Origin of the sequence: Flavobacterium sp., from assembly GCF_030146175.1 — a bacterium.
Classification (GTDB): domain Bacteria; phylum Bacteroidota; class Bacteroidia; order Flavobacteriales; family Flavobacteriaceae; genus Flavobacterium.
In genome coordinates, this window is record NZ_JASLCE010000073.1 from 1 (window position 1) to 57,671 (window position 57,671).

General features: G+C 38.3%; 55 protein-coding genes and 1 tRNA gene (1 of these 56 running past the window's edge). 26 read left to right on the forward strand and 30 right to left on the reverse strand.

All coding sequences use genetic code 11. From position 1 onward, the window contains the following. The 6 genes from Q1R07_RS08650 to Q1R07_RS08675 all read left to right on the forward strand — a co-directional run. Positions 1 to 645 (forward strand): patatin-like phospholipase family protein (locus Q1R07_RS08650; protein ID WP_300488665.1); only part of this gene is annotated, 645 nt, incomplete at its 5' end. Positions 646 to 726: 81 nt separating this feature from the next. Then, a complete protein-coding gene (gene rnpA, locus Q1R07_RS08655; protein WP_300488667.1) occupies positions 727 to 1,113 on the forward strand; it encodes a ribonuclease P protein component in 387 nt (128 codons plus the stop codon). An 89-nt stretch (positions 1,114 to 1,202) separates the two neighbouring features. Then, the gene (locus Q1R07_RS08660; RefSeq protein ID WP_300488670.1) at positions 1,203 to 2,030 is read left to right on the forward strand and encodes a DUF4349 domain-containing protein; all 828 of its coding nucleotides are present in this window, start codon (positions 1,203 to 1,205) and stop codon (positions 2,028 to 2,030) included. Positions 2,031 to 2,033: 3 nt separating this feature from the next. After that, positions 2,034 to 3,674, forward strand: coding sequence for a S41 family peptidase (locus Q1R07_RS08665; protein WP_300488673.1), 1,641 nt, complete (start codon positions 2,034 to 2,036; stop codon positions 3,672 to 3,674). A gap of 67 nt (positions 3,675 to 3,741) precedes the next feature. Next, on the forward strand, positions 3,742 to 5,724 hold the full coding sequence (locus Q1R07_RS08670) for a KUP/HAK/KT family potassium transporter (RefSeq protein WP_300488676.1): 1,983 nt from the start codon (positions 3,742 to 3,744) through the stop codon (positions 5,722 to 5,724). Positions 5,725 to 5,734: 10 nt separating this feature from the next. Next, on the forward strand, positions 5,735 to 6,553 hold the full coding sequence (locus tag Q1R07_RS08675; protein WP_300488678.1) for an OmpA family protein: 819 nt from the start codon (positions 5,735 to 5,737) through the stop codon (positions 6,551 to 6,553). Positions 6,554 to 6,557: 4 nt separating this feature from the next. Here Q1R07_RS08675 and Q1R07_RS08680 read toward each other — a convergent pair whose 3' ends face one another. The 9 genes from Q1R07_RS08680 to Q1R07_RS08720 form a co-directional block, all read right to left on the reverse strand. Then, on the reverse strand, positions 6,558 to 7,007 hold the full coding sequence (locus Q1R07_RS08680) for a GNAT family N-acetyltransferase (protein WP_300488681.1): 450 nt from the start codon (positions 7,005 to 7,007) through the stop codon (positions 6,558 to 6,560). Positions 7,008 to 7,028: 21 nt separating this feature from the next. Further along, positions 7,029 to 8,015 carry a DUF4837 family protein gene (locus tag Q1R07_RS08685; protein WP_300488684.1) on the reverse strand — a complete coding sequence of 329 codons (987 nt, stop codon included), beginning with the start codon at positions 8,013 to 8,015 and terminating at the stop codon, positions 7,029 to 7,031. Between the two features lie 17 nt (positions 8,016 to 8,032). After that, a complete protein-coding gene (locus Q1R07_RS08690) occupies positions 8,033 to 9,901 on the reverse strand; it encodes a lytic transglycosylase domain-containing protein (protein WP_300488687.1) in 1,869 nt (622 codons plus the stop codon). Positions 9,902 to 10,005: 104 nt separating this feature from the next. Continuing rightward, entirely contained in the window at positions 10,006 to 11,193 is a 1,188-nt protein-coding gene (locus tag Q1R07_RS08695; protein WP_300488690.1) for a phosphoglycerate kinase, read from the reverse strand. A 182-nt stretch (positions 11,194 to 11,375) separates the two neighbouring features. Further along, entirely contained in the window at positions 11,376 to 11,885 is a 510-nt protein-coding gene (locus Q1R07_RS08700) for a hypothetical protein (protein ID WP_300488693.1), read from the reverse strand. Between the two features lie 66 nt (positions 11,886 to 11,951). Beyond that, positions 11,952 to 12,971: a T9SS type A sorting domain-containing protein gene (locus Q1R07_RS08705; protein WP_300488696.1), complete on the reverse strand. Its 1,020-nt coding sequence runs from the start codon at positions 12,969 to 12,971 to the stop codon at positions 11,952 to 11,954. A gap of 96 nt (positions 12,972 to 13,067) precedes the next feature. Continuing rightward, the gene (locus tag Q1R07_RS08710) at positions 13,068 to 13,751 is read right to left on the reverse strand and encodes a hypothetical protein (protein ID WP_300488699.1); all 684 of its coding nucleotides are present in this window, start codon (positions 13,749 to 13,751) and stop codon (positions 13,068 to 13,070) included. Further along, entirely contained in the window at positions 13,752 to 14,447 is a 696-nt protein-coding gene (locus Q1R07_RS08715) for a LytTR family DNA-binding domain-containing protein (protein WP_300488702.1), read from the reverse strand. Next, complete coding sequence (locus Q1R07_RS08720; RefSeq protein WP_300488705.1) at positions 14,444 to 15,499, reverse strand: histidine kinase; 1,056 nt, start codon at positions 15,497 to 15,499, stop codon at positions 14,444 to 14,446. The genes Q1R07_RS08715 and Q1R07_RS08720 overlap by 4 nt, the downstream gene beginning before the upstream one ends. A 132-nt stretch (positions 15,500 to 15,631) precedes the next feature. Here Q1R07_RS08720 and Q1R07_RS08725 point away from each other — a divergent pair, with 132 nt between their 5' ends. After that, the gene (locus Q1R07_RS08725) at positions 15,632 to 16,780 is read left to right on the forward strand and encodes a DNA polymerase III subunit delta' (RefSeq protein ID WP_300488708.1); all 1,149 of its coding nucleotides are present in this window, start codon (positions 15,632 to 15,634) and stop codon (positions 16,778 to 16,780) included. A 5-nt stretch (positions 16,781 to 16,785) separates the two neighbouring features. Beyond that, positions 16,786 to 17,172: a DoxX family protein gene (locus Q1R07_RS08730; protein ID WP_300488711.1), complete on the forward strand. Its 387-nt coding sequence runs from the start codon at positions 16,786 to 16,788 to the stop codon at positions 17,170 to 17,172. A gap of 75 nt (positions 17,173 to 17,247) precedes the next feature. On the opposite strand, the gene Q1R07_RS08735 is transcribed toward Q1R07_RS08730, so the two are convergent. The 6 genes from Q1R07_RS08735 to Q1R07_RS08760 form a co-directional block, all read right to left on the reverse strand. After that, the gene (locus tag Q1R07_RS08735; RefSeq protein WP_300488713.1) at positions 17,248 to 19,524 is read right to left on the reverse strand and encodes a helix-turn-helix domain-containing protein; all 2,277 of its coding nucleotides are present in this window, start codon (positions 19,522 to 19,524) and stop codon (positions 17,248 to 17,250) included. 80 nt (positions 19,525 to 19,604) lie between these two features. Further along, the gene (locus Q1R07_RS08740; RefSeq protein WP_300488716.1) at positions 19,605 to 20,174 is read right to left on the reverse strand and encodes an OmpH family outer membrane protein; all 570 of its coding nucleotides are present in this window, start codon (positions 20,172 to 20,174) and stop codon (positions 19,605 to 19,607) included. Between the two features lie 262 nt (positions 20,175 to 20,436). Further along, positions 20,437 to 21,285 carry a class I SAM-dependent methyltransferase gene (locus tag Q1R07_RS08745; RefSeq protein WP_300488719.1) on the reverse strand — a complete coding sequence of 283 codons (849 nt, stop codon included), beginning with the start codon at positions 21,283 to 21,285 and terminating at the stop codon, positions 20,437 to 20,439. 132 nt (positions 21,286 to 21,417) lie between these two features. Then, the gene (gene mnmG, locus Q1R07_RS08750; RefSeq protein WP_300488722.1) at positions 21,418 to 23,295 is read right to left on the reverse strand and encodes a tRNA uridine-5-carboxymethylaminomethyl(34) synthesis enzyme MnmG; all 1,878 of its coding nucleotides are present in this window, start codon (positions 23,293 to 23,295) and stop codon (positions 21,418 to 21,420) included. Positions 23,296 to 23,403: 108 nt separating this feature from the next. Next, on the reverse strand, positions 23,404 to 23,823 hold the full coding sequence (gene ybeY / locus Q1R07_RS08755) for an rRNA maturation RNase YbeY (protein WP_300488725.1): 420 nt from the start codon (positions 23,821 to 23,823) through the stop codon (positions 23,404 to 23,406). Next, positions 23,816 to 27,130, reverse strand: a complete 3,315-nt coding sequence (locus Q1R07_RS08760; RefSeq protein WP_300488728.1) for a DUF4175 family protein — start codon at positions 27,128 to 27,130, stop codon at positions 23,816 to 23,818. The genes ybeY and Q1R07_RS08760 overlap by 8 nt, the downstream gene beginning before the upstream one ends. An 873-nt stretch (positions 27,131 to 28,003) precedes the next feature. Here Q1R07_RS08760 and gltX point away from each other — a divergent pair. Both gltX and Q1R07_RS08770 read left to right on the forward strand, forming a co-directional pair. Next, on the forward strand, positions 28,004 to 29,515 hold the full coding sequence (gltX, locus tag Q1R07_RS08765; protein ID WP_300488731.1) for a glutamate--tRNA ligase: 1,512 nt from the start codon (positions 28,004 to 28,006) through the stop codon (positions 29,513 to 29,515). Positions 29,516 to 29,592: 77 nt separating this feature from the next. Continuing rightward, positions 29,593 to 30,570 carry an SPFH domain-containing protein gene (locus Q1R07_RS08770; protein ID WP_300488734.1) on the forward strand — a complete coding sequence of 326 codons (978 nt, stop codon included), beginning with the start codon at positions 29,593 to 29,595 and terminating at the stop codon, positions 30,568 to 30,570. Between the two features lie 32 nt (positions 30,571 to 30,602). Here the strand turns inward: Q1R07_RS08770 and Q1R07_RS08775 are convergent, their stop codons facing one another. The 5 genes from Q1R07_RS08775 to Q1R07_RS08795 form a co-directional block, all read right to left on the reverse strand. After that, entirely contained in the window at positions 30,603 to 30,839 is a 237-nt protein-coding gene (locus Q1R07_RS08775) for a DUF6327 family protein (RefSeq protein WP_300488737.1), read from the reverse strand. 2 nt (positions 30,840 to 30,841) lie between these two features. After that, entirely contained in the window at positions 30,842 to 31,192 is a 351-nt protein-coding gene (locus tag Q1R07_RS08780) for a phage holin family protein (RefSeq protein WP_300488740.1), read from the reverse strand. A gap of 8 nt (positions 31,193 to 31,200) precedes the next feature. Next, positions 31,201 to 31,530 carry a YtxH domain-containing protein gene (locus tag Q1R07_RS08785; RefSeq protein ID WP_300488743.1) on the reverse strand — a complete coding sequence of 110 codons (330 nt, stop codon included), beginning with the start codon at positions 31,528 to 31,530 and terminating at the stop codon, positions 31,201 to 31,203. A 277-nt stretch (positions 31,531 to 31,807) separates the two neighbouring features. Then, entirely contained in the window at positions 31,808 to 32,722 is a 915-nt protein-coding gene (locus Q1R07_RS08790) for a sterol desaturase family protein (protein WP_300488745.1), read from the reverse strand. A 4-nt stretch (positions 32,723 to 32,726) separates the two neighbouring features. Beyond that, positions 32,727 to 34,412: a glutamine--tRNA ligase/YqeY domain fusion protein gene (locus Q1R07_RS08795; RefSeq protein WP_300488748.1), complete on the reverse strand. Its 1,686-nt coding sequence runs from the start codon at positions 34,410 to 34,412 to the stop codon at positions 32,727 to 32,729. Between the two features lie 138 nt (positions 34,413 to 34,550). On the opposite strand from Q1R07_RS08795, the gene folB reads away from it, so the two are divergent. Together folB and Q1R07_RS08805 are read left to right on the forward strand one after the other, a co-directional pair. Continuing rightward, complete coding sequence (folB, locus tag Q1R07_RS08800; RefSeq protein ID WP_136404342.1) at positions 34,551 to 34,910, forward strand: dihydroneopterin aldolase; 360 nt, start codon at positions 34,551 to 34,553, stop codon at positions 34,908 to 34,910. A gap of 101 nt (positions 34,911 to 35,011) precedes the next feature. Continuing rightward, positions 35,012 to 35,082 (forward strand) — tRNA-Cys (locus Q1R07_RS08805). Positions 35,083 to 35,140: 58 nt separating this feature from the next. Here Q1R07_RS08805 and Q1R07_RS08810 read toward each other — a convergent pair. The 3 genes from Q1R07_RS08810 to rnr all read right to left on the reverse strand — a co-directional run bounded on the left by Q1R07_RS08810 (position 35,141) and on the right by rnr (position 38,909). Then, a complete protein-coding gene (locus Q1R07_RS08810) occupies positions 35,141 to 35,827 on the reverse strand; it encodes a LysE family transporter (protein ID WP_300488753.1) in 687 nt (228 codons plus the stop codon). Positions 35,828 to 36,018: 191 nt separating this feature from the next. Further along, the gene (locus tag Q1R07_RS08815; protein WP_300488755.1) at positions 36,019 to 36,708 is read right to left on the reverse strand and encodes a head GIN domain-containing protein; all 690 of its coding nucleotides are present in this window, start codon (positions 36,706 to 36,708) and stop codon (positions 36,019 to 36,021) included. Positions 36,709 to 36,728: 20 nt separating this feature from the next. Continuing rightward, positions 36,729 to 38,909: a ribonuclease R gene (gene rnr / locus Q1R07_RS08820; RefSeq protein WP_300488758.1), complete on the reverse strand. Its 2,181-nt coding sequence runs from the start codon at positions 38,907 to 38,909 to the stop codon at positions 36,729 to 36,731. A 113-nt stretch (positions 38,910 to 39,022) separates the two neighbouring features. Here rnr and Q1R07_RS08825 point away from each other — a divergent pair, with 113 nt between their 5' ends. Then, a complete protein-coding gene (locus tag Q1R07_RS08825) occupies positions 39,023 to 39,262 on the forward strand; it encodes a DUF2007 domain-containing protein (RefSeq protein ID WP_300488761.1) in 240 nt (79 codons plus the stop codon). A gap of 46 nt (positions 39,263 to 39,308) precedes the next feature. After that, a complete protein-coding gene (rpiB, locus tag Q1R07_RS08830) occupies positions 39,309 to 39,743 on the forward strand; it encodes a ribose 5-phosphate isomerase B (protein WP_300488764.1) in 435 nt (144 codons plus the stop codon). Positions 39,744 to 39,869: 126 nt separating this feature from the next. Here rpiB and Q1R07_RS08835 read toward each other — a convergent pair whose 3' ends face one another. The 4 genes from Q1R07_RS08835 to Q1R07_RS08850 all read right to left on the reverse strand — a co-directional run bounded on the left by Q1R07_RS08835 (position 39,870) and on the right by Q1R07_RS08850 (position 43,118). After that, entirely contained in the window at positions 39,870 to 40,646 is a 777-nt protein-coding gene (locus tag Q1R07_RS08835) for a polysaccharide deacetylase family protein (RefSeq protein WP_300488767.1), read from the reverse strand. Continuing rightward, entirely contained in the window at positions 40,643 to 41,578 is a 936-nt protein-coding gene (locus tag Q1R07_RS08840; protein ID WP_300488770.1) for a glycosyltransferase family 2 protein, read from the reverse strand. The genes Q1R07_RS08835 and Q1R07_RS08840 overlap by 4 nt, the downstream gene beginning before the upstream one ends. Next, positions 41,566 to 42,756 carry a glycosyltransferase family 87 protein gene (locus Q1R07_RS08845; RefSeq protein ID WP_300488773.1) on the reverse strand — a complete coding sequence of 397 codons (1,191 nt, stop codon included), beginning with the start codon at positions 42,754 to 42,756 and terminating at the stop codon, positions 41,566 to 41,568. The genes Q1R07_RS08840 and Q1R07_RS08845 overlap by 13 nt, the downstream gene beginning before the upstream one ends. An 89-nt stretch (positions 42,757 to 42,845) precedes the next feature. After that, positions 42,846 to 43,118: a DUF1294 domain-containing protein gene (locus Q1R07_RS08850; RefSeq protein ID WP_300488776.1), complete on the reverse strand. Its 273-nt coding sequence runs from the start codon at positions 43,116 to 43,118 to the stop codon at positions 42,846 to 42,848. A gap of 97 nt (positions 43,119 to 43,215) precedes the next feature. On the opposite strand from Q1R07_RS08850, the gene Q1R07_RS08855 reads away from it, so the two are divergent. After that, on the forward strand, positions 43,216 to 45,339 hold the full coding sequence (locus Q1R07_RS08855) for a Tex family protein (protein ID WP_300488778.1): 2,124 nt from the start codon (positions 43,216 to 43,218) through the stop codon (positions 45,337 to 45,339). A 96-nt stretch (positions 45,340 to 45,435) separates the two neighbouring features. On the opposite strand, the gene tatA is transcribed toward Q1R07_RS08855, so the two are convergent. Then, positions 45,436 to 45,612, reverse strand: coding sequence for a twin-arginine translocase TatA/TatE family subunit (tatA, locus tag Q1R07_RS08860; protein WP_136404332.1), 177 nt, complete (start codon positions 45,610 to 45,612; stop codon positions 45,436 to 45,438). Positions 45,613 to 45,823: 211 nt separating this feature from the next. Between tatA and Q1R07_RS08865 the strand changes: the two genes are divergently transcribed. The 10 genes from Q1R07_RS08865 to rfbD are packed head-to-tail and all read left to right on the forward strand — an operon-like array spanning position 45,824 to position 55,487. Beyond that, positions 45,824 to 46,687 (forward strand): M23 family metallopeptidase, encoded by an 864-nt coding sequence (locus Q1R07_RS08865; RefSeq protein WP_300488781.1) that lies wholly within the window; start codon positions 45,824 to 45,826, stop codon positions 46,685 to 46,687. 7 nt (positions 46,688 to 46,694) lie between these two features. Continuing rightward, entirely contained in the window at positions 46,695 to 47,051 is a 357-nt protein-coding gene (locus tag Q1R07_RS08870; RefSeq protein ID WP_300488784.1) for an SdpI family protein, read from the forward strand. A 6-nt stretch (positions 47,052 to 47,057) separates the two neighbouring features. After that, positions 47,058 to 48,545, forward strand: a complete 1,488-nt coding sequence (locus Q1R07_RS08875; RefSeq protein ID WP_300488787.1) for a GH3 auxin-responsive promoter family protein — start codon at positions 47,058 to 47,060, stop codon at positions 48,543 to 48,545. Next, on the forward strand, positions 48,545 to 49,447 hold the full coding sequence (locus tag Q1R07_RS08880) for a carboxypeptidase-like regulatory domain-containing protein (RefSeq protein WP_300488790.1): 903 nt from the start codon (positions 48,545 to 48,547) through the stop codon (positions 49,445 to 49,447). Before Q1R07_RS08875 ends, Q1R07_RS08880 begins: the two co-directional genes overlap by 1 nt. Positions 49,448 to 49,490: 43 nt before the next feature. Continuing rightward, positions 49,491 to 51,179, forward strand: coding sequence for a hypothetical protein (locus Q1R07_RS08885; RefSeq protein WP_300488792.1), 1,689 nt, complete (start codon positions 49,491 to 49,493; stop codon positions 51,177 to 51,179). Between the two features lie 15 nt (positions 51,180 to 51,194). Next, complete coding sequence (locus tag Q1R07_RS08890; protein WP_300488794.1) at positions 51,195 to 52,181, forward strand: hypothetical protein; 987 nt, start codon at positions 51,195 to 51,197, stop codon at positions 52,179 to 52,181. A 2-nt stretch (positions 52,182 to 52,183) separates the two neighbouring features. Then, positions 52,184 to 53,200 carry a dTDP-glucose 4,6-dehydratase gene (gene rfbB, locus Q1R07_RS08895; protein ID WP_300488797.1) on the forward strand — a complete coding sequence of 339 codons (1,017 nt, stop codon included), beginning with the start codon at positions 52,184 to 52,186 and terminating at the stop codon, positions 53,198 to 53,200. Between the two features lie 16 nt (positions 53,201 to 53,216). Continuing rightward, entirely contained in the window at positions 53,217 to 54,077 is an 861-nt protein-coding gene (gene rfbA, locus Q1R07_RS08900; protein WP_300488802.1) for a glucose-1-phosphate thymidylyltransferase RfbA, read from the forward strand. A 4-nt stretch (positions 54,078 to 54,081) separates the two neighbouring features. Further along, positions 54,082 to 54,633, forward strand: a complete 552-nt coding sequence (gene rfbC, locus Q1R07_RS08905; RefSeq protein ID WP_300488805.1) for a dTDP-4-dehydrorhamnose 3,5-epimerase — start codon at positions 54,082 to 54,084, stop codon at positions 54,631 to 54,633. After that, positions 54,627 to 55,487, forward strand: a complete 861-nt coding sequence (gene rfbD / locus Q1R07_RS08910; protein ID WP_300488808.1) for a dTDP-4-dehydrorhamnose reductase — start codon at positions 54,627 to 54,629, stop codon at positions 55,485 to 55,487. Before rfbC ends, rfbD begins: the two co-directional genes overlap by 7 nt. On the opposite strand, the gene Q1R07_RS08915 is transcribed toward rfbD, so the two are convergent. Continuing rightward, complete coding sequence (locus Q1R07_RS08915; RefSeq protein WP_300488811.1) at positions 55,484 to 56,752, reverse strand: O-antigen ligase family protein; 1,269 nt, start codon at positions 56,750 to 56,752, stop codon at positions 55,484 to 55,486. The genes rfbD and Q1R07_RS08915 overlap by 4 nt on opposite strands. A gap of 159 nt (positions 56,753 to 56,911) precedes the next feature. On the opposite strand from Q1R07_RS08915, the gene Q1R07_RS08920 reads away from it, so the two are divergent. Beyond that, positions 56,912 to 57,439, forward strand: coding sequence for a hypothetical protein (locus tag Q1R07_RS08920; protein ID WP_300488814.1), 528 nt, complete (start codon positions 56,912 to 56,914; stop codon positions 57,437 to 57,439). Between the two features lie 28 nt (positions 57,440 to 57,467). On the opposite strand, the gene Q1R07_RS08925 is transcribed toward Q1R07_RS08920, so the two are convergent. Then, positions 57,468 to 57,671 carry the 3' end of a glycosyltransferase gene (locus Q1R07_RS08925; protein ID WP_300488816.1) on the reverse strand. The gene runs 873 nt beyond the window's last position, so 204 of the gene's 1,077 nt are visible here — the last part of the coding sequence; its start codon lies beyond the right edge, outside the window; its stop codon occupies positions 57,468 to 57,470.

Below are 57,671 nucleotides of genomic sequence, written 5' to 3' on the forward strand. Positions count from 1 at the left end.
CCCTGTCTGATCACATCCTACGATATTGGTCAGCGGAAAGCCAAATTTTTTACCAGTCACGAAGCCGATTCGACACTGGAAAACTTTTACGTCAGAGATGTTTGTCGGGCAACAAGTGCCGCACCGACTTACTTTGAACCGGCCAAAATAAAATCATTATACGGGCAGGAATTTACGTTGATCGACGGTGGCGTTTATGCCAATAATCCGGCGTTGTGTGCCTATGCCGAAGCGCGGAAAATTGCCTTTTCGAAAATTTTAGGCGATAAGGAAAAAATCGATTATCCGGCTATTAATGACATGATCATTGTTTCAGTCGGAACCGGAGAAGTACACAAACCGTATACCTTCGAAAAGTTTGAAAACGCCGGTAAAATCAAATGGATCGGGCCGTTAATTGATATATTGCTGTCGGCCAACGTGGAAACCGTCGATTACCATTTAACCAAAATGTACGAAACCTTAGGGCCACGTAACCAGAAAAATTATTACCGACTGATGCCACAATTAAAAAATGCTTCACCGGAAATGGATGACACCTCACAAAAAAACATCTACGAACTCATCCAGGCCGGTTTGTTTTATGTGGATCAGAATCGGGAAATGCTACGGGAAATCGCCAAGAAACTGATCAAAAACAAATAGTTCCGGTGTCGACCTCATACAAACCTATTCCGGTTTATAATACCTGACCCGTTTTATACTACCTTTTTGTACCTTTGCCGAATGAAGCATACCTATCCGAAAACCGAAAAACTCAAAAGCCGAAGCACAATCGACTTATTGTTCTCTCAGGGGAAGTCGGTTTCCAAATACCCGTTGCGTTTGGTATATGTACCTTTGGAATCGGACGAATCGGGTGAAAAAATCAAAATGGGTGTTTCCGTTTCGAAAAAATATTTTAAAAAAGCCGTAGACCGCAATTATTTTAAACGGGTGTTACGCGAAACCTATCGATTAAACAAAAATAGGCTGTTGGATTCGACCGACAAGCCCTATGCTTTTATGTTTTTGTATCAAACCAAAGAACGCTTGTCGTATCAGGAAATCGAAGAAAAAACCGTGCAGCTTTTTGAAAAGTTTGCCGACTCCATCCAAAACAAAGAATTGTAAGATTTTTCATTGTAGCGAATTCCAATTCCATCTAAAATTGTACTTTTAGTTGTGATTTTACGTTGTATATCAAACTAATGGTGTTTTCTATGAAAAAAATTCTCCTTGTTGTAGCGGTCCTTATCTTTTCTATTAGCTGTAAAAACCAACAGTCCGAAGATGTGGCTGTGGCGGAATCCCTGGATGTCAAAATGATGAATCTGGAAGCCGCACCTGTGGCTGCTTCTGAAACATCAGGTTCCGGTGGATCGGAAACCCTTATCGAAGCCAAAATCATTAAAAATGCCAACCTCCGGTTTGAAACATCCGACCTCAACCAGTCGTATGCCGATATTCAGAAAGCCCTTGTAAAATATAAGGCTACCATCCAAAACGATGTGACCGGAAAAAGTAACAATTCGGTGTACCGCGACCTGACGATTCGGATTCCGAATACGGCTTTTGACGCATTTATCAACGATATCGGCAAAGGCGTTTCTCATTTTGATCGGAAAGAAATTTCATCCGAGGATGTAACCGAGGAGTATATCGATATCGAATCGCGTATCAACACCAAAAAAACGTTGGAAAAACGCTACCTGGATTTATTAAACAAAGCGACTAAAGTTTCCGAAATACTGGAAATTGAAAAAGGACTGGCTACGGTTCGCGAAGAAATCGAATCGATCGAAGGGCGATTAAAATATTTACAAAGCCGGATTGCGATGAGTACCATCACGATCGATATGTATACCCAAAATGCCTCCGAAAGTGGCGCAACCGTTTCCTACGGCAGTAAAATGTGGAATTCGTTTAAAGAAGGCTTTTTCGGAATTTCAACTTTCTTTCTTGACCTACTGCAAGTTTGGCCATTTATCCTTATTTTCGTGTTACTTTTGATTTATATACGCAAAAGATTTACCAAAAAATCCGTTTAAAAAATGCTACGTCAGTTTAAAAAAAGATATATCATTCCTGTAGTTGCAGGAGGTTTTTTATTTGTAGGTGCCAGTTTCAGGGATGACTTTTTTGAGATTGCCAAGCAGATTGAAATCTTCACAACGCTATTTAAAACCGTCAATCAGAATTATGTAGACGAGACTAATCCGGCCGATTTGATGGACAAAGCCATTAAAAACATGTTGCTGGATCTGGATCCGTATACGGTTTACTTTAACGAACAGGATGTTGCCAAATTCAAAATTAATTCGACCGGTGAATATACCGGAATCGGTGCGTATATCTCACGCCGTGAAGGTCGGTTGATCATTCGTGAACCGTACAAAAACTTTCCCGCCGACAAAGCCGGTTTAAAAGCCGGTGACGAAATTGTCCAAATTGGCGATGTAAACCTGGTTGATTTTAAAGACGATGCCGCCCAACTTTTAAAAGGTTCTAAAAATTCCAAGATCGACATACAATACAAACGTCAGGGAAAACTAATGAATACGCAGATTGTATTGGATGAAGTCGAAATTAAGGCCGTGCCTTTTTATGCTTTGCTAGCTGACAAAACAACCGGTTATATTGTATTGTCGCAGTTTAATGCCAAAGCATCGGCTGAAACCAAAGACGCACTGGAAAAATTAAAAAGTCAGGGCGCGACCCGAATTATTTTGGATTTACGCGGAAATCCGGGTGGTCTACTGCATGAAGCCGTGAACATCTGTAATCTTTTTGTACCGCAAAACGAAGTAATCGTAACCACAAAATCAAAAATTGAAAAACACAATAACAGTTATAAAACACAAAAACAACCGGTTGACCTTACGATTCCACTGGCTGTTTTGGTTGATGGAAAAAGTGCTTCCGCGTCCGAAATTGTAGCCGGAGCGTTACAGGATCTGGACAGAGCCGTAATTGTGGGTGCCAGAAGTTTCGGAAAAGGACTGGTACAACGTCCGTTGGATTTAACCTACGGAACACAGGTAAAAGTGACCATTTCCCGCTACTATACGCCATCCGGAAGATGTATTCAGGCATTGGATTATTCCAAAAAAGATAAAAACGGAAAAGCGATTCGTACCGATGCGAGTCAGTATAACGCTTTTAAAACCCGTAAAGGAAGAACCGTTTATGATGGTGGTGGTATTCAACCCGACATCGAACTTTCAGAAGCGAAAACCAGTACCATCTCGGATGCTTTGCTAAAAAACGACGGGATTTTCAACTACGTAACGCAGTATTATTATAAAAATCCGAATTTAGGAACAACCATTCCGACTTTTTCGGATACCGATTTTACGGAATTCAAAGCCTTTTTGAAAAAGGAAAAATTCGAATTCGATACCGAAACCGAACTGGCTTTAAAAAATACCTTAACCACGGCCAAAAAGGAAAAAATCGAAGAAAGTATTACTGCCGAATATCAGCAACTACTGGCCGCAGTACAACGAAGTGAAGAAAAAGAACTGGATAAAAACAAGTCTGAAATCAAAAAACTTATCGTTGACGAAATCATAAAACGCTATCAGTATAAAGAAGGATTGTATCAATATTACACAAAAAGTAACATAGAAATAACAAAAGCGCAAGCATTACTCAATAATCAGGCAGAATACAATAAAATTCTTAAAAATTAATTTTCGCAAGAATTGTGTAGGACTTTCGTTTTTTATGATAATTTTGTGATTTTAAATATTTCACATCGTGAGTTCTACACACAGCAGTAACCACCTTAATAAAGTGACCCTAGGTGGTTTAATTGTCACATTAGGAATTATTTATGGAGATATCGGAACCTCTCCATTATACGTAATGAAAGCCATTGTTGGAAAACAGGCTATCGATCCGGATGTGGTACTTGGTGCGATTTCCTGTATTTTCTGGACGCTAACCATTCAGACAACTTTTAAGTATGTAATTCTCACACTACGTGCCGACAATAAAGGGGAAGGAGGAATATTTTCGCTCTACACCCTTGTCAAAAAACTCAAAAAGCGTTGGCTGATCGTTCCCGCCATTCTCGGAGGAAGCGCCCTGCTTGCCGACGGTATTATTACACCGCCCATTTCCGTTTCTTCGGCTATCGAAGGATTGCGAACCTATAATCCGGAATTAAACACCATCCCGATTGTTATTGGAATTTTATTTGTTTTATTCTTTATTCAGCGATTCGGAACCAAACTGGTTGGAAAATTCTTCGGACCCTTAATGTTATTATGGTTTGGAATGCTCGGAACATTGGGTGTGATCCATTTATTGGGTAATGTGTCTGTTTTAAAGGCCTTAAATCCATATTATGCTTTTCATTTATTAAAAATACACCACGAAGGATTCTATGTTTTAGGCTATGTATTCCTGTGTACCACGGGAGCCGAAGCTTTATATAGCGACCTTGGACATTGTGGTATCAAAAACATCCGAATCAGCTGGATATTTGTAAAAAGTATGCTGGTACTGAACTACTTCGGTCAGGGTGCTTATCTGATTTCCAATACCGGAAGTACTTTAGTGGAACTAAGCGGAAACGCAAACAATCCCGGAAACCCGTTTTATCTGGTTATGCCGGATTGGTTTTTACCATTCGGAATTGCGATTGCAACGATGGCTGCGGTAATTGCCTCTCAGGCTTTAATTAGCGGATCGTTTACACTAATCAGTGAAGCGATGCGTCTAAACCTATGGCCAAAAGTACGCATCAAATACCCAACCGAATTAAAAGGACAATTATATATCCCATCAATCAACTGGTTGTTATTTATCGGATGTGTATTTATCGTGGTACACTTCGAAGAATCCGGAAATATGGAAGCCGCCTACGGATTGGCGATTGTGATGTGTATGATTATGACCACCATTTTACTAGGCTTCTTTATGGTTTTAAAACGATATAACCCAATCTTTATCGTCTTGGTTATCGCGTTATACTTAACCATTGAGATCTCGTTCTTCTTGGCCAATATCGAAAAATTCCCGCATGGTGGTTATGTTTCGGTATTCATTGCCGGTTTACTGGCCTTTATTATGATTGCCTGGTTTACGGCTAAAAAGATCCGAAAAGACTATACCGAATTCGTTAAAATCGACAAGTTTAAAAATGTTATTTCCGAGTTGAGTAACGACCTTTCGATACCAAAATATGCCACGCATTTGGTTTATATGACCAATGCGAGTCACGGAGACGAAGTGGAATCGAAAATTATTTATTCCATTCTTCAAAAACGTCCGAAACGAGCCGATATTTACTGGCTGATTCACGTAAACGTAGTCGACGAACCGTATGAAATGGAATACCGCGTTCGTGAGATTGTAAAAGACGATATTATCCGGGTGGATTTCTATTTGGGATTCCGTGTCGCACCGCGCATTAACCTGTTGTTTAAAAAAGTAGTTCAGGATATGGTTAAAAACGGCGAAGTAGACATTACCAGTCGTTATGAATCCCTAAACCGAAACAACGTTTTGGGTGATTTCAAATTTGTACTGATCGAAAAATTCATGTCCTACGACAACGATTTCCCTTGGTACCAACGTATTATCCTGGATATTTATTTCTTCCTGAAAAAAATCAGTTTATCCGAAGAACAGGCATTCGGATTGGATAGCAGCTCGGTAAAAATCGAACAATATCCAATTGTGATCCATCCGCCGGAAGACATCAGTCTGACCCGAATTAAAGACCGAAAATAACCTTTGAAATATGAAACGTATTGCGCTTGTTTTTCTTTTTTTGCTGACGTGTCAGTTTCTGACAGCACAGGAAGAGGTTGTACATTCTGTTTATTTTGAATTTGACAAATTTAACCTGGAAGAAAAACAGGCCAATGACGTAGTAGCTTTCGTAAAGGCGATCGATACTTCCCGCATCGAGAGCATCCAGATTTACGGTTATTGCGACGATCGCGGTAAAGATGCCTATAACTATAAGCTTTCGAACAATCGGGCCAATACGATCAAGAATAAGCTTATTGAAAAGGGAATCAAAAACAAGATCATTGTAACGATCGAAGGAAAAGGTCGGGTTTTAATTGACGACGATATTGTGGATAACCTTCCGGAAGTACGCCAGAAAAACCGACGTGTCGATGTGGTAATGAACTTTAAACCGGTTCCACCAAAACCGATTCCCGGAATGCATTCGACCATTAAAGGCGATCTGATTGTTGGCGACCGAATCTATCTTGAAAAAATTCTTTTTGATAAGGGAAGCAGTCGTTTAACGCTAAAATCGAAAAACGAACTGGAGCGGGTGGCCAAATTACTACACAAATACAAAAATCTGGAATTTGAAATTCAGGGACATATTTGCTGTACGCCAACATTCCAAAAAGAAGCGATCGACAAAGACACCAAAAAGAGAATGCTTTCGCACAACCGCGCACAAGCCGTTTATAAATTTCTGATTCAGAAAAAAATCGACAAAAAACGAATGACGTTTAAAGGCTACGGAAACACGCAACCTTTAGGCAACGGCCCGGATCAGGACCGTCGCGTGGAATTGGTTATTACGAAAGTGTAAATCGTTATTTTATCTGCATTTCGATATGCGGAATATTATCTTCCAGGTATTCGTCCGAAACCTGAACAAACCCGTGGGATTCGTAAAAACGTTTCAGGTACAGTTGTGCCGAAATGGTAATCGTGTCGGTACCGTAATGCGACTGGATTCCGTTTTTGGCTTCGCGGATCAGATCATGGCCCCATTTGCGGTCGCGGTACGATTGTTTCACCACTACCCTTCCGATGGATGCGGCATTTGGAAAATAATCGCCCGGCTGAAACAAACGGCAATATGCTACTAATTCGCCGTTAAAAGTTCCCATTAGATGTAATGCTTTTTGATCTTTACCATCAATATCCAGATAAACGCAATCCTGCTCCACTACAAAGATTTCCGAACGCAGTTGTAAGGCAGAATATAGATCGGCAAGCGAAAGTTCGTTAAATCGCTTTATTTCGAATTTTAGAGTCATGTCTGTATGGTTGTTACTAAATTATTGCAGTATGTGAACGGATTTCATAATCGCCTCCAGTTCAAAAATCATATCTCTTTTGGCATTGGACGGATCGTAAACAAAACCTTCCAAAATCAGATAGCGTTTATTTTTTTCATCGCGGATGGCATAATTCAGAAACGGTCCGCTCATAAAGTTATTCTGAAGTTCCCAGGTTCCTTTGGTTTCATAGGCGGTTTTGCCGTCGAGTCGCGTATTCATAAAATACGGCGAATAGCCTTCTTCGGTAATCATCGAGGAATGTTCCATCGTTCCGCGAATATACAAAGCACCAACAGAATCGCGAACTTTTATAATATTTCCGACGATGTCATTGTTTCTTTCGATTTGCGAAATGGGAACCTGATAAACCAAAAGACTGGAGCTGCCGGAAGGAATGTCTTTCTTCATCCAATAAAAATATTCCTTTTCATCGGCATAACGATAGGTATCCGGAATCTCAATATTGATCATAAAAACACCCCGGAGTTTATCGTCACTTAATCGGGCTTTACCCATTTTTTGCTGGATATAATGTATTTCGGAATATTTGATAATCGAAATAAGGGTTTCCGAGTGGGTTTCGATCAGGTCGAGAATCTCGTGAATGGAATAGCCGGTGATATAGAAAACATTTTGCGGTTTGGCATATTTGTTTTCTACGTGTTTGAATTCTTTGTTCAGTCCTTTAGACACGACCAAAATATTCCGACTTTGTGTTACGATGCCTTCAAAAATTTTCGGAGAGTACTGGTTGATGGTAAAAATCGGTTCTTCCTGCGGCAATCCGTCAACCGGATAAGCCAGTTTTTTACGAAGACTATCGCCTACTTCCCCGTTCCACATTACATCGTCGATCACAATGGCAATCTCATTAATATTTCCTTTTGATTCAGGCAAAAATGCTTCCCCTTGTTTCTGTCTGTCTTTACAGGAAACAAGAGAAAGCATTTGTAAGAGTATTGCAAATAAGATTGCTTTTTTCACGGATTCTTTGGGGAAATCTACCCGTTGATTTTAAGTTTCATTCCGGGTTTGATATTTTCGTTATCGATGTTATTCCATTTTTTAATTTCGGCTACCGTAATACCCGGGTGCTTTTTAGCGATGCTAAACAGTGAATCTCCTTTCTGAACGATATACATTCTTTCTTTGTTGTAGTTACGTTCTTTGCTGTTATCACGGTTTATGATTTCTTTTTTAACTTCTTTTTCAGCTTTTTCAACCACTGCTACCGTTTCCTGAGCCGGCTCCTGAATGGTTAGTTTCTGACCGATTTTGATTTCGTTACTTTCGATGTTATTCCACTCTTTCAGTTGATCAATGGTTACTTTATTCTTTTCGGCAATAGCAGTAAGATTATCCCCTTTCTGAACAACATACAAATCGTTTTCGATGGCTTTTGGCTCTACAATTTTAGGCTCGGTCACTTTTGGTTCCGCCGTTTTCTTTTTGGCTGCCGATCGGTCGGCTACCATAACGTTGGTTTCGAATTCAATTTTTAGTTTTTGTCCGGCATTAACGGTATTCTTTTTCAGCTTGTTCCATTTCTTCAATTCGGCAACGGTCACATTGTTTTTTGAAGAAATCTCCGAAAGGTTATCGCCACGCTTAACGGTATAATATTTAATACGCGTCTTTTTAACCGCCTTCATCGGGAAATCTTCGACATTGGCTATAGCAAGCGAATCGCGTTTTGTGGTACGTTGTGCAATGGCATCTTTACGAATGTTGGTCGTGGTAAACGGTTTTTCACGTTTCTCTTCTTCATATTGCACGTATGCATAAATCTTATCTTCATTCGAAACAAACATTCCTGCTTTTTGTTTTGGCAAACGAATGTAATGGGCTTTATCGGTTACATAAGGAACCACATCCAGTTTATAGATTGGGTTTAACAAACGCAATTGTTCTACCGGTACATCCAATAAATCGGAAAGTTGTTTGAACGACATTTTTTGTTTTACCATTAGCGTATCGGTTTCAAAATACGTCAATGGTGCGCGTTTCGGAACGATTCCGTGTTCTTTGCGGTATTCGTAGATATACATCGTTGCCAGGAAAGCCGGAAGATACCCTTGTGTTTCCTTGTGCATGTATTTACGGATATTCCAATAATTTGTCAATCCTCCGGAACGACGGATTGCTTTGGCTACGTTTCCAGGTCCGGTGTTATAGGATGCCAGAACCAAATCCCAGTCTCCAAAAATACCGTACATGGTCGACAAATACTGACAAGCGGCTTCCGTTGCTTTCATCGGATCGCTACGCTCGTCTACATAGGAATTCACTTCCAGGTTGTATTGTTTTCCGGTAGCATACATAAACTGCCATAATCCGGTAGCGCCGACTCTTGATTTTGCTTTTGGATTTAAAGCTGATTCCACAACCGCTAAATATTTAACTTCCAATGGAATATTATATTTGGCAAGCTTTTCTTCAAACATCGGGAAATAATATTCCGAAATGGCCATCATTCTTTCGAAAGCCTTCGGTCTGTTTTTCAGGAATGATTTAATAATATTTTCAAGTCCCTGATTGTATTCGATGTTGAAAGGTGATTTTTCGTCCAGTCTTTTTAAGCGGTCTTTCAGTAAATCTGTTGGCAGGTCGTAGGCTACTTCCTGATCGATATTTACTTTGGCAAGATCGGATTCCATATCGGTAAACAAATCCTGATTGCTTAATTCCTTCATCCACATTTCGTCGATGCAGGCACTGGTTTCATATTTTACGAACGTCGATTTTAGAGAGTCCAGATAGGACAATTTGATTTCCGGTTTAGCCGGGACTTCATTTTCGGCTGTCTCCTGAGCCATAGCGCCCAGACTGATCAGACCTAAAAACAAAGACAATAATTTTTTATTATCCATACATTCTATCTTATAACATGTTAAATTTCAATTTCTTATGTAAGCCATGCAAACATAATAGCTAATAACTTATATTTTGTTTAAATATTGTTAAAAATGGCAATTTATTCCAAAATGGCCGCGATTCCGGGCAATGTTTTCCCTTCCAGCATTTCCAACATTGCTCCTCCACCGGTGGAAACATAGCTCATTTTCGGTTCCAATCCAAATTGTTTTACTGCAGCTACAGAATCACCACCGCCTACAAGTGAAAAAGCACCGTTTTTAGTGGCTTCGGCAATAAAGTTTCCAAGGGTAATGGTTCCTTCGGCAAATTTTTCCAATTCAAAAACACCCAATGGTCCGTTCCATAAAATTGTTTTTGAGTTTTTGATTACGTCTTTTAACGCTTCCAATGATTTTGGTCCCACGTCCAATCCCTGCCATCCATCCGGAATCTGATTGACATCAACAATTTGGGTATTGGCTTCGTTTGAAAAAGCATCAGCAGCCACTACATCTACCGGAAGGTGAATTTGTACATTTTTGGCTTTTGCTTGTGCTATAATGTCTAATGCTAATTCCAGCTTATCGTCTTCACAAATGGAATTTCCGATATGGCCGCCCAATGCTTTGATAAAGGTAAATGTCATTCCGCCACCAATAATCATATGGTCAATTTTATCCAGGATATTCTCAATTACGGTAATTTTAGACGATACTTTGGATCCGCCCAAAACAGCCGTTACCGGTTTTTCGGCTTGGTGTAATACTTTGTTTAAACTTTCGATTTCTTTTGCCAACAGGAATCCGAAGCATTTGCTTTCCGGAAAGAACTGGGCAATAATCGTTGTTGAAGCATGCGCTCTGTGTGCCGTTCCGAAAGCATCATTCACATAGATGTCTCCCAATTTGGCTAGTTTTTTAGCAAATTCCACATCGCCTTTTTCTTCTTCGGCGTGGAAACGCAGGTTTTCCAATAGCAATACTTCACCCGGTTTTAAGTTGGCTGCAGCATTTTCGGCTACCGAACCAATACAATCGGATGCAAATGTTACCGGAACACCTAATACCTCAGCGGTTTTTGCTACAATATGTTTTAATGAATATTTTTCTTCTACGCCTTTCGGACGTCCTAAATGGGACATTAGAATAACGCTTCCACCCTCATTTAAAATTTTATCGATCGTTGGCTTGGCTGCTTCGATACGGGTTGCATCGGTTACTTCGAAATTTTCGTTAAGCGGCACATTAAAGTCAACACGGATAATCGCTTTTTTATCTTTAAAATTAAAATCTGTAAGGGTTTTCATTGTATTTTCTTTGTTGATTGTTTGTTTAATAATCTACAAATATAGTATTTTTATTTTTTATGCCCTTTTTTCTATTTTATTTAAATTTTTTAAGTGGGTAAATGCGTAATGTTTATTTATCCGAGCCGAAATGCGGCTTTTACTGCGGAAATGATTTTTGAAAAGAAATACGTAATTCCCGGTTATTCGTTTTCTTTTTCGAGATAGCAAATCGCCAGATTGGGATGCATCGGGAACGAAAGGATTTCCCAGTGCGCCGTAGCATCGGTATCTTTGGAAAGCAAATAATGCCTGTCGACAATATCGACCAGTACCATCAGCGGCGTATAAAATGTAATTCCGATTTTATGACGCGACGGATCGTTGCTATCGGTATTCACAATGTCGAGTTTATAATTTACAAATGGCAAATAGGAATTTCCCAGCGCATCCTGCAACTCGTAGATGTTTCCTTTAAGCTGACGGATATAGGGTTCGGCTGCCATTCCGGTTAAAAAATGCAGCTTTTCGGCTTTTTCATTTTCGTATAACAACTCCCGAAAAGTCGGTTTTGGATTTTCCGGATTATTGTACAACTGTTGTTGCATCCGGTATTCCCGATAGGTATCTTCAAAAACATATTTTTGCCAGGTCACAGTAGTGGAGCTATCGATCACCAATCGGAAAGCCATTCGGATTTTAGAAAACTTCATCTTACAAGGTGTTAAAGCAAAAAAGAAGATACCGTTTCGAGTATCTTCTTCTGTTTGCCTGAGTTATTATTGGACTATCATTTTTTTACTTTCTGTGAAAACACCGTTTTCATTTTCTATTATAACTCTGTAAATATAATAACCGCTACTCAGACTTTTTCTGCTGATCAATAAATAATTGGTTCCTGCCGGATACTCCTCATTTATGGGTGTATCGATGAGTCTTCCGGTAAGATCGTATAATTCCATTTTTACTTTTGAATAGGAATTTAACTCCAGTGGAATTTTGGTGCTATCGGTAAATGGATTCGGAAAATTCTGACTTAACTGGAATTCCGAAATGGTAACATCCTCGATTCCAAGCGTCGGTCCGGCTACAAAAATCGTATGGGATAACGTAAAGCCTTCGGCGATGCTTCCGGTAACCGCACCAAGCTCGTTGGTAACGCCATCCGAAAAAACATTATCGGTTGCATTGTATGTATAACCCGACATCCCTTTGGTATAACCATAACTCGTAGCCGAATTCACCTGAACCACCGCACTGTTAGCTCCTTCCGGGAAAGCAATTTGGGTGATCAGAAGTGAGGTTCCGGACGCATTGTAAATATGCACGTGAATATGCGTCGCTCTTCCGGTATACCATCCCGGAAAAATGGAGGTATAACTAACAAGTCCGTTAGCATCAGTAGTTTGTCTTCCTCTTAAAAAGTGGTTGGTTGTATAATTGGTTGGTTGCATACCGGTTCCGCCATATTCGGAATAATTACCGTCTTTATCACAATGCCAGATATCGACAATAGCACCGGAAAAAGCATTACAATTTCCATTGACATTTTTTACGGTAATATTAATCGTAAAAGGAACACCGGTACGGTCGCCAATAATGTTGGTTCGTACCCATGAAGCCGGCGAAATGGTTGGAAAAGGTCCAGCCGTTTCACTGTTGGTCACACTACACGCCAATGCGGCAGTTGTTTCTTCCGGCATTTCTTTTTCGGTACCCATAGCACGCAAAAGTGATGGTGCCGCAGCAACCATTCCAAGGAAACCCAGACTGTTTTTTAAAAATACTTTTCTTTCCATACTCTTTTAGCTTTTTCGTTACTCAAAATTAAATTTGTTAACAGGGAAAGCCAAAAAAATGAGGTAAACTGTTTTTATTTTGCGGTAAATGTCATTTTAAGCATAGCATTCGAACAGCAAAAGCATACTGTTTTCGGCAAGCGATTCGAATTCAATGGTTTCGGAGGCATCGATAGCCAGGCCATCGCGGTTTTCGACAAGTCGGTTCTGGAATTCGAAAGCCCCGTTTAGTACAAAGGCAAAAATACCGTTGTTTTTATTTTGCGGTATATAGACATCCTCTTTCCGTCCGTCGAATATTCCGATGCGCATGGCAAAATCCGGATGTTCGATAACCTGCAACATTTCGTTCCTTTGATTCAAATCAAACGAAAATAAAGCCAACTCCAATTCCGCTGTTGTTTTGAAACGAATTTGAAGGTAATTCACCTGTCTGTTTTCGTAGGGATTCTGTAACGCAAAACCTTGTCCATCGGAAGCAGAAAAAAAATAACATTCCTCGATGTGGATAAAATACGTTCCGGAAGCCGTTATACAATCGATCGCACCAGCTAACGGAACAATCAGAATACTTTGATTATCGGTAACGGAATACCGAACTGTTTCTTTGGCCGCCAGCATTTCTTCGTTCAACACCTCTAGCAAATGATACGGTTTCCGGCTTTCCTCCTGATACGTTTCAAAGTTAAAAGTGGCCAAACAACGATGGATATCCGTTTCAAAATGACCTCTCAGATGCGCTTTATAGATTTGCGCCTGTTGTTGTATGAATTTTGTCATTTATCTGTTTTCTAAAATTTTAAAAAAATCGGCTTCGTAGGTGGCGCTAACCGGTATTTCCTCCTTATCAATAAAAATGATTTTACTTTTCACCCGATCGATTTTGGATAGCGAAACGATAAACGAACGATGCACTCTAAAAAAGGCATCCGTCGGTAATTTCTCCAGAATGCTTTTCATCGTCATTCGAGCCACCACGGTTTTCTGATTCCGGATATGGATTTTCAGATAATCGTCCAGTCCTTCGATGAACAGGATTTCGGTAACCGGAATTTTTATCAGACTATAATCCGCGCGAATAAAAAGAAACTGCGAATCGGTTGCCGTATTTTTCTGATCCTGTACCAACTGGCTTTTGGCTTTTTCAACCGCCTGTTCAAAGCGTGAAAACGAAAACGGTTTTAGCAGGTAATCCGTAGCGTTGAGCGTAAAACCTTCCACTGCAAATTCCGAATAAGCCGTTGTAAAAATCACACTGATTTTATGGGGTACTTTTTTAAAAAAATCAATACCCGAAATCGATGGCATATTGATATCGAGAAACAGTAAATCCGTTGGATATTTTTTCAGGTATTTTAATGCTTCGTCCGATCGGGTAAATATTTTTTTCAATTCAATACCTTCGATCTGGTCGCAAAAACTTTGCAACACTTCCAAAGCAGGCGGTTCATCGTCGAGTGCTATAGCGTAAATCATAATTCGAGCGTTAGTACGGTAGTATAACTTTCTTTTGTTTCGGTAATTTCCAGATCGTATTTATCGGGATAAAGACGTTCCAGTCGTTCCATCGTGTTTTGCAATCCCATTCCTTTTTCGGTTTGAACCGAACTGACTTTTTTATTAAAAACCAACAATTGCAAAGTCGTATCGTTAATCAGAATCTGAATCCGGATTTCCGAATTCTCGTCCGGATTTACCCCGTGTTTAAAGGCATTTTCGATAAACGAAATCAGAAGCAATGGTGTTATTTTCTTTTCGAAATGTCCTTCCGGAGCGTCATACCCGATCGTAACGGTATTCCCGAGCCGCGATCGTTGCAATTCGATATAATTGTGGATATAATTTAATTCCTTATCCAATGCAATGGTATCGTCGTGTGCATCGCGGATGATGTAGCGCATCAGTTCCGAAAGCTGCACAATGGCATCGGCGGTACGATTATCTTTCCGAATCGCCAATGCATAAATACTGTTGAGTGTATTAAATAAAAAGTGCGGATTGATTTGCGCTTTAAGCAATGAAATTTCAGCCTGCATTTTATCGCGCTCCACATGTTGCAATCTTCTATTAATTGCTAAGAAAAGACTTGTTAAAACACCAATTAAATAAATCAATACCGTATTAAAGTGCTCGTTAGGTTTTTGCATCGGACCGGGACCAAATCCGGGTTTTGGTCCCGGCGGATGAATTGGTTTTGGGCGTGCCATTCTTTCGATATTAAAAAGATCGATATCCGGTTTGTCGAAAAAATGAGAGGTAAAAAGCAATACGATCAGAAAAACAAAAAGCAACACAAAATAGAGCGTCTTCTTATTTGAAAAATAAAGCTTTGGAATAAAATAGTAATAGTTCACATAGAAAAAAACGAGCAAGCCTACATAAACCGAAAAGTACGTCCTGTCGTGGCCATTATGAAGAATATCCGGAATCCGGATGATACTCGTTTGCGAAGATAACAGATACGGCAATACCAGAAATGACAGGCAAATGCAAAAGTGGTAGGCATAAAACGAAATCTTCTTTTTCATTTTTCTAACAGTTAACCTATCAAAAATACAGTTATTTGATTGAAGCGATAAATAATTGCGGTAAATAATGCAATTTTTGCGGTGAGCGAGAAAGCTGTTTTTACTGTTGGTGTTTTATTCTATATTTGCTCTATGCTATTTTCAGAAATTTTAGGACAAGCCCATATTAAAAGCCATCTGACCAAAAGCGCCGATTCCGGACGCATCCCACATGCACAGCTTTTTGTTGGTCCGGAAGGATCGGGTACACTGGCGATGGCCATTTCGTATGCCCAATATATTTTATGTTCCAATACCAACGGAGAAAACACTTCGGGAAATGAAGCCTGTAATCTGAAATTCGAACATTTTTCACATCCCGATTTGCATTTTGTATTTCCGGTTTCGACCAATGACGAAATAAAAAGTCACCCGGTAAGTGCCAATTTTCTAAAATACTGGCGTGAGTTTGTAACCCAAACACCCTACGGTAGTCTTTTTGATTGGTATAAAACTATTGGGATTCAGAACAAACAGGGACAAATTGGTGTAGACGAAGCACAGGAAATTGTAAAATCCTTATCGCTCAAAGCCTACGAAGGCGGTTATAAAGTGATGATTATCTGGATGGCCGATAAAATGAATATCGCCACGTCGAACAAACTTTTAAAATTACTGGAAGAACCACCACAAAAAACGGTATTCCTATTGATCACCGAAAATGAAAACGATATCCTGCAAACGATTTTATCCCGTTGTCAGGTATTGCATTTTGGCGGACTTCCGGAAAGTATTATCGCCGACGCTTTGGTTTCACGTGAAAAAACAGACGAAAAAACGGCTTTTAAAATAGCCCATCAGGCACAGGGAAATTATAATAAAGCTTTACAATTGCTACACACAACCGAGGACGATTATCCGTTTGAAGCCTGGTTTGTACAATGGGTACGGGCAGCGTTTCGCGCCAAAGGAAATGCAGCGGCGATTCAGGATCTGATTTCATGGAGTGAGTCTATTGCCGGAATTGGTCGTGAAGCACAAAAACAATTTTTGCATTTTTGTATTGAAATGTTCCGTCAGGCCTTATTACTCAACTACCAATCCCCTTCTCTGGTTTATATAGAACCTACGGTTGAAAAATTTAAACTGGAGAATTTTGCACCTTTCGTAAACGGTAACAATATCAACGATATTTTTAAAGAATTGTCGGATGCCATTTACCATATTGAGCGTAACGGAAACGCAAAAATTATCCTGACCGATTTATCGATAAAACTAACACGTTTAATTCATAAAAAATAAACACCATGACGAATACGGAAATTTTCGGAATTTTAATTCTGGCTTTTTTGGCCATCACTTTTTTACAATCCGGCTATGATAAAATTATGGACTGGAAAGGAAACGTAGCATGGCTTAAAGGTCATTTTGCACAAACATTTATCAAAAATCAGGTACCCCAATCCCTATTTTTAATCTTAGTATTGGAAGTAATTGCCGGCGCTTTATGTGTTATCGGAATTGCGCAACTGGTAATGAACGGTGTAACGACATTTGGTCATTATGGTGCGACTTTTTCCTGCGTTACGCTATTGTTTTTATTATTCGGACAACGTATTGCGAAAGATTATGACGGTGCACGAACCATCGTAATCTATTTTATTCCAGCTATTTTAGCGGTTTATTGGCTATAAGAAATAACTTTATTTTTTAAAATATTACACCTGACAGGTTTTCGAAACCTGTCAGGTGTTTTTTTATCCGGTCTTTTAGTTTTTAAGTAAAACGGCTTTATACAGGCGGAGTTCTTCCCAGCTAAATTCGTCGCCGTATTTTTCTTTTATTTCTCCCAATCCTTCTCCGCTATATTCTTTAAAAGCCGATGCCAGTTTTTTGAGTTTATCCTGTGGCAAAACATCCGAAATTTCAATCGCTTCCATCTGAATCAGTTTTGAAAAATGGGTATATACCGTACCCACGGTAAGTTTTCGGATTCCCGCAATTTCGGGAATCGAAAGGTTTTGTGACCACAATTCCAGCGTCTCTTCGTAGGTTGATTTTTTCGGTTCTTTTGTTTTTTTCTTTTTGGAGGTGTACCGTTCGATATCGTCTTCATCCTCGATAAGCGTAACCGCTGTTTTTCGCAAGGCTTCCCGGATAATTTCTATTTTATCCTGTTTGTATTTTTGCAAGTACGGCGATACCAATACTTCTTTTGATATTTCTTTGTTTTCCAGAACGGCACGTACCAACAATTTGACTTTTAGCAATCGTAAAACCGCATTGGTCTGCAGTTCTTCCAGTTCTGACAATTCTTCAAAAAAGGCTTTTACTTTTTTTAGCCGTTTTATTTCCTCTATTTTCCAGTACAGCTCAAACGTCAGCTCATCCAATTTCGGAAAAAAATAATCGAATGCTTTGTTGATTCGCTCTTCGATAAAAACGAGATCGATCGGTTCCTGCTGGAACAATTTTGTTAACTGCGCGATAAATTTTTGCGACGGTTCCCGTAATTCATGTACGGCCAATGATTGTTGTTGCGCCCAGACCTTCGACTGCCCTTTGGGTGATTTTCCAGTTTCAGACAAATAGGTTTGCTGATGTTTGTTCCATTGCGTGGCCAGTTCGTGCCAGTTAAAACTGTCTTTCAGATAATTAAGTAAAAAAACACGCGTTTCAGATACCAATTCTCCTTCCAGTTTTTCGACCGAAACCCGACTTTGTGCATAATCCATCACATCGCCATCGTTGGAAATGCCATTCATTTGTATCGCAGAAAGCAAAATAAGCCCTTTTAACGAACGCAAACGCGAAAGAGCAACATAGGCTTGTCCGGGTAGGAAAACCTGTGATACATCGAGCGCTGCTTTGTCGAACGTCAAACCCTGGCTTTTGTGTACGGTAATCGCCCAGGCCAATTTGATCGGATAATGCGTAAAAGTGCCTAAAATCTCTTCTTCGATTTCCTTTGTCATCTCGTCTACATAGTAGCGGATGTTTTTCCATTCATAGCGTTCGACTTCAATGGTTTTATTTTCTTCCGGAAAATGCACAAAAATTTCGCGGGGCGAAATCGATTTTACAACGCCCATTTTTCCGTTAAAATATTGTTTTTCAAACGAAAGATCGTTTTTAACAAACATAACCTGTGCGCCAACTTTTAATTTGAGCTGTTCTTCCACCGGATAAATCTTATCCGGGAAGTCACCTACAATTTCCGGTTGAAAGGTATATGCTTCTCCATCGAGCTCCGCCAAGGCATTACTGTTTATTGCATCGGCTTTAGCATTGTGCGTGGTAAGCGTAATAAAACCGGGATTCTTTTTAAAATCGAAATTCGGCTGAACATATTGGTTTAAAATAGCCAGGTCATTTGTAGTGACGGTATTATTTCGCAGGTTGTTTAAAACGGAAATAAATTCGGAATCCGTTTGCCGGAAAATTTTATCCAGTTCGATATACAATGGCGGGTTTTGCTGAATCACATGGGAATGAAAAAAGAATTTTCCACGATAGTAACGCTGCAAAACCGACCATTCTTCATTTTTGATAACGGGTGGTAATTGTAGTAAATCTCCTATAAATAATACTTGAACGCCGCCAAAAGGCATTTCATTTCTACGGACTTTACGAAGCATAAAATCCATAGCATCCATGATATCCACGCGAAGCATACTGACTTCGTCGATTACCAGCAATTCCATGTTCTGAATTACGGCGCGCTTGGCACCATTCATTTTAAAATGCCGGCTTAAGGTATTTCTATTTTCGAAACGTGAATTTTCGGAAATATACGGATCCGTATTGGCATCCGGAAGAAACGCAGCAAATGGTAGCTGAAACATCGAATGTATTGTAACACCACCCGCATTCAAAGCGGCAATACCCGTAGGTGCTACAACAACAGTATTCTTGTGTGTTGTAGTAATGATTTCACGGAGTAGTGTTGTTTTACCGGTTCCCGCTTTACCCGTAAGGAAAACCGACTTTTGCGTTTGGTTGATAAAACGCAATACATAGGCAGCAGCATTCGAAATAGTTTCCATTTGGCGTATATTTTAAAAACTAAAAATACAATTATTTATCTGATTTTCAATAAAAAAGCCTTCACAAGGAAGGCTTTTCATTATTTTTTTTCTTCAGTTTTCTCTTCTTTCTTATCGGAAGATTTGTACTTATCGTTTAATTCTTTACTGATTTTCTCCGTTATATCCAGACCATCCTTACCATATAAGATTGAAGCGGCATCACCTGTTCCATAGATATATTCGTAATTGTTTTTCTTACCGTAGTCTTTGATATATTCTTTAATTCTTTTTACCAAAGAATCCATTTCTTTACCACTTTCCTGTTGCAATGTTTGTAGCATCGCTTGTTGTTTCATACTGATTTGTTGCTCTCTTTTTTGCAACTCAGCTCCTTTTTGTTGTGCCCAGGCCATACCTTTAACTTGTGCGTCTCTTTGAAAATTAGCAGCGTCAGATTGGAATTGTTTGGCTTCACCTTCTAATTCTCTTCCCATCTCTTGCGACTTGGTTTTGTATTTTGACTCAATATCTTTAGCCTCCTGGTTTTCTTCTATCAATTTAGAAGTATCCACATAAGCCGTTTTATTTCCAGAAGCAGTCGTTGCTCCTTCTTTGTTGCAAGAAAACATTGCCAACGCAAGTCCGATAATTAAAAAGGATTTTTTCATTTTATCAATTGTGATTTTTAAAATTTATGTAAAAATAAGAATTCGTATTAAAGTTCCAAAAGTTGTGCGACCTAAAGTTTAAAATAAGATTTTAAACCATTTTTTCAATCTATAAAGTTTTCTTATCTGTTATTTAAAAAATAATAAGAAAATCTTATAAAAAACGGCTTTAAATAAAGCGTTTTAAGCGACTTTTAAAAAATCCCCGATAGATGGCACATTTCAACCTTTGATCGTGGATTATTTAATTTTATTTTAAATTTTATCTGTTTTTTAGAATGTAAATATGCGATGAATACTCAAAATTTTGCTTTGCAGCTATATTTGATCGCAAACCAATCCAAAAGCCCTTTAAAAAATTCATTTTCCCATTTTTATATTTTTCAGATAAAAGGGAAACATAAAAACTGTCAAAAAGCATCGGTTTGATTTTTACCAGTTGGATATGTTCACGTCCAAAAAGTTTTTCAATCGAAGTTTTTGAAAAATGCCAAAGGTGACGCGGTACATCATAGGCCGCCCAAAAGGCACCGTAATAATTTGCGTCGTATGATTTATAATTGGGAACGGCAATAATTATAGTACCGGTTGGTTTTAATAATCGCTTTAAAGTTGCAATCTGATTTTCTAAATCCGGAACATGTTCCAATACATGCCACATCGTAATCACATCGAACGACTGGTTTTCTAATTGTTCTAAAGTCTCAGCAAATTGAATTCCTTTTCCGATAGCAATTCCTTTTGCTTTTTCACTTGGTTCAATTCCAATTGCATTCCATCCCTGACTTTGTGCTTCCAAAAGAAAATCACCTGTTCCGGCACCGATATCCAAAAGTGCTCCTCTTTCCGGTTGAAAAGAAGAAATTAATTTTACTTTATCGCGAATGGCTTTTCGTTTGATTAAATGATACACTTTTTCGAATAGCGAACGTTTCCCATCGGTATGCGAAATGTAATCATCGCTTTCATAATAAGATGGTAATTTTTCCAGGCTAGGTTGCGGAGCTGTTTTTAATAATTGTAATTCTTCGTCCAAAAGCAATTCAAAATTTTCTTTGGAAACGGAATGGTCTTTTACTTTTATAAAAACGGTATTATTTGAAAAATTCATTAATGCTAAAAAATTTATTTTTTAAAGATTCCTTTGTTTATAAGGCTTCGCGAGATAGTTTCACGTGGAACATAAAATAAAAACAGCCAAAGATACTTTATTTATCATGGCTGTTTTAGTTTGATTATTTTTTTATCGTCCCATATGAACTAATAATACCGAAACATCACTTGGCGAAACACCACTGATTCGGGAAGCCTGCGAAACGGAAACCGGTTTAATTTTCTTTAATTTTTCCCGAGCTTCAAACGAAAGCGATTTTATTTTATCGTAATCGAAGTTTTCCGGAATACGTACATCTTCGAGTCGGTTTAACTTATCGGCGTTATTTTTTTCTTTTTCAATATAACCGGAATATTTTACCTGGATTTCGGCTTGTTCGATTACTTCCAAATCCAATTCGTGTTCGGCTACATATTCTTTTACTTTTTCGAATTTTAAAATATCTTCCAAATCCAATTGCGGACGGGAAAATACTTTAAACATTTTATCCGGTTGCGAAATCGGTGCGGAACCTTTAGATTCTAAAATTGGATTTGCTTCTGCTACTTTTACACTCGTTTCTTTAAAAAACGAAACAAAAGCATCCGACTGACTTTGCTTCTGCTCCATTCGTTTTAATCGTTCATCGGTAGCCAAACCAACTGCGTGTGCCATTGGCGTTAAACGGAAATCGGCATTATCTTGTCGTAATAACGTACGGTATTCGGCACGTGACGTAAACATACGATATGGTTCTTCCGTTCCTTTGGTAATTAAATCATCAATCAATACTCCGATATACGCTTCGTTACGTTTTAAAACAAACGGATCCTGATCGTATGCTTTTAAGTGTGCATTCATTCCGGCGATCAAACCTTGTGAAGCTGCTTCCTCATATCCGGTTGTACCATTAATCTGTCCGGCAAAAAACAAGCCCTCAATTAATTTGGTTTCCAACGTATGCTTTAATTGCGTTGGTGGAAAATAATCGTATTCGATCGCATATCCCGGACGGAAGAATTTTACATTTTCAAAACCAACTACCGAACGCAACGCTTTAAACTGTACATCTTCCGGTAATGAAGTTGAAAATCCATTTACATACACTTCCACTGTATTCCATCCTTCCGGTTCTACAAAAAGCTGGTGGCGTTCTTTATCGGCAAATCGATTGATTTTATCTTCAATCGACGGACAATAACGTGGCCCTAAACTTTTGATTCGCCCATTAAACATAGGCGAACGATCAAAACCTTCACGAAGCAAATCGTGAACCAGTTCCGAAGTGTAGGTCATATGACACGGTTTCTGAACCGTTAATGGTTTTGTGATATCCAGATACGAAAATTTCGAAGGATTCTCATCCCCCGGTTGAATCTCCATTTTCGAATAATCCAGCGAACGACCATCTACACGTGGTGGTGTTCCTGTTTTCATTCGACCCGAAGTAAATCCTAACTTTATCAAATCTTCGGTGATTCCATGCGCAGCACTTTCGCCGGCACGTCCACCACCAAATTGTTTTTCTCCGATATGAATCAAACCATTTAAAAAAGTACCATTCGTTAGCACTACCGTTTTCGCTTTGATTTCAATTCCAAGCGAAGTCCGCACACCGACAATCTTTCCATTTTCGGTTAGAATTCCGGACACCATTTCCTGATAAAAATCCAGATTTGGCGTTTGTTCCAACATCAATCGCCACTCTTCTGCAAAACGCATACGATCGGATTGCACACGCGGCGACCACATAGCGGGTCCTTTCGATTTATTCAGCATCTTGAACTGGATGGCTGTTTTATCCGATACAATTCCGGAATAACCTCCCAACGCATCAATCTCCCGAACGATTTGTCCTTTTGCAATACCACCCATAGCCGGGTTGCACGACATCTGTGCGATGTTTTGCAAACTCATTGTAATCAGCAGCGTTTTGGATCCCATATTCGCGGCCGAGGCGGCAGCCTCGGAACCAGCGTGACCGGCGCCCACTACGATTACATCATATTTATCTTGAAATAAACTCATTGTTCCACGTGAAACATTTTACTGTTTCAATTAATTTAAAAAATATTTTCTACAAAGCTACGTAGAAGAAGAAAACCAAATAAAAACTTTATAAAAGAATTAAGATGTTTAATGTTCCACGTGGAACATAGCAACTTTTTCATCTTCCTTAGCACGCATCAATAGCTCGTCTTTTTCTGATTTATCTTTATAACCACAGTAATGTAATATACCGTGAATCATTACTCTTTTCATTTCTTCCTCAAAAGAAACATTAAAATCAGCCGCATTATCCCGTACACGTTCCACAGAAACAAATATATCCCCATGTAATTCGTTTCCTACAGTGTAATCGAAGCTAATAATGTCTGTAAGCGTATCATGATCGAGGTATTCCATATTGATTTTATGCAAATACTCGTCGTCACAAAATATATAATTGATCTCTCCTTCGTGCTTGTTTTCCGATTCGATTACAGCAGTAATCCATTCTTCATAAGCCGTCTCGTTTTCTAAAGAGAAATCGGTTTCGTAATTAAAACTAATCATCTTTCTTAAAATAGTTTTGAACCTTCTGGTTAAAATTTGGGCGCAAAGGTAAGCTTTGTCGGTTTAAAATTTCAACACTATTCAAATATTCTTTTAAAGCAGCAGGTAATTGATTACCAGAACCATTAAATTCTTTTTTATTGGTTTGCGACTGCCTCTTATTTTCTTCCCCCTGTTGCTGGATCGCATTATCCAATTTTAATAGTTCGTGCTTCAGGTTTAACATCCGTTGTAAGGTTTCGTTTTTAAAACCTTTGTTTAATAATTGCTTCTCAATATCCTTCATCTGGTTCAGTGCATTCTGACCATTTCCTCCCATTCCTTCTTTTTCCAAAGCCTTTTGTAATGCTTCACGAAGGCGCTGTTGCTCTTTATAAATTTCTAAAATTTCACCTGCATCGCCTTCGCCATCATTTCCGTCTTTTCCATCCGATCCTTCTTTTCCCTCTTTACCGCCTTTGTTCGGTTTTCCATCACCAGGCTTTTCACCTTTTCCTTTTTTCATTCCCTCTTTCATCTTTTCACTCAGTCCTTCCTGCTTTTTGATGATGTCCGGTAATTGCATACCACTTCCTTTACTACCCGGTTTTGGTTTTCCTTTTCCCTGACCGGACGATTGCATTTGCATTTCCATCTGCATTTGGTTCATCACATCACTTAGAAAATCAGCTAATTTATTCGAAGACGTAATCGTATACTGTTGATGCGAAACACCACGACCAATGTTATTATCTGTAAAATTGGTTAGCGATTTATCGATGTTGTAATGTACGTTCCCTACTTCACTCGTGATCATTTCGGTGATTTTAGGATTGCGTAACGACATCGCAAAAAGACTATCATCGACATGTTTGAACTGTAATTTTAAATCCTGTTGCTTTTTCAACATCTTATTAAAACCAAGACTTCGATCACCGGACGATTTAAAATTCTTCATCAAACTTTCCTGAGAAAACGAAAAGGCTAATAGATTATCCAGAATCTGACGTAGCATTTTGGTGTCTTCTTCCAGCTGGTCCATTTCACCAGATTCCATAGATGACTGCATTTGCTGTGCCATCTTTTTCATTTTCTGAGAAGCTGATTTTTGCTTCGGTTTTGCTTTCGACTGGTTTTGCTTTTGCAATTCCTCCGAAGCATTTTTCATATCTTCTTTGATTCCTTTCTCCTCTTCTTTGTTTGAAGGAATATCCATTGGTGCTTTTAAATCCTGATTTTGTTTTTCAAGGTCGCGAAGATCTTCCTGAAGTTTATTAAAATCTTCGTTAATCTTATCCTGATCCTTTTTATTGTTGTCGTTACTATCGGAAAGTTTGTCTTGTTTTTCACTTAACTTATCCAGTTTGTCCGCTAACTGTTCCGCCTTTTTTTCAACATAAAAACGTTTCGTAAGTTCAACCAGCTGCTCCAGATTTTTTGACTGATCCTTTGTATTTTGTTTTAACTTATCAATCTTTTCAAAAAGTTCTTCCTCTTTTAACTTGTTCGTTAATTCATCAAGTTCTTTTAAAAGCTTTTCATTTTTTTCAATTTCCTTTTCATTCTTTTCCAATCGACGCATCAATTCGTCTTTGAACTCATCCTTTTTTTCCGGATTGAATTGCTCCAGATTGTCTTGCATTTTTTTAGAAAACTCTTTCATCATCTCGTCCTGTTGTTTCTGACGGTTAATGAAATCCTGCACTTTTTTCTGATCTTTAAAATCCAGGTTTGTTTTTTCTTTTCCTAGTTTTTGTAATTTATCCAGTTCGGATAATTGCTTATCCTGGTTTTTAATTGACTTTTCAAGGCTGTTGATATTACTATTTTGCTCCTGTAAAATCTTATCTTCTTTTTCTTCGGCCGTTAATTCACGATGTGAAAAAACAGAAGACTTGGAACTTTTGAAATTATGAATGGCATCATTATCAAAAATCTCAAAATAATAATCGTATTCCACTCCGGGTTGAATCGTTAAACCATTTGGAAACGTATATACAAACTGATCAAATGTTTCACGTTTTACCGGAATGGTTCCACGGGAAACCTGAATTGGTTTTTCTTTCGAATAATAAACCACGTGTAACTTAGTCAATCCATAATCATCGGAAACCTGACCAATCACCATATTCTTTTTCAACTTTAACGAATCCGGAGCCGATTGTACCGAAATAGTCGGAAACTGATCTTTAACGGTCGTAATCTGATACTGTAATTTTTCGTGATCCGTTACCTTTTCATTTGAAGTAAGTATTTGATATTCTGTATTTTGAAGTATTCTTTTGGATAAACTAAATTGATTTTCATTGCGTTTAAATGCATCATTAACCGTAGCATCTTTCCAAACCACTTTGCTCGTTGCCAACGCATTAACTTTCCAGGTAATTGATGTTCCTTCCGGTACGATGGCATTACCATTACCTTGAATCAATTCCGGTTTTTTTCCGAGGTAGGAAGGAAAGTTCAATACCATTTCAAAATTAGCAATGGTCGGAACCGCCACGACATTTACCTGATAGGTATTCGAAACGACTTCGTTGGCCAACAGTTTAAAATCGGTATTCTTTGTAATCTTTTCAAACTGATATTGAAATACACCCGGTCGTACCGTTTCTAAATAATAATTTTCATTACCAATGGCAATCATGGCATTTTCGGGAATCACATTTCCATTGGTCTTGACCTGTAGTAAAAAATCCTGACCTTGTTCGGCAGTTAAATTTTTATTGATAATCTGAAAACTAAAAGGAGCCGGTGGTGTATATTCTTTTTTGTAATGCACTACCCGATCCAAACTTTCGGTAATCAGATTTGAATTTCCGGAAACCATAAAAAATAATAAAACCAACAACGGGATTATAGCATATGGAAGATACTTGGTATTCTTTTTAAAGTTAATCGCATTCCCAAACGGAACCGGTTTTAACGATATTGCTTTTTGTTCGATCGAAGCCAATAGTAATTCCGATTGATCACTTTGTCCATACAACTGTAAAAAATTAGTCAGTTTATCATTTACTTCCGAAAAGTGATTACCGATAATTAGTGACGCCTGTTTGTAATCGATTCCCTTTTGTAATTTGAAAAGTTTAAATAACGGAAACAAAATAAACCGTAACAAAAAGAAAAGTTCTACCAAAATGAATAGCCAGAACAAGACTGTTCTACCCTTTGGTGAAAGCCATAAAAAATGTTCCACGAGCAACGTGACCATAAAATACAGCAAACCAAAACCGGTAAAAAGAATAATTCCTTTTAGCAATTCGTTCGTATAAAACTTTTTTATAAAGTCTTCAAGCTTTTGAAATATCAGTTCTTTCGTTTCCAAATTATCAAAATTTGTTTATAACCGATAAAATTACAATTTTAATCGAAACAGGAATTAACTATTTTACAGAAGAAACAACGTTTGGAGAGGAAAGAACAAAGAAGGAAGAAACAAGAGAAAGGAATTAATTCAAAGAAGTTGTCAACAAACATTAAAATAATAAAAAAAGATCTTTTAAAAATTTTAAAAAATTTGTTTGTTATTATAGCTTGTTAATAGTGGCAATAACTTTTAAATTTTTCTTCTTATTTTGGAGTTATACAATTTTATCCGGTTTTATTAACAGTGTTGTTTATCGATAAAGCTTTAGAAATGAAGTCTTTTTAAAACGTTATTAACAATGGTGAATAAACCGTTTATACTTATTTTTATTAATAAGTTTACTTGTTAATTTCTGTTAATAACTGTTGACTATCTATTAATAATTTCAAAACAAATTTTAAAAAATAGATTTGGTTATTTCATTTGGGTTTTGGATTAGCAAATTTTAGGATACAACCAAAAATCTTTTATAAATTTCTATCTAAAGTTATAAACAATCTATGTTAACTTATAATTAACTGAAAATCAATACTATGTAAATTTGTATTAACATAGCTCATTTTTAATGTTAAAATGATATAAAGTTTACTGATTTACAGGGTTTTATATTGAATAATCAGCAATGTCAATTTGTTAATTACCTTATATACTATAATGTATTTTGAAGAACGTTACCGATTTGATAAAGCAAAGGTATTTTTATCGGGAAAGATTGCGAAAAATACTTTTCAGATAGGATAAACAGTAAATGAACCTATTTATAAACAGTATCGGATAAAATAATTCGAAGGAAAAAAGCATAATTGTATCTTTGCGTAAAATTTTTAAAAAATGTCAAAGCCAGTTCGTGTGCGATTTGCACCTAGTCCTACAGGACCTTTACATATAGGAGGCGTTAGAACCGCTTTATTTAATTATTTATTTGCTAAAAAACACGGTGGTACGTTTTACCTTCGGATTGAAGATACCGATCAGAACCGTTTTGTACCCGGAGCGGAAGCATATATTATGGAAGCTTTGGAATGGTTAGGTATTGCGCCGGATGAAACAATTGGTAAAAATGAAAAATTCGGACCGTACCGTCAGAGTGAACGTAAAGAACTTTATAAGGGATATGCCGACCAACTTATTAACAGTGGTTGGGCGTATTATGCTTTTGATACAGCCGAAAGTCTGGATAACCTGCGTAAAACCGCCGAACAGGAAGGTAAAACCTTTATCTACAACCATACGGTTCGCGAGCAATTGGATAATTCACTTACCCATTCGGCCGAACAAGTTGCGGAACGTATTAACAATGGTGAAGAATATGTGATCCGTTTTAAAACACCGGTTGGAGAAACTTTACACTTGAATGACATTATCCGTGGCGATATTAAATTTGATACCAATTTATTAGACGATAAAGTATTGTTTAAAAGTGACGGAATGCCAACCTATCACCTGGCGAATATTGTAGACGACCATTTAATGGAAACGTCTCATGTGATCCGTGGTGAAGAATGGTTGCCTTCCCTACCCTTACACGAATTGTTATACAAAGCTTTCGGATGGGAAGCTCCAAAATTTGCACACTTACCGTTAATTTTAAAACCGGTTGGAAATGGAAAACTTTCCAAACGTGACGGAGATAAACTTGGATTCCCTGTATTTCCATTGGATTGGAACGATCCGGTTTCGGGAGAAAAATCGTCGGGATACCGCGAAAAAGGATTTTTCCCAGGTGCAGTTGTTAACTTCCTGGCTTTATTAGGATGGAACGACGGAACCGATCAGGAGTTATTCACATTGGAAGAATTGGTTGCGAAGTTTGATTTAGGACGTGTACACAAAGCCGGTGCGAAATTTGACCCGGAAAAAAACAAATGGTTTAACCACCATTATCTGGTACAACAATCCGATGCTTCTCTTGCTCAACCATTTGATATTATTTTAAAAGAAAAAGGAATTAACAAAGACATCGCTTATGTTGAAAAAGTAGTAGGACTGGTAAAAGAGCGTGCTACTTTTGTAACCGACTTATACGATTTATCGGATTTCTTTTTTGTAGCGCCAGCTGCCTACGATGAAAAAGCCGCTAAAAACTGGAAAGAAGACACCGGTTCGATCATGCAGGAATTGATTTCAGTTGTTGAAAACATTGGTGACTTTACTTCGGTAAACATTGAAACGATTGTAAAGGACTGGATGACCAAAAATGAGATTGGAATGGGTAAAGTGATGCAACCGTTCCGTTTGAGCCTTGTAGGTGCTTTAAAAGGCCCGCATTTGTTCGATATCGTCGAAATGATCGGAAAAGAAGAAACCGTACAGCGAATTCAAAAAGCAATTAGTACTTTATAACGACCAAACCTCCTTTATAGGAGGTTTTTTTATAGAATTTCGTATCTTAACCGAATAAACCATTAAAACTACATTTTATGTTTAGTTACGTTATTATTGTTATTCTCGTATTTCTCTTTTTAGCCTCGTTTTTTACGGTTAAACAGCAAACATCCGCGATTGTGGAACGTTTTGGAAGATTCAACAGCATCCGTCATTCCGGATTACAATTAAAAATTCCGGTTATCGACCGTATTGCCGGTAAAGTGAATTTAAGAATCCAACAGTTGGATGTGATCATTGAAACGAAAACAAAAGATAACGTATTCGTTAAAATGAAAGTTTCCGTTCAGTTTAAAGTGATCCAGGATAAAGTATACGACGCGTTTTATAAACTGGAATACCCACACGATCAGATTACGTCGTATGTATTTGACGTGGTACGTGCCGAGGTACCAAAATTAAAACTGGATGACGTTTTTGAAAGAAAAGATGACGTTGCAATTGCTGTAAAACGCGAGTTAAATGAAGCGATGACAACTTACGGATACGATATTATCAATACGTTGATTACGGATATTGATCCGGATATTCAGGTTAAAAATGCCATGAACCGTATTAATGCCGCCGATCGTGAAAAAACCGCTGCAGAATATGAAGCGGAAGCCAGTAGAATCCGTATTGTAGCGAAAGCAAAAGCCGAAGCAGAAAGTAAGCGTTTACAAGGTCAGGGTATTGCCGATCAGCGTCGTGAAATTGCCCGCGGATTGGTAGAAAGTGTGGATGTATTAAATAAAGTAGGAATCAACTCGCAGGAAGCTTCTGCATTAATCGTTGTAACCCAACATTATGATACGTTACAAGCGATCGGATCGGATACGAATTCGAATCTGATTTTATTACCGAATTCACCACAAGCCGGAAGTGATATGTTAAACAACATGGTAGCTTCTTTTACAGCTTCGAATCAGGTTGGTGAAGCGATGAAGAAAGCACAGGGAAAGAAGAAATCAGATGATTCCCACTCCCACAAATCGGATCATAACGATACCACAGCATTTCCGGAAACGGAATAAATAAAACAAAAAAAGCGGCATTAGCCGCTTTTTTATTTGAATAACCGGTTAAAAATAAAACCGATTAAAAGATTTTGAAGTGTTCCCGATTTCGTAAAAAATGAACCTATGGAACGAACCACTCCGGAAGTAAATACTCTTGGTGTAAGGTCATCCCGTGTTTTTTCGACTGCATAGACCAAACGTCTGTAATCCAGTTCTTTCTGTACTTTTAAGATTTCCAGTTCACGGTTGATTTCATCATATGACGAATATTTTTTTCTTTCCATAATTAATCATTAAAAAAGAATTCGGAGAATTTTTCCAGTATCGGGCCTTCCACGATTTTATCTTTGATATAGTAAACCACGATACAAAGGATCAGATAAATGACACCCACAATTAAAAAACCGAGTGCATAACTACCCAACATATTACCTAAAGCAAAGGCACCGGCTATAGACAAGAAAAGTACCATCAACATCAGGAAAATACTCAAAAGAAAAATTTTAAGTATCATCGTAGTCGATTTCATGGCTACTCTAAAAAACCAAAGTTTATAGTAGGCCACGTTGGAGTCGAATAATGCTTTGGCATTATCCTGGATTTGTTCGGTATTTTCTTTTAATTTTTCAAAAGCCATAGCCTACTTTATTTTGTTGCTTTAGCGTGTTGTTTTTTAAGATCGTCCAGTTTTTTTTCTAATGTTGCGATAATATCTTCGGTCTTATTATCAACGTTGGATACTAGATGATCAAATTCACTTTCCAAATCCATTTTGGCTCTGCTGAATTTATTTTTGAGGTTATGGGTTGCCTCGTTAAACTTGTCTCGTAAGTGATCTCTTTCATGATCGAAACCATCTTTAATTTTTTTTCGGGTTTTAGATCCTTTATCGGGAGCAAATAAAATTCCGACACCGGCACCGATAGCTGCTCCGGCTAAAAGTGCCAATAATGTGTTACCTGTGTTATTAGACATAATCTCACTTTTTAAAAATTAATAATTATAAACTTACGAATTTAATATTCATAAATACGTTAATAAGTCGTTAATAAAAACTTGTTTTTTAAAATAATGAGATTAAAAGCTATTTTAAAGTGTATTTTTTTAAAGATGTAAAATCTATTTACCTGAAAAAGATAATTGATTTAAAAGCGTTTTATGAAGTCAGTTTTAATAGATTTTAATAATAATTATTTTTATTTTTATTGATATAATATATAATAGAAAAAGGCTTCTTTTTAGAAGCCTTTTATCATTTTTGTCTATTTGCTTTTTCTTCAGCCCGAAGTTTAGCAGACGTTTTAAAATCTCCGGTGTGTGACCATCCCGGTGGATAAAAAATATATTTTAGACGATCGGAAAATTTTAGCCCCGGTTGGGAAGCATCTCTCCAGATATCTTTCCATTCGTGGAATACAATATTAAGAGGTCCTTTATCTTCTATTTCGGAAGTAAGTCCGAAACGTACTTCTTCATAATTCGGATCTTCTTTTTCAAAAGTTCCAAACATACGATCCCAGATAATTAATCCCATTCCCATATTACGATCCAGATAACGAGCGTTCGAAGCATGGTGTACTCTGTGATGGGATGGTGTTACCAGAATCCATTCTAAAATACCCATACTTTTCACGGTTTTGGTATGTACCCAGGTTCCGTAGATCTGAATAATCGCATAAGCGGCCATGATATGCCACGGATTAAAACCTAAAAATGCTATCGGTGAAAAGAACAAATAGCGGTATAAAGGCTGTAAAACCGGTGATCTAAACCCTGTGGTAATATTAAAATAACCGGAATTATGGTGCGTTACGTGTACAGCCCAGAACATTCTGGAGTGATGATCCACATAATGATGTACATAATAGGCGAAATCCTGTAAAAGGAAAACACCAATCCAATACCAAACACTGCTGTATTCCAGATCGAAAATGCGGTGTTCGTAAAAGTAGAACATAACCCCAATAGCAAAGGCTTTCATGATGATGTCCAAACCATAGTTTAGACATGCCATATAAATATTGGTAAGCGTATCTTTCGTATTATAGAAATGCTTTTTATGCGAATAGCTGTAAAACATTTCAAATAAGATGATTAGGATATGCAACGGAGCCGAATATAAATATACATTGGCTACGGCCTGTTCTCCAAAAAAATGATCTAACATAACTTTATTCTTTACTTTCTACTTTTGCCCATGTATCGCGAAGGCCAACGGTTTTATTAAAAACCAGTTTATCAGCAGTAGTGTCGCGATCTACACAGAAATATCCCAAACGTTGGAACTGGAATCGGTCACCATCGACTGCCGTTTTTAGGCTAGGCTCCAGGTATCCGGTAATGATTTCCAATGAATTAGGATTTAAAAACTCCTTGAAATTAATATCTTTATTACCATCCGGGTTTTCATGTGAAAACAAACGGTCGTAGATTCGGATCTCAGCCGGAACAGCATGTGCAACCGATACCCAGTGAATGGTACCTTTTACTTTACGCTGACTTGCTTCCGAACCACTTCCACTTCTACTGTCTTCATCATAAGTAGCATGGATTTCGGTAATATTTCCATCAGCATCTTTAACCACGCTTTCCCCTTTAATGATATAGGCATTTTTTAAACGCACTTCTTTTCCAAGAGTCAAACGGAAAAATTTACTGTTAGCTTCTTCTAAAAAGTCTTCTCTTTCAATATATAATTCTTTTGAAAAAGGTACTTTTCTATAGGTCATTATTTCTTCTTCCTGATTGTTTTCGGCATCCAACCACTCCTCTTTTCCTTCCGGATAATTGGTAAGGATCAGTTTAACCGGATCCAATACGGCCATTACACGTGGTGCCGTTTTGTTTAGATCTTCACGAACGCAGAATTCCAGTAAGGAAACGTCAATCAGGTTATCGCGTTTGGCAATACCAATCGTATCGGCAAAATTACGGATGGCAGTTGGTGTATAACCTCTTCTGCGCATTCCGGAAATGGTCGACATTCTCGGATCGTCCCATCCGGTAACATGCCCTTCCTGAACCAGTTGTAATAATTTACGCTTACTAACAACAGTATGCGAAAGATTTCTACGTGCAAATTCACGTTGTTTCGGACGTACTTTGCCGGTATCAATAATCTGATCTAAAAACCAGTCGTACAATTCACGGTGCGGTAAAAACTCCAGTGTACAGAACGAATGTGAAATCTGCTCCAGGTAATCGCTTTCGCCATGTGCCCAGTCGTACATTGGATAAATACACCATTTTTCACCGGTTCTGTGGTGGTGTTTGTGTAAAATACGGTACATGATCGGATCACGCATTAGCATGTTGGTAGAAGCCATATCGATTTTGGCTCTTAAAATATGCGTACCTTCTTCGAATTCACCGTTTTTCATTCGTTCGAATAAATCCAGGTTTTCTTCTACCGAACGGTTTCGGTACGGACTATTAACACCCGCTTGTGTAGGCGTTCCTTTTTGTTTGGCCATTTCTTCCGAAGTCTGACTGTCGACATAGGCTTTTCCTTTTTTGATTAGCGCTACGGTCCAGTCATACAATTGTTGAAAATAGTCGGAAGCATAACATTCTTCTGCCCATTGGTATCCTAACCATTGTACGTCTTTTTTGATTGCATCTACGTATTCCTGCTCCTCTTTAGCCGGGTTGGTATCATCAAAACGCAGGTTAACCGGCGCCTGATAATCCAATCCTAATCCAAAATTAAGACATATGGAACTCGCATGGCCAATGTGTAAATAGCCATTAGGTTCCGGTGGAAAACGGAATCGCAATTTATCTTGAGATAAACCATTTTTTAAATCTTCCTCAATGATTTGTTCGATAAAATTTAATGATTTTTCTTTTGTTGACATAAAATAAAATTAGAAAGGCAAATTTACCAAAAATGTTGTTTATGTCGGTATAACTTTAAGGGGTTATTATCAAAATGGCTTTAAAAATTCGTACTTTTATCCGTCGAAGGACTAATCTATTATTGAATACGTTTAAAAATGGGAATCATTAAGTTAAAAAACATCCGTACCTTTTCGTTTCACGGATGTTTGGAAGAAGAAAGTAAAATCGGATCGGATTACAGTGTGGATTTGGAAGTAAAAACAGATTTACGGAAGCCGTCGGAAACAGATGAATTGGTCGATACGGTCGATTATGTACATTTAAACCGGATTGTTCGGGAAGAAATGGCGATCCGTTCGAAATTATTGGAACATGTAGCGAAGCGTATTCTGGTTCGGATTTTTAAGGAAATTCCTTCAGTATCGAGAATTACGGTAGCGGTCTCCAAGCTAAACCCACCAATTGGCGGCGATGTGGAAGCGGTTACGGTTCAAATGGAAGAATACCGTAGTTAACAGCCTGTTGAAAACGAGCGCATTATAAAATAAGTACAATAAAATGTCGAATTTGAATTTGAATTTCAAAATATTTTAGTAAGTTTGCGCCCTACAATACTGGCATCGTGGCCGAGAGGCTAGGCAGCGGTCTGCAAAACCGTCCACAGCGGTTCGAATCCGCTCGATGCCTCAGGAAACAAAAAGAGCGGTTATATTAACCGCTCTTTTTTTATAACTATAATTTACTATTATTTTTTCTCTTCGATTTTTTCCAGTGTATTTTTTACAAATTCCTTTTCTTTAGGAAACCATCCCTGGAACATCAATACCAATCCAAAAACAATTAACAAAATACTGCTTAATTTTTTAACTTTCAGAATGTTAGATGGAGTCAGTTTTTTACGAAGTTGTTTGGCTAATAAGATTTTTCCGATATCCGTAATGAAATAGGAACCAATAACCGCACTAAAAAAGGTTAGCATACGGGAAGGTACCATATCCAGTTTTGGTCCGAAAGTAATGATAATCGCCAACCAGAATCCTAAAACCCCGATATTGATAAAATTAAGTAGGAATCCCTTGATAAAAAGGCTGAAGTAATCTCTTTTGATCAACTCAACAACTTCCTCGTCTTCTTCGACCGATTTACTTTGTCTGCGGAGTTTAAAAAAAGTGATCATTCCATAAGTAAACATCAGGATACCGCCAAAAATAAATAAAGCAGGATCGTCCTTAATACTTTGAATCAGTCGGACACTACTAAAGTAAGCAATAGCAATAAAAACGATATCACCTAAGACTACTCCAACGTCAAATGACATGGCCGCGCGAAATCCTTTGGTAATACTGGTTTCCAAGAGAACAAAAAAGACAGGGCCGATCATAAAACTTAAAAAGAATCCTAACGGAATTCCGGTAAGAATATCGTCTATCATGAAAAGGTATTTAAGGTGAATAAGCGTAAAAACACTGTTACTACAATGTTAAATTACAAATATAGTTTAAAAAATCCGATAGGTTTAAAACGATTGTCTCAAATCGACCGGAAAACGGGTTTATTGTATAAAAGAAACCCCGACTACTCACTAGTCGGGATTTTATATATTTTGTTTCAGTTGTAACGGAATTATTTTTTGATTACGTCAATATTTCCGCCTGCAAAAGTTTTCTGATTTACTTTTTTAGGGTTTCCATAAATGGTAATGTCTCCGCCCGCTCTTGTTTTGGCATCTACCAGATCGGTTGCAAAAACATCGGCTTCACCACCGGCATTAACAGCTACAGTCGTTTGAGAGGTTTCGAAAGTTTTGGCATTTACAATACCACCGGAATTGATCACAATATCTTGGTTTTCGGCTTTACCATTTAATTTTACCACACCACCGGTAGTCGCGCGGACACTTGCTTTTTTAACATTCAAACCAACTTTTATCTGTCCGCCTTTGTTGGCATTTACAGTAAAGTCCACTCCTTTTACCATGACATCGCTGGACACATAAGCACCTTCACTGGCTTCAATGCTTTCGATATTTTTATAGAAAATGATGGCTGTAATATCTTCGCCTTTCAGAAATTTATCCAACGGCATACGGATTTTTAAATCGCCGTTTTTATTTACAATTTCTACTTTTTCGGCGCCTTCACCTTTTAGTTCAATTTTGTTTTCGGAACCCGGAATCAATTGGGCCGATATTTTATCGAATACTTTTACCGCTGTAAAATCACCTACGTTTTTAGTCACCTGAGCAAAACCAAACTGGGTTGCCAATAGGAATGTGACCATTGCGAAACTGTTTTTAAAAGTTGTTTTTAGCATCGTTTTGTGTTTTTAAAATGTTACGAATCTTTCTTTTTGATAAAATGAAAATCCAGTTGTTTTTTAACCAGATCGGCATTTTTAACTTTTACGATGACTTCGTCGCCCAATTGGATGATATTATGTGAAATTTCGCCAACCAAAGCATATTGTTTTTCGTCGAACGTATAGTAATCGTCGCGGATTTCGCGGATACGTACCATTCCTTCGCACTTATTTTCAACAATTTCCACATAAATACCCCATTCGGTCACACCGGAAATAACGCCCAAAAACTCTTCGTCTTTATGATCCTGCATATACTTCACCTGCATATACTTGATACTGTCGCGTTCGGCATTGGCTGCCAGACTTTCCATAGTAGAGGAATGCATACATTTTTCCTCATATACTTCCGCATCGGCCGAAGCACCGCCATCGAGGTAATGTTGTAGCAAACGGTGTGCCATAACATCGGGATAACGACGAATTGGAGATGTAAAATGCGAATAATAATCGAATGCTAGTCCGTAATGACCTATGTTTTCGGTAGAATAACTGGCTTTGCTCATACTGCGAATGGCCAGTGTATCAACCAGATTTTGTTCTTTTTTGCCCTGTACATCTTCCAACAACGTATTCAGTGATTTTGAAATGGCATCTTTGGATTTAAAATTGATCGAATAACCGAATTTAGCGATTACGGTTTGTAAGTTGATCAACTTGTCTTGATCCGGTTCATCGTGGATACGATACACAAACGTTTTCTTTTGTTTTCCGATGAATTCCGCCACCTTTCTATTAGCCAGCAACATAAATTCTTCAATCAGATGGTTGGCATCTTTAGCTACTTTAAAATACACTCCGGTTGGTTCGGCATTTTCGTTCAGGTGGAATTTTACTTCTACTTTATCGAATGAAATAGCACCGTTTTGCATTCGTTTTTTTCTAAGGATCTTAGCCAGTTCGTTTAGTTTTAGCGTCGCTTCCACTATAGGCGCATCGACAGTATACTCGTTTCCGGTAAGCGAAATTTCGGCTGGAATCTGATTTCCTTCGGTTTCGATAATGTGTTGCGCTTCTTCATAAGCAAAACGCTGGTCGGAATAGGTTACCGTTCGACCAAACCACTGGTTAACCAATTCGGCTTTTTCATTCAGTTCAAAAACGGCCGAAAAGGTATATTTCTCTTCGTGTGGACGTAGTGAACAGGCAAAATTGGAAAGCACTTCCGGAAGCATTGGCACTACACGATCGACCAGATAAACGGATGTGGCACGTTGGTACGCTTCATCGTCCAATACGGTTCCTTCCTGAACATAATGGGAAACATCGGCAATATGGATTCCGATTTCATAGTTTCCATTTGGAAGTTTTTCGAACGATAAGGCGTCGTCAAAATCCTTGGCATCTTTCGGGTCGATTGTAAACGTAAGCGTATTCCGCATATCGCGGCGTTTTAGAATTTCGCTTTCCTGAATGGAAGTATCCAGTTTTTTGGCATAGGCCTCCACCTCTATCGGGAAATCGTATGGTAGTCCGTATTCCGCAAGGATCGCATGGATTTCGGTATTGTGTTCGCCCGGTTTTCCAAGTACTTTTGTAACCACTCCAAACGGACTATCGGCTTTAGCCGGCCAGTCTTCGATATGAACCAGAACGACATCGCCGTTTTGCGCCTCTCCCATTTTTTCTTTCGGGATAAAGATATCGGTATACATTTTTGGATTGGCTGAAGTAACAAAAGCAAAGTTCTTTTGGATATCGATCACACCAACAAAATCGGTTTTTTTGCGTTCGATAATTTCAACGACTTCCCCTTCCGGTCTGCGTCCTTTTCTGCGATTGTAGATATAAATTTTTACCTTATCGCCATCCAGGGAATGATTCAGATTATTGGTTGGGATAAAGACATCGTCTTCCAGATCCGGACAAACAAAATAAGCCGTTTTCCGACTGGTCATATCGATTACACCTTCAAAATAATCAGCTTTTGTGATGATACGGTATTTACCGCGGTCCACTTCTTCGATCTTTTCTTTGGAGGTAAGGTATTTTAATTCTTTGATGATTTCATTCCGACTTTGGGTATCATTCAGTTCCAAAACAGCAGCTATTTGTTTGTAGTTGAATGTTTTGTTAGGATCTTTGGAAAGGATTTTAAAAATTTTTGCAGAAAAATCTTTCCCTTTATTACCTAACTTTTTGTGTTTCTTACTCATAAATTCTTTTCTAATATACTGCTAAAATTACGAATTAGTATTCACAATCGGGGAAGAAAGAATAAGAATTATAGAAATAATAACTTTTGTATCTTTAGCAAAACCTTTAAACGATGAGTGAATTTGTTACGGTAGCCGTTTTTGATTATCCGCACGAAATTGCCGTGCTAAAGCATTTATTGGAGCAACAGGAAATCCGTTATTTTTTTGAAAATGAGACGATGATGAACATTGCGCCTATGTATTCGCAGGCTTTGGGAGGAATTAAACTAAAAGTACATCCGGATGATATTGAAGCCGTACGGGCGATTCTTAAAAAATTAAACGACGACACCAATTTAAAAATTGTTTAACAGTATTCTTTGCTAACTTTGCAGTAAACAAATAAACAACAACACAATGAGAATTTCAATTGGGAACGACCATGCCGGTCCGGACTATAAACAAGCGATTTTAAAACATCTGGAAGCCCAGGGTCATACGGTAACGAATCATGGGACAGACACTTTCGACAGTGTGGATTATCCTGATTTCGGTCACCCGGTTGCATTGGATGTTACAGAAGGAAGAGCCGATTTTGGTATTGTGATCTGCGGAAGCGGAAACGGTATTGCCATTACGGTTAACAAACACCAGGGAATCCGTGCGGCTTTATGCTGGACAAAAGAAATTGCAGCATTGGCACGTCAGCATAACGATGCGAATATTATCAGTATTCCGGCGCGATTTACCTCGATTAAACAGACTATCGAAATGGTGGATACCTTTTTAGCAACGGCTTTTGAAGGTGGACGTCATGCCAATCGTGTGAATAAAATCCCGGTTTGTCAATAGACCAGAGAAAAGAGAAAAGACCCGACAGGGTTATAATAAAAAGGCTTCCATTTGGAAGTCTTTTCTATTTGTTAAGCACACCTGACAGGTTTTTAAAACCTGTCAGGTGTAGCGGCTTAGTGTATTTTAGAGAATATCTTTAATAAACTCCTGAAAAGTACCGAACGGTAACTTGCTTTTTTTCATATTCGAAATAAACTGATCCAATCGGTTTTCCATTTTTACACCGGTATTTTTACGGACATAACCCGGGAATCCAAAACGTTCGAAATCGTCCAGATCGGTAAACTCCCACGGATGAAAATAAATGTTGAGGTACTTATCTTTTTTATAGGTCCATTTGGCAATGCGACTATACAAACCCAACGGAAGATTGTGAAACGACAACCAGAAAAGCGGAAACCGTACCAATGGACTCACTGAAGCCGGTATCTGCAAAACGTTGTCTTTCTTATAATAAGTCCGGGAAATATGCAGGTTGTTATACCTTCCGGGAAGATAAGTCGGATTGATCGAACTGTTATAAAGATATCCGGCTTTGGCCACTTCTTTTTCGTCTACCGGCATCATGCGCGGCATACGGAAACCGGTCACGGTCATACCGGACAATTCTTCCAGTTTTTCTTTGGATTCCTTTAAATGCGGTACTTCAAAATTGGAATGGTAATACGTATGTGAAGCCAGCTCATGCCCTTCCCTTTTAATACGTTCGATAATTTCGGGTGCATTAATGGCAAAAGTGGCCGTACTAAAGAACGTCGCTTTTACCTGATGTTTTTGGAGAATATCCAATATTGCATGCGAACCGGTAATAGATAACTGAATCTGATCATCGAATGAGATGTCTTTTCCGTATTCGAACGGCATGTCGAATTCTTCAATATCAAAACTTAATAAAATCATGACTGATCTTTTAAATTGGTAGAACGGATAATATAATTCGGTCGGTTTTTGGTTTGCATAAACATCTTACCTACATAAATACCAATAATTCCCAGCATGATAAGCTGTAAACCACCAAAGAAAACAATGGTAATAATAATAGATGCCCAACCGGAAACTTCAATATGATTATAAAACGCATATACCACATATGGGATATACAATAGCGATAACAGCGACATGATCAACCCTACATAAACAGCAGTATACAAAGGTTTTATGCTAAAAGAAGTCACACCATGTAAAGCCAGGCGGACCATTTTTTTAAAGGAATATTTACTAGTACCGGCAAAACGTTCGGCCGGTTCATAGCGGATACCATATTGTTTAAAACCAAGCCATTTGGTAAGTCCTCTTAAAAACGGTTCGGTTTCATGAAAGTTTCGGAACACATTTACTACAGTACGATCCATCAGTCTGAAATCGGCAGTACCGGCTTCGAGTTCGATATCCGAAAGGGAATTAACCAGTTTATAAAAAAGATTCGAACTGCTTCTTTTGGCTTTCGAAAGTCGTTTGTCTTCCTCACGAATGGTGTACACAATATCAAAACCTTCCTCCCATTTTTGAAGCATTTCAGGAATGATTTCCGGCGGATGTTGCGCATCGCAATCCAATGAAATCACACAATCACCATAGGCATTGTCCAAACCGGCTTTTACCGCCAGTTGATGTCCGAAATTCTTGGAAAACTCCAAAAAATAAGCATTATTATAATCGTTTGCCAGTTCTTTTACGGTAACCAGTGTTTCATCCCTACTCCCATCGTCCACAAAAATAACCTCCCAGTTATACGGCAACGTACTAAAAACGGAATGAATATTTGTAAAGATATTCCGGATATTATCCGCTTCGTTGTAAGCAGGAATTACAATAGAGACTAATTTTCGCATACGGTAACGGATTTAGGGTTGAAATCTTTTGTAAGCATTTCATAAATTATTGTAAACCAAATGATAACGCAAGGTAAAGCTTTTAACGCATGATTGCGGATAAAAACACGAGCTGCTTTCGGAAACAGATCCGTTGGCGATAAGGATGTTAGTAAAATCGCAAAAATCAGTAAGGCGATCTCCCATTTAGAATGTTGCGATTTACGCATAAACCAGATGGCCACACCGGTAAACGCAATGATATAAGTAGGCGATTCGGAGCCACTGCTAAAAATTACGGTAAAAATCAACGTCGACGCCAGTAATAACAAACGAAACTCCAGAAATTGAAATTGTTTTATTCGGAGATAAGTTGCACCGAAAAGCAATACACCACCCAGTAAAAACGGAGTATTCGGAATGGTAGGATCACCCAAAGACCGTCGAACCATTCCCATAAAGGAAATATCCTGATACGAATCCAGACTGATATTCGACGAATTTTTATAAACCAGGGTATTGAACCATTCTACGTAGGTATCGATAATAAACTTAGGCGACGACAAAAGCATCGGTACCACAAAAAGTACAACAGCCCAAAAAATAAGCCCAAGGATAAACTGAATTTTTTTCTGCGTAAAAAAGAAAAACGCCAGACCAACGATTCCATATAATTTGATCATTGTACAACTTATAATAGGAAAAGTAGCGATTCCGTTTTTGTTTTTTAGCGTATAGGAAAAGGCAATCAGAATAGCACCCGTCAGGAAAATATTAAACTGAAAACTTAGCAAAGCCGTAATCAGTTCATTGGCGCAGATTAGCGCGATAATAGCCTTTACTTTATTCGAAAGCGGTAAACTTTTAATTCCGAAAGCAAAAACAAGTACACTGCATACATTCCATAACAGCATTCCCAAATAATCCGGTAACAGCGCAAAAGGAGCGATAAATAAGGCAAAAACAGGACCATAGTGATTCCGATCCCAGTATTCGTCGGGATAATGCGCATAAAGCGATTTGGATTCGATTAAATGCCAGAACGTATATTTAAAAATCGAATAATTATTATAACTGCCGTGGTTATACTGTTTAATGGCGATTAAAGCCGCCACTGCCACGAGTAGACCAAAAATATATTTGGGTTGTAGCAGAAAAGAAAACCGGGAAAACTTATTTTTTGTAAGATTCGGTATCAAAATGTCTTGAATTTAGTAAGGGATTGGACAAATATATAGATTTCAGCGGAATTTTTCCGGACGGTTTTTATTATGATCAAATGATAATATCAAAGATCAAAATAATGTTTGAGCAGCATCAGTATTCCGATTTGCAAAACCAGCAACACCGAAAATTTCCATAGAAAAGACGGTTTTGCTATTTTATGCCGAAAAAGCAGCATCGCACCTATAGCACCGATACTTCCACCAATAAAACTAATAGCCAGCAATGTTTTTTCGGATATCCGTTTTCGTTGGGTAACCGCCAGCCATTTATCGATGCCAAAAACAACAAAAGCGAAAACATTCATGCTGAGGACATAACAGAATAATGGCTGCATTGTTATAAAATTTCTGCCAAAGATAGTATTTTAGCCTGCACAATCCGTTTTTTAAAAACAGGGTTTGCGACATTTTAACAAGCAATTTATTTATAGGATGACGAATATTGAGTATATACTAAAGCATGTTTCGACGGCTCCAAAGAACATAGAAAGTACCTTACAGCTTTTGGCAGAAGATTGTACGATACCCTTTATTGCCCGTTACCGAAAAGACAAAACCGGAAATCTGGATGAGGTTGTTATTGAACAGATTGCCAAATTAAATGCGGCTTTCGAAGCTATTATTAAACGAAAAGAGGCCATTTTAAAATCCATTGCGGAACAGGATGCTTTAACACCGGAACTGAAACAGAAAATAACCAATAGTTTCGACCTGAACGAATTGGAAGATTTTTACCTTCCATATAAGAAAAAAAGAAAAACCAAAGCCGACGTGGCCCGTGAAAACGGATTGGAACCGCTGGCTAAAATCATCATGGCACAAAATGCCGATGATCTCGATTATATCGCATCGAAATACCTGAATGACAAAGTGGGGAATGAAGACGAAGCACTTCAGGGTGCGCGTGATATTGTAGCCGAATGGATTAATGAAAACATTTATATCCGTAAAAACCTGCGAAGAATGTTCCAGCGTAAAGCGGTGATCGAAACCAAAGTGGTAAAAGCGAAAAAAGACGAAGAAGGTGCCAAAAAATTCGAACAATACTTCGAATGGTCGGAACCGATAACCAAAGCACCGTCACATCGTTTACTGGCCATGTTACGTGCGGAAAACGAAGGCTATATCAAATTAAAAGTTGATATCGAACAGGAGGAAGCGCTGGAGTTTATCGAAGAAAACATCATTAAAAACAAGAAAGAGACCGCCACGCATCTTAAAAAAGCGATTGGCGACAGTTATAAAAGATTACTGGAACCGGCGATTTCGAACGAAACCTTACAGGAAGCGAAAGCAAAAGCCGATGCCAGTTCGATTCAGGTATTCGCCGGAAATTTAAATCAATTGCTACTGGCACCGCCATTGGGTGAAAAACGTATTCTGGCAATCGACCCGGGATTCCGAACCGGATGTAAGGTGGTTTGCCTAGACGAAAAAGGGGATTTGTTATATAACGAAACCATTTTCCCGCATGCGCCACAAAATGACACCGCGATGGCGATGAAAAAAATCCGCTCGATGGTCAATTCCTATAAGGTCGATGCGATTTCGATTGGAAATGGAACGGCTTCCAGGGAAACGGAATTTTTTATTAAAAAAATAGCTTTCGACAAGCCGATACAGGTATTTGTGGTAAGCGAAGCCGGAGCGTCGGTATATTCGGCGTCCAAAATTGCCCGTGACGAATTTCCGAATTACGATGTTACCGTACGTGGTGCCGTATCGATCGGAAGACGATTATCGGATCCGTTGGCCGAACTGGTAAAAATCGACCCGAAATCGATAGGAGTAGGGCAGTACCAACATGATGTCGATCAGACGCAGCTTAAAAGCGAATTGGATACCGTGGTTACCCGTTGTGTAAACTCCGTTGGAATTAACCTCAATACGGCGAGTAAATCGTTGTTGAGTTATGTGTCCGGAATAGGCGAGAAGATGGCCGAAAACATTGTGACGTACCGATCGGAAAACGGTGCTTTCGAAAGTCGGAACCAACTAAAAAAAGTACCGCGACTGGGTGAAAAAGCCTTTCAGCAGGCGGCGGCTTTTATCCGAATCACGAATGCCAAAAACCCGTTAGACAATTCGGCAGTACATCCGGAAGCCTACGGAATTGTTGAGAAAATGGCAAAAGACCTTAAAATATCGGTTAACGATTTGATTGCGAATAAAGAAAAAATAAGTGCGATACCTTTGGAAAACTATGTCACCGATGCGGTTGGACTTTTAAGTTTAAAAGACATTGTAAAAGAGTTGGAAAAACCGGGATTGGATCCGAGGAAAGCGGCCAAGGTATTCGAGTTCGATGCCAATGTTAAAACGATCCGGGATTTGCGCACTGGAATGGTGTTACCGGGAATTGTAAATAATATTACCAATTTCGGATGTTTTGTGGATATCGGAATCAAAGAAAGCGGATTGGTTCATATTTCCCAGCTCAAAGAAGGATTTGTGAGCGATGTAAACGAAGTGGTAAAACTACACCAGCACGTACAGGTAAAAGTGACCGAAGTCGACGAAGACCGCAAACGAATACAGTTAAGTATGATACTGTAAAGACAAATAAAAAGAGGCTGTAAAAAATAAACAGCCTCTTTTGTTTTTAAAAAGTCGTTTACTTTTACAGCCTCTAAAAAAAAGTATTACAAAAAATTACTCTTTGGTTTCGTCTTTCTTAGGAGCGGAAGGTTGATCGTCCTTAGCAGCATTTTTGAATTCTTTAATTCCGGAACCCAAACCTTTCATTAGTTCAGGAATTTTTTTACCACCGAATAAAAGTACAATTACCACTACGATCAGGATTATTTCTGTTGCACCAAGCTTTCCCATTGTTACTGTGTTTATTATTTCAAAAAATTAATTCGTAAATCGAGAGAACAAAGTTAGGTATAAATACAATTAGACAAATAAATAATTGAGGCTTTTTAAAGATAAGGGGCTAAATTTAGGATTTCTTTAACCTAAATCACAAAAATCAATATAGGTGCAGGGTTAAGAAAGCCGGTATTAAATTATTATATTTGTGAATTAAAAGAATATAATGTCTGCGAAGCGACTAAAACGACAGCTTTTAAAAAAGAAATTATTCAATAAAAACCGATTGGTTATATTGAATGAAGATACGTTTGAAGAAATATTTTCTCTGAAGTTAAATCTGATGAACGTTTTTGTGAGTCTCACCGTATCTACGATATTCCTGATTACTGCCACCACGTTTATTATTGCCTTTACGCCTTTACGGGAATACATCCCGGGTTATTCTTCGACCAAACTTAAAAAGGAAGCCACACAACTGGCCATAAAATCCGATTCACTGGAACAAGTAATCCGGCAGAACAACCTGTATGTGGAGTCGATTAAAAAAGTGCTTACCGGCGATCTGGACTATGCCAAGTTAAACAAAGATTCCATTAAGGTAGAAGATAAAAACACGGAGGTTGCCGATCTAAATCCGTCGCAAACCGATTTAAAACTACGGGAACAGGTTCGACTGGAAGACAAATACAATGTTTTTGAAAAAGCCAAACCAAGGGTAAATCTGGTTTTATTGCCACCGGTAAAAGGACATATTGTAGAAAAATACAATTCCAAAAACAAACATTATAATATTAGTGTTGCGCTGACAAAAAATACGCCGATTAAATCGATTGCAAACGGGACGGTTGTTTTTTCCGATTGGACGCCAACCAATGGACAGGTGATCATCATCAGACATAACGACGGGATTATTTCGGTTTATAAACGAGCGGCATCCTTAACCAAATCGGAAGGGGATGTGGTTAAATCCGGAGAAGTAATTGCTCTGGCCGGAATTACCGGAACCTATCCGGATGTACAATTACACTTTGAACTCTGGAAAGACGGTTACCCGATCGATCCGACTCAGTTTATTGATTTTGAATAACCTAACTATGGAGTGGACAACAAATCTGTTACAGTTACCTTTATTATGTGGTGGAATTTTTATCCTTGCCGGACTAATTCAGTATTGTTTTCCGCCTAAAAAAATAAATAGTTTATACGGCTACCGTACATCGGGTTCTATGAAATCGCCGGAACGATGGCAATTTGCACAAAAATATTCCGCGATAGAATTGATCAAAAGTGGTGGTATATTGCTGGTACTGGCAATGACACCTTTGATATGGCCCAGCCTAAAGAATGGTGAATTCGTTATAAGTATGGCTCTGGTATTGCTTTTTGTTTTTATTCTGATATACCGAACCGAAAAAGCATTGAAAAAAAAGTTTGCCGATAATCCTAAATAAAATCAAATGTCGATAAAATCGATTGTTGCTAAAGTACTAGCTGGAAAAATTTATAAGAATACGCGAAAATGGGCGGACAATCCGGTTGCAACCCAACAAAAAATATTTTGGGAACTGATTCGTTCGGCTCAAAACACCCAATTTGGAAAAGACCATCAGTTTGAGACGTTCACATCGGTAGACGATTTCCAGAAACAGGTACCGGTTCGCGATTATGAACAACTGCGACCTTATATCGACAGGATGTTAACAGGTGAGGCTGACGTATTATGGAAAGGAAAACCGGTATACCTGGCGAAGACGTCCGGAACGACTTCCGGAGCCAAATACATTCCGCTAACCAAAGAATCGATGCCGTATCATATTGAAGCGGCACGGAATGCCATTTTACATTATATCCATGAAACCGGAAACGCATCGTTTGTAGACGGCAAAATGATTTTTTTACAGGGAAGCCCGGTACTGGACGAGAAAAACGGAATCAAACTGGGCCGACTTTCGGGGATTGTGGCGCATTATGTTCCGAAATATTTACAAAAAAATCGAATGCCAAGCTGGGAAACCAACTGTATTGAAGATTGGGAAACCAAAGTCGACGCGATAGTAGAGGAAACCTTCCACGAAAACATGACAGTCATCTCCGGAATTCCGTCGTGGGTACAGATGTATTTTGAAAAACTAAAAGAAAAAGGCAACAAACCGGTAGGCGAAATCTTTAAAAACTTTAACCTGTTTATCTACGGTGGCGTGAATTACGAACCCTATCGGGCGAAATTCGAAAACCTGATTGGACGCAAAGTCGACAGTATTGAATTATTTCCGGCTTCCGAAGGCTTTTTTGCCTATCAGGACACCCAGAAAGAAAAAGGAATGCTACTGTTGTTGAATTCGGGTATCTTTTACGAGTTTATCAAAAGTGACGAATTTTTCCAGGAAAACCCAAAACGCTATACCATAGGTGAAGTAGCACTGGGAATCAATTATGTTTTGATCATTTCTACAAACGCCGGATTATGGTCTTATAATATAGGCGATACCATTCAATTTACGAGTTTGCAACCGTATCGGGTACTGGTTTCGGGACGCATCAAACATTATATTTCTGCATTTGGTGAACACGTGATCGGAAAAGAAGTAGAAGCCGCGTTAAAAGAAGCGATGGAAAATACCGATGTACGGGTTAATGAGTTTACCGTAGCGCCGCAAATTACACCGACCGAAGGTTTACCGTATCACGAATGGCTGATTGAATTTGAACAGGAACCGGAAGACATGGTCATATTCGAACAAAAACTAGACAAAGCCATGCGGACACAAAACGTGTATTATGACGATTTGATTTCAGGAAATGTATTGCGAACGGTGGTTGTGACAAAAGTAGCCAGAAATGCATTTCAGGAATATATGAAGTCCGAAGGAAAACTGGGTGGCCAAAATAAATTACCGCGCCTTTCGAACGACCGGAAAATTGCCGATAAACTGAAGAAAGAATAATGTATAAGGCGTTATTTTTTCTATTGTTCCTTTCGATAAATAGTCCGGCGCAAATACGAGGAACTGTCGTTGACGAAAACCAACAACCGGTCGCCTATGTGAATATCTGGGTTGAGGATGAAAATAACGGAACAACAGCCGATGGGAACGGAGATTTTACTATTTTCGAAAAAAATCCGGAGAAGGTTTTAGTGTTCAGTGCGTTGGGTTATGAAACGGCAAAAATAAAAGGTACCGAAGCGGCAAAAGTTGTGTTAAAGCAGCGTCCGTTACAGCTTCAGGAAGTTATGATTGCCGGAAAAAAAGGCAATAAAACGATAACCGTTGGCGATTATAAAAAAGGAGGAATCAACCATTTCTTTTCCAGTGGAAAAAATCCGTGGATTGTAGCGCGCTATTTTCCGTTTGATGGGAACAGTGCCAAAACACCCTATCTTAAGGAGTTGATGATCATGACCGACTCGGAAGTGGATCCGGCAAAGTTTATCCTGCATTTTTATGAAGTAGCGGAAGATGGAAGTCCGGGAAAAGACCTAACCGATACAATTTTGCTGATCGAAGCGGCAAAAGGAAAACAAAACACCGTGGTAAAACTGGATGGCTATGATTTGGAAATCGGAAAAAAAGGCATCTTTGTAGCCGTAGAATGGCTTATTATCGACGAAAACAAATATGATTTTAAAATGGCATCAAATGATGCTGCTTCGGGGAGTTATACCGTTAGTAACTTTTCCGGAACCCGGTACGAACCCAGAATAGGGACAATACCGTCTGAAGAAAGTACTTCCTGGCGGTTTACGATGGGACGATGGTCGCGATTTGACAAACCAATCCAATCGGGTATCGGGAAGTATAACAACAAGTTTAATGAACTTGCGATAAAGTTAACTTTAACAAACTAAAAAATAAAAATCCTACATTTGTGGGTTACTAAATAGAAAGCATATGAAAGAGATTAAAAACATTTCGCGCTCACGCGCACAGGAATCATCGGCAGCAATTGAACGTTTGTACATTACCATGCGCCATTTGTTTAACAGAGGATTCTATAAACCCATGGGTATTTCGGGAGAAACTTTACGCGAAGCGTTATTGTCTTTACATCCGGAAATATATGGGACGATTGCAGAAGAAAAAGTAGAGTTAAACGGATTACTATATGTAATTGAGCGTTTACCCATTGGTATTGAAGAATGCCGTTATATCAACCTGACCTCGGATGAAGGGTATTCGAAGTCGCATTTTCAGGCGATAGTACCGCCAAAAAGAAGACGAAACTGTTACCGTATCGACGATGAGCAGATGAATATCGAAATTACCCGTGGCCGTTCGGATATCTATGATATTTTAACGCACCTTACTTTTATTTTTATCGAATCGCATAAAATCAAAGACCGGGTATTAATCGATGAAGATGGTCGTTTAACACGTGACTGGGAAAAACTGGAGCAGGTTATCCTTCAGAATAAAAAACTGACGTTGGTGGAACGCGAAAAAGCGATTTCGCATGTATCAAATATTTTAGGAAGAACGTTTGCTGAGGTATTGGATATTTACGACAGTTTTGCAACCCAACAAGCACCGGAACGTTTTCTGCACATCATTTACTGGTTAGGGAAACTGGCGATAGAAGAGGTGGTCGACAATAACAAGCGAACCATTACTTTTAGCCCGATTCTGAGAGAACGTTTGGGACACCATATCCATGGAGAGATCTGGGCGAACAACATCAAAAAAGTTTTACTGAAAAATAAATTAATCCACCGTCCGATTCATGTGATCAGTGCGAATATGCACAGTGTGATGAATTCCTTATTTGCGACACACGTATTAAAAGGGAAATTCAAAGACCAGTCGGATTTTGTGATTTACGAAGAACTGAGCAAATCATCCAATAATGATTTACGAGCGAAAGCGGAAGAATTCGCGATAAAACACGGTATGATTTCGCTTCCGGATACTTCGGGAACCAACATTGACGTTCAGATTTTCGATACGGCAAAAATTGACTGGAATAAATCGGCATTTCCTAATGCAAAAGTCGAAGGCGAACATCCGGTGATTATCGTGATGGATTATGCCTTTGGTGAGCAGGCCTACGAAACGATCGACGAACTATTAAAACCGTATAAAGACGGACAGGAAAAAGTATTCCTGAACGTAGAATCGGTTTCGATTATGGGTAAAGCCGGTATTTTAGAAGGAGGAAAAGGCGACATCATGATTCCATCGGCACATATCAACGAAGGAACAGGAGATAACTATCCGTTTGACAATGAACTTTCGGCCGAAATGTTTGAAGGAAATGAGATTCCGGTTTTTGCAGGACCAATGATAACGGTATTAGGAACATCGTTACAAAATAAAGACCTGTTAAAATTTTTCCACGAATCGACCTGGGGTGTGATTGGACTGGAAATGGAAGGAGCCTACTATCAAAAAGCCATTCAGTCGGCTTCCAAAATTAGAAAAAGTATCCCGTCAAATGTAAAAGTACGCTATGCGTATTATGCATCGGATAACCCATTGGAAACTGGAAGTACATTAGCTTCGGGAGGATTAGGAACAACCGGAGTTAAACCAACGTATTTAATTACGATTAAGATTTTAGAGCAAATTTTTAATATAAAATAAAACCTATCACTTACTATGAATAATAACTCTAACGCGACGCATTCAGAAGATCAGGAAATCGATTTGTCACAAGTTTCCAAGAAAATTGGAAATGCCTTTCAGTACTTTTTAGACTGGATTTTCGATGGTGTCTTATTTTTAAAACGCAATATAATAATCATATCCATTTTGTTTATTATAGGAGCAGGATTAGGATTTTATCTGGATAAATCAGAAAAAGTATATAGCAATCAAATAATAGTAATTCCTAATTTTGAAAGTGTTGATTATTTGTATGCCAAAGTAGAGTTATTAAATGCAAAAATTAAAGAACGTGATTATACGTTTTTAACTGGTTTAGGTATAAAAGAACCTAAGAAAATATCGAAGATTGAAATTGAACCCATCATCGATATTTATCGTTTTATCGATAATAGTGAAGAGAACTTCCAGATGATTAAATTGATGGCTGAAGACAACGATATGCAAAAAATATTGGAAGACAAAATCACAAGTAAGAATTATAAATTCCACACGATATCTTTTTTAACGCATGGATTAACACAAAGAAATAATACACTGGAACCGTTAATGAAGTTCTTTAACGATAGTGATTATTATAAAAATGTTCAGAAAGAAAAAATCAAAAATCTGGAGCTAAAAATTCAAACAAATCAGGAAACGGTTAACCAAATCAATGGGATTTTAAACCAGTTTTCGGAAAATACCAGTTCGCAACAAAAAAGTGATAAGTTGGTTTACTATAATGAAAACACGCAGTTAAATGACGTGATCAAAACGAAAGACCAATTGGTAAATGAGTTAGGCTATCTGAATGTGCAGATGAATGATTTTAAAGAAATTATAAAAGAAAGTAGTTCCACAATAAATGTACGCAATACCAAATCGGTTAATGGTAAAATGAAACTGATTTTGCCGGTACTTTTTGTCGGATTGTTTTTATTAGCCGGAATGCTGCGTTCTTTCTATAAAAAACAAATGATTAAAAGAAACTTAGTATAAGCATGAAAAACATACTGATAACCGGAGGTGCGGGATTTATAGGAGCCAATTTTGTAACCTATTTTATAGAAGGGAATCCGGATATAAACGTAGTTAATTTAGACAAGCTGACCTATGCAGGAGATTTGGCCAATCTGGAAGAAGTGGCCAATCACAGTCGTTATACTTTTGTACAAGGCGATATCTGCGACCGTGAGTTGATCGAGACGCTTTTTGAAAAATATGATTTTTCGGATGTGATCCATTTTGCAGCCGAGTCGCATGTGGACAATTCAATCTCCGGACCGGAAGCTTTTATCCGAACCAATGTCATCGGAACATTCAATCTGTTGGATACCGCTCGTAAACATTGGATGACGGGACCGAATCACTATAAAGAAGGATATGAACAATCGCGTTTCCATCATATTTCAACCGATGAGGTTTACGGAACGTTAGGTGCCACCGGATTGTTTACAGAAGAAACACCCTATGCGCCCAATAGTCCATATTCGGCTTCAAAAGCTTCGTCCGATATGATTGTAAGAAGTTATTTTCATACCTATGGAATGCAGGTGGTAACGACAAACTGTTCCAATAATTACGGTCCGAAACAGCACAATGAAAAGTTGATTCCAACCATTATCCGCAAAGCGATTTCGGGAGAAAACATTCCGATTTATGGCGATGGACAAAATGTAAGAGACTGGTTGTATGTGTTGGATCACTGTAAAGGAATCGAGTTGGTTTTTAAAAACGGAAAAGCAGGCGAAACCTATAATATCGGAGGGCGAAACGAGCGCAACAACCTGTATATAGCCAATACAATTTGTGAGCTATTAGACGAAATGCAACCTAAAACCGAAGGCCGTTATCAAGAACAGATTGTTTTTGTAAAAGACCGCCCGGGACACGATTTGCGTTATGCGATCGATGCAACTAAGATTGAAACGGAATTGGGCTGGAAAGCCGATGAAAATTTCGAAACCGGAATTCGGAAAACCATTGCCTGGTATCTAAACAAATTTGACAAAAAATAATAAAGCATTTCATAAAATGAAAGGGATAATATTAGCAGGAGGCTCCGGCACCAGATTACACCCGCTTACGCTGGCCGTGAGCAAACAGTTAATGCCTATCTATGATAAGCCAATGATTTATTATCCGCTGTCGACATTAATGTGGGCAGGAATCCGTGAAATACTGATCATTTCTACACCACATGATTTACCACTCTTTCGTCAATTATTAGGCGACGGAAGTAAACTGGGTTGTCGTTTTGAATATGCCGTACAGGAAAACCCTAACGGACTTGCGGAGGCCTTTATTATTGGTAAAGATTTTATTAAAGACGATAAAGTAGCGCTGATTTTAGGGGATAATATTTTTTACGGAACCGGATTAGCCGAATTACTTCAGGCGAATAACAATCCGGATGGCGGGATCATTTATGCCTATCACGTACACGACCCGGAACGTTATGGCGTGGTTGATTTTGATAAGGATGGGAAAGTACTTTCGATAGAAGAGAAACCGATTTATCCGAAATCAAATTATGCGGTACCGGGAATCTATTTTTATGATAATGATGTCGTTTCGATAGCCGAAAATATCAAACCGAGTAATCGCGGCGAACTGGAAATAACCGATGTAAACAAAGAATACCTCGAAAGAAAAAAACTTCAGGTGAGTATTTTAGACCGTGGAACCGCCTGGCTTGATACCGGAACGTTCCAGTCGTTAATGCAGGCCGGACAGTTTGTACAGGTTATCGAAGAACGCCAGGGATTAAAAATCGGAGCCATTGAAGAAGCGGCCTACCGAATGGGATTTATTGATGCCGAACAATTGCAACTTTTGGCGGAACCGTTATTAAAGAGCGGCTATGGAAAACACTTATTAAGCATATTAGAATAAAAAAATGACGATTACTCCTACAAAACTATCCGGCTGTTATATACTTGAACCCAAAGTGATTCAGGATGCGAGAGGTTATTTTATGGAAAGTTTTAATGAAAAAACATTCCGCGATGGAACCGGTGAGGACGTTCATTTTGTTCAGGACAACCAGTCATTTTCGTCCAGAGGTGTACTACGGGGATTACATTATCAGACCGGAGAACACGCACAGGCAAAATTGGTTCGCGTTTTACAGGGAGAAGTGTTGGATGTAGCAGTCGACATCCGTCCGGAGTCGGAAACCTATGGTCAGTATGTAGCAGAAGTATTATCAGCCGAAAACCAAAAGCAGTTATTTATCCCAAGAGGATTTGCACACGGTTTTTTGGTACTTAGCGAAACGGCTACTTTTTTCTATAAATGCGACAATTTTTACAATAAAGAATCCGAAGGCGGAATCATTTATAATGACCCGAACCTGTCGATTGACTGGAAACTGGAAGCTTCGGAATTATTGATTTCCGAAAAAGACCAGTTTTTGCCCACATTTGATAAAGCCCGAAAGATATGGTAGTACTGGTAACCGGTTCGTCGGGACAATTAGGACAATCATTACAATCTATTTCGGAAAACTACCCGGAAATTGATTTTGTTTTTGCTTCGTCTGCTGATTTGGATATAACGGATACAGAAAAGACTATTGCTTTTTTTCGGAAAACACAGCCGGCCTACTGTATTAATACGGCGGCTTATACTGCTGTTGACAAAGCCGAAAGTGAGCCGGAAAAAGCATTTCAGGTAAATGTAAAAGGACCGCAAAATCTGGCGGAAGCCTGCGCCAAAACGAATACCGTTTTACTTCATATTTCAACGGATTTTGTTTTTGATGGCGAAAAGAGTACGCCCTATACTGAAGATGATATACCCAATCCGAAAGGCGTTTATGGAAAAACAAAGTTGGAAGGGGAACAGGCTATAAAAATAACCTGGTCAAAATACTACATTGTGAGGACATCCTGGGTCTATTCCGAATTTGGGAACAACTTTATGAAAACGATGTTACGACTGGCTTCCGAACGGGATACCCTTAACGTAGTCGATGATCAGATTGGAACACCCACTTATGCAGTTGATCTGGCCGAAGCACTCATTACAATAATCCGTTATGATTTTCAAAATGATAGTAAACCGTATGGAATTTATAACTTTAGCAATGAAGGCGTATGTAGTTGGTACGATTTCGCTAAGAAAATATTCGAATTAAGTCATACCGCCATTACAGTAAATTCAATACCTACAACAGCATATCCAACACCGGCGCAACGTCCAAAATACAGTGTATTGGATAAGCAGAAAATCAAAAACATTTTTAAAACCGATAGTACCAATTGGGAAGTATCGTTATCCAAAGCACTACAGCAGCTTTAATTTTCAGGATTTTTTAATTCATCCGAAGTCGGATTTTTCCGGAAAGCATCGTTTCTAAGGAATGTCATCAGAATCAGATGGAAAAAGAAAATACCATAATGTCTGTAAAAGAAATCTTCGGTAAAACAAATGATCAGGATGTTTAGTGTCATTACATAGAGTAAGAACTGATCGACTTTTAATACAACGCGAAAAACTTTATAGCAATAAAACAGGAAGAATAGTAGTGCGAAAATACCTGCCGAAATAAGCATATATAAAAAGTAATTATGCGTCATGTACTTAATCGTTACAAAAAAATCAGAATCATAGTTGGTTTTATAACATTCGTCCAAACTTTCCTGAAGTTTACCAAAACCCACTCCAAACAAATAATGTTCTTTAGCTAATTCGATACTACATTTCGTTATCGAAAGACGCACATTTGTAGAATCATAAGAAAGCCCTTTAGGCGGATTATTATAACTGTTGTACATTTCTACAAATCGGTTTTTAACTCCGGGTATCGAAAAAGCAAGAATGCTTCCGAGTAAGAGAAAAGAAACCGTGACCATTACTTTTCTTTTCAGACTAAAATGGCGCAGTGTTAATGGCATACAAATTAAAAGGGCAAACAGAAAGAGGATGTTTATTTTTGAAAGCAATAAAAAGGTAATCAGTAGGAATGCTGCAACATAAAACAATTCGAAATAGGCTTTCTTTTCCAGCACCTTTTTAAAACTAAAAGCGGTACACACAATTATCATAGATGAATAATACGTCGGATGTATTCGGAAAAAAGGAATTTCGGAATATACGAAATCACGGAATTTCGGAATGTTATACTGATATACAAAGAAATCTGAAAAGTCGTATTTATACAAAAATGCAACGATATAACTAACGGCAATAATCAGACAGGTATTTTTAAAGATGGTGAGATACAGATTCACTTTTTCACCGGAAAAGAACGTCTTCGGGATTAATGAAAAAACAACCGGAAACAGTAAAAAAAACAAAGCGTGATTGATCGCCACCAGATTTTCGACCAGTTCCATTCGCAAAAGACTAAACACCGTTATGATCCAAAACGGAATGGTTAGGTATAAAACTTTAAAATCAAAATTTCTATAGCTTTTCGTGGAATAACTGTAAAGCCCGGTATTTAAAGCAACCAATATAAAAAAGAAGGTTGAGATATTTTCTTTGAAGAAAGGGAAAATAAAAAGCAGGGGAATAAAAAATAAAAATAATTTTTCGGAGATTTCTTTTATACGTAGTCGCATATTTTTATTGTATTAATATGATAATCAATATTTTGATTATAGACTGTCAGGACGCATCAAAGCGTCGATTCAATGGCAAATATATTATTTTAAATAAATAAAATTTTTTTAAGACATATAAAAAAATATGATAAATTTGTTCATTCAAAAACAGAAAAAATGAAAAAAATTGGCTTATTGTTTTTAGGTAGTATTCTTTTATTCTCCTGTGGTAGAGATAACAAAAAAGAAGAGGCGGAAACTTCTTCTGAGCAAAAAGAAGTGGTAGTAGCAGATAATTATGCGATCACACTTGATGCAATTTATGAAAAAGATGATGAACTACTATTAGTGTTTAAAAAAGCAGGGTACTGGGATTATGACCACCCTACAAAATTTAAAATAGTAGGCCAGCCAAATATGCAGAACATTAAAATAGATGTACCACAAGGTTTAAGTATGGAAAATGTTCAGGTGGATTTAAGTTCGAATAAAGAACAGAAATACGTAACGATTAAAGGAATCAATGTATTAAACAATGGTAAAGTCGTTATTGATGGATCAAACAACATGCATGCGAAATACTTTGATATGGGTAATAGCGTTGGATGGGATCCGAAAGGCTTACGATATATTATGAATTTCGGCGGGGAGTATCCACCAAGAATGGTTGGAAACGAACAATTGGAAGCCGTATTGGTAAAATAAAAAAAGGGGACTAAATAGTCCCCTTTTTTTATAACATATCATAAAGATCATTCCATAGATGGCCCTTCTTTTCCCAGCTATAATTTTGATAAACATAAGCTGAAAGATTTACGCCTCTTTCTTCCCGTTCGTTTGTACTCCAACTGGTTACTTGATTTATAGCATCTGTCAACTCGGTCAAAACAGGATTAATCATTATCCCTCCGTTTCCATTCCATTCCGGATTAATACC

What these genes read in the sequence shown, in the direction of transcription:
- rnpA (WP_300488667.1), top strand. Translation starts at nt 727, where the DNA reads ATGAAGCATACCTATCCGAAAACCGAAAAACTCAAAAGCCGAAGCACA.
- Q1R07_RS08660 (WP_300488670.1), top strand. Translation starts at nt 1,203, where the DNA reads ATGAAAAAAATTCTCCTTGTTGTAGCGGTCCTTATCTTTTCTATTAGC.
- Q1R07_RS08665 (WP_300488673.1), top strand. Translation starts at nt 2,034, where the DNA reads ATGCTACGTCAGTTTAAAAAAAGATATATCATTCCTGTAGTTGCAGGA.
- Q1R07_RS08675 (WP_300488678.1), top strand. Translation starts at nt 5,735, where the DNA reads ATGAAACGTATTGCGCTTGTTTTTCTTTTTTTGCTGACGTGTCAGTTT.
- Q1R07_RS08680 (WP_300488681.1), bottom strand. Translation starts at nt 7,007, where the DNA reads ATGACTCTAAAATTCGAAATAAAGCGATTTAACGAACTTTCGCTTGCC.
- Q1R07_RS08690 (WP_300488687.1), bottom strand. Translation starts at nt 9,901, where the DNA reads ATGGATAATAAAAAATTATTGTCTTTGTTTTTAGGTCTGATCAGTCTG.
- Q1R07_RS08695 (WP_300488690.1), bottom strand. Translation starts at nt 11,193, where the DNA reads ATGAAAACCCTTACAGATTTTAATTTTAAAGATAAAAAAGCGATTATC.
- Q1R07_RS08700 (WP_300488693.1), bottom strand. Translation starts at nt 11,885, where the DNA reads ATGAAGTTTTCTAAAATCCGAATGGCTTTCCGATTGGTGATCGATAGC.
- Q1R07_RS08705 (WP_300488696.1), bottom strand. Translation starts at nt 12,971, where the DNA reads ATGGAAAGAAAAGTATTTTTAAAAAACAGTCTGGGTTTCCTTGGAATG.
- Q1R07_RS08710 (WP_300488699.1), bottom strand. Translation starts at nt 13,751, where the DNA reads ATGACAAAATTCATACAACAACAGGCGCAAATCTATAAAGCGCATCTG.
- Q1R07_RS08715 (WP_300488702.1), bottom strand. Translation starts at nt 14,447, where the DNA reads ATGATTTACGCTATAGCACTCGACGATGAACCGCCTGCTTTGGAAGTG.
- Q1R07_RS08720 (WP_300488705.1), bottom strand. Translation starts at nt 15,499, where the DNA reads ATGAAAAAGAAGATTTCGTTTTATGCCTACCACTTTTGCATTTGCCTG.
- Q1R07_RS08725 (WP_300488708.1), top strand. Translation starts at nt 15,632, where the DNA reads ATGCTATTTTCAGAAATTTTAGGACAAGCCCATATTAAAAGCCATCTG.
- Q1R07_RS08730 (WP_300488711.1), top strand. Translation starts at nt 16,786, where the DNA reads ATGACGAATACGGAAATTTTCGGAATTTTAATTCTGGCTTTTTTGGCC.
- Q1R07_RS08735 (WP_300488713.1), bottom strand. Translation starts at nt 19,524, where the DNA reads ATGGAAACTATTTCGAATGCTGCTGCCTATGTATTGCGTTTTATCAAC.
- Q1R07_RS08740 (WP_300488716.1), bottom strand. Translation starts at nt 20,174, where the DNA reads ATGAAAAAATCCTTTTTAATTATCGGACTTGCGTTGGCAATGTTTTCT.
- Q1R07_RS08745 (WP_300488719.1), bottom strand. Translation starts at nt 21,285, where the DNA reads ATGAATTTTTCAAATAATACCGTTTTTATAAAAGTAAAAGACCATTCC.
- mnmG (WP_300488722.1), bottom strand. Translation starts at nt 23,295, where the DNA reads ATGAGTTTATTTCAAGATAAATATGATGTAATCGTAGTGGGCGCCGGT.
- ybeY (WP_300488725.1), bottom strand. Translation starts at nt 23,823, where the DNA reads ATGATTAGTTTTAATTACGAAACCGATTTCTCTTTAGAAAACGAGACG.
- gltX (WP_300488731.1), top strand. Translation starts at nt 28,004, where the DNA reads ATGTCAAAGCCAGTTCGTGTGCGATTTGCACCTAGTCCTACAGGACCT.
- Q1R07_RS08770 (WP_300488734.1), top strand. Translation starts at nt 29,593, where the DNA reads ATGTTTAGTTACGTTATTATTGTTATTCTCGTATTTCTCTTTTTAGCC.
- Q1R07_RS08775 (WP_300488737.1), bottom strand. Translation starts at nt 30,839, where the DNA reads ATGGAAAGAAAAAAATATTCGTCATATGATGAAATCAACCGTGAACTG.
- Q1R07_RS08780 (WP_300488740.1), bottom strand. Translation starts at nt 31,192, where the DNA reads ATGGCTTTTGAAAAATTAAAAGAAAATACCGAACAAATCCAGGATAAT.
- Q1R07_RS08785 (WP_300488743.1), bottom strand. Translation starts at nt 31,530, where the DNA reads ATGTCTAATAACACAGGTAACACATTATTGGCACTTTTAGCCGGAGCA.
- Q1R07_RS08790 (WP_300488745.1), bottom strand. Translation starts at nt 32,722, where the DNA reads ATGTTAGATCATTTTTTTGGAGAACAGGCCGTAGCCAATGTATATTTA.
- Q1R07_RS08795 (WP_300488748.1), bottom strand. Translation starts at nt 34,412, where the DNA reads ATGTCAACAAAAGAAAAATCATTAAATTTTATCGAACAAATCATTGAG.
- folB (WP_136404342.1), top strand. Translation starts at nt 34,551, where the DNA reads ATGGGAATCATTAAGTTAAAAAACATCCGTACCTTTTCGTTTCACGGA.
- Q1R07_RS08810 (WP_300488753.1), bottom strand. Translation starts at nt 35,827, where the DNA reads ATGATAGACGATATTCTTACCGGAATTCCGTTAGGATTCTTTTTAAGT.
- Q1R07_RS08815 (WP_300488755.1), bottom strand. Translation starts at nt 36,708, where the DNA reads ATGCTAAAAACAACTTTTAAAAACAGTTTCGCAATGGTCACATTCCTA.
- rnr (WP_300488758.1), bottom strand. Translation starts at nt 38,909, where the DNA reads ATGAGTAAGAAACACAAAAAGTTAGGTAATAAAGGGAAAGATTTTTCT.
- Q1R07_RS08825 (WP_300488761.1), top strand. Translation starts at nt 39,023, where the DNA reads ATGAGTGAATTTGTTACGGTAGCCGTTTTTGATTATCCGCACGAAATT.
- rpiB (WP_300488764.1), top strand. Translation starts at nt 39,309, where the DNA reads ATGAGAATTTCAATTGGGAACGACCATGCCGGTCCGGACTATAAACAA.
- Q1R07_RS08835 (WP_300488767.1), bottom strand. Translation starts at nt 40,646, where the DNA reads ATGATTTTATTAAGTTTTGATATTGAAGAATTCGACATGCCGTTCGAA.
- Q1R07_RS08840 (WP_300488770.1), bottom strand. Translation starts at nt 41,578, where the DNA reads ATGCGAAAATTAGTCTCTATTGTAATTCCTGCTTACAACGAAGCGGAT.
- Q1R07_RS08850 (WP_300488776.1), bottom strand. Translation starts at nt 43,118, where the DNA reads ATGCAGCCATTATTCTGTTATGTCCTCAGCATGAATGTTTTCGCTTTT.
- Q1R07_RS08855 (WP_300488778.1), top strand. Translation starts at nt 43,216, where the DNA reads ATGACGAATATTGAGTATATACTAAAGCATGTTTCGACGGCTCCAAAG.
- tatA (WP_136404332.1), bottom strand. Translation starts at nt 45,612, where the DNA reads ATGGGAAAGCTTGGTGCAACAGAAATAATCCTGATCGTAGTGGTAATT.
- Q1R07_RS08865 (WP_300488781.1), top strand. Translation starts at nt 45,824, where the DNA reads ATGTCTGCGAAGCGACTAAAACGACAGCTTTTAAAAAAGAAATTATTC.
- Q1R07_RS08870 (WP_300488784.1), top strand. Translation starts at nt 46,695, where the DNA reads ATGGAGTGGACAACAAATCTGTTACAGTTACCTTTATTATGTGGTGGA.
- Q1R07_RS08875 (WP_300488787.1), top strand. Translation starts at nt 47,058, where the DNA reads ATGTCGATAAAATCGATTGTTGCTAAAGTACTAGCTGGAAAAATTTAT.
- Q1R07_RS08880 (WP_300488790.1), top strand. Translation starts at nt 48,545, where the DNA reads ATGTATAAGGCGTTATTTTTTCTATTGTTCCTTTCGATAAATAGTCCG.
- Q1R07_RS08885 (WP_300488792.1), top strand. Translation starts at nt 49,491, where the DNA reads ATGAAAGAGATTAAAAACATTTCGCGCTCACGCGCACAGGAATCATCG.
- Q1R07_RS08890 (WP_300488794.1), top strand. Translation starts at nt 51,195, where the DNA reads ATGAATAATAACTCTAACGCGACGCATTCAGAAGATCAGGAAATCGAT.
- rfbB (WP_300488797.1), top strand. Translation starts at nt 52,184, where the DNA reads ATGAAAAACATACTGATAACCGGAGGTGCGGGATTTATAGGAGCCAAT.
- rfbA (WP_300488802.1), top strand. Translation starts at nt 53,217, where the DNA reads ATGAAAGGGATAATATTAGCAGGAGGCTCCGGCACCAGATTACACCCG.
- rfbC (WP_300488805.1), top strand. Translation starts at nt 54,082, where the DNA reads ATGACGATTACTCCTACAAAACTATCCGGCTGTTATATACTTGAACCC.
- rfbD (WP_300488808.1), top strand. Translation starts at nt 54,627, where the DNA reads ATGGTAGTACTGGTAACCGGTTCGTCGGGACAATTAGGACAATCATTA.
- Q1R07_RS08915 (WP_300488811.1), bottom strand. Translation starts at nt 56,752, where the DNA reads ATGCGACTACGTATAAAAGAAATCTCCGAAAAATTATTTTTATTTTTT.
- Q1R07_RS08920 (WP_300488814.1), top strand. Translation starts at nt 56,912, where the DNA reads ATGAAAAAAATTGGCTTATTGTTTTTAGGTAGTATTCTTTTATTCTCC.